Raw genomic sequence first — 55376 nt, forward strand, 5'->3', positions numbered from 1 at the left:
GCTGCCGACCATGGGCGGCCAAACGGCGCTGAACACCGCTCTGTCGCTGAAGCGCATGGGTGTGCTCGACCGCTACAGTGTCGAGATGATCGGCGCCAAGCCGGCCGCAATCGATATGGCCGAAGACCGCGCCCTCTTCCGCGAAGCCATGGCCCGCATCGGGCTGGAAACGCCGCGCTCGATGCTGGCGAACGCCACAGACATCAAGGATACCGACCGCAAGACGCACGAGGCCGAACGCACGAAGCTGCGCGAAAGCCTCTCCCGCGCGGCATTGGACACTGCGCTGGACGAGCTAGAAAACCACTGGAACCTCGGCGAAAGCGACCGCAAGCAGCGCTATCTGAACCACGCCATGGCGATCGCCGCGCAGGCGCTCGACGACATCGGCCTGCCGGCCATCATCCGCCCGTCCTTCACGCTCGGCGGCACCGGCGGCGGCATTGCCTACAACCGTTCAGAATTCTTCGACATCGTCAGCGGCGGTCTCGATGCGTCTCCGACGACCGAGGTCCTGATCGAGGAGTCGGTCCTCGGCTGGAAGGAATATGAAATGGAAGTCGTCCGCGACAAGGCGGACAACTGCATCATCATTTGCTCGATCGAGAACATCGATCCGATGGGCGTCCATACGGGCGACTCGATAACCGTCGCGCCGGCGCTGACGCTGACCGACAAGGAATACCAGATCATGCGCAACGCCTCGATCGCGGTGCTGCGCGAGATCGGCGTCGAAACCGGCGGCTCGAACGTGCAGTTCGCCGTCAATCCGAAAGACGGCCGCCTCGTCGTCATCGAGATGAACCCGCGCGTGTCGCGCTCCTCCGCGCTTGCGTCGAAGGCCACCGGCTTCCCAATCGCCAAGGTCGCCGCCAAGCTCGCGATCGGCTATACGCTCGATGAGCTGGAAAACGACATCACCGGCGGCGCAACGCCTGCGTCGTTCGAACCCTCGATCGACTACGTCGTCACCAAGATCCCGCGCTTTGCCTTCGAGAAGTTCCCGGGCGCCTCGCCGGTCCTGACGACAGCGATGAAGTCCGTTGGCGAAGTCATGGCCATTGGCCGCACCTTCGCAGAATCGCTGCAGAAAGCGCTGCGCGGGCTGGAAACGGGTCTGACCGGCCTCGATGAAATCGAAATCCCCGACGTCGAAGAGGGCGAATCCAGCCAGAACGCCATCCGCGCCGCCATCGGCACGCCGACGCCTGATCGCCTGCGCATGGTCGCCCAGGCGCTTCGCCAGGGAATGAGCGAGGCCGAAGTCCATGAGGGCTCCAAGATCGATCCTTGGTTCATCGCCCAGTTCAAGGCAATCGTCGATATGGAGGCCCGTATCCGCGAGCATGGCTTGCCGGCGGATGCCGCGAACCTGCGCATGCTGAAGGCCATGGGCTTCTCGGACGCGCGCCTCGCGACGCTGACGGGCAAGCGTCCGAAGGAAGTGGCGGAATTTCGCAACAGTCTGAATGTCCGCCCGGTCTTCAAGCGCATCGACACCTGCGCCGCCGAATTCGCCTCGCCGACTGCTTACATGTACTCGACCTACGAGACGCCTTTTGTCGGCGTCGCGCGCTCCGAAGCGCAGGTCTCGGACCGCAAGAAGGTCGTCATCCTCGGCGGCGGCCCGAACCGCATCGGTCAGGGCATCGAGTTTGATTATTGCTGCTGCCACGCCGCCTTCGCGCTGAAGGATGCGGGTTATGAAGCGATCATGATCAACTGCAACCCGGAGACGGTCTCGACCGACTACGACACGTCAGACCGCCTCTATTTTGAGCCGCTGACGGCCGAAGACGTGATCGAAATCCTGCGCGCCGAGCAGGAAAAGGGCGAAGTCGTCGGTGTCATCGTCCAGTTCGGGGGCCAGACGCCGCTAAAGCTTGCCGAAGCGCTGGAGAAGAACGGCATCCCGATCCTCGGCACCGCACCGGATGCGATCGACCTTGCCGAAGACCGCGACCGTTTCCAGAAGCTCCTGATGAAGCTCGACCTCAACCAGCCGAACAACGGCATCGCCTACTCGGTTGAGCAGGCCCGCCTCGTCGCCGCCGAAATCGGCTTTCCGCTGGTCGTGCGCCCGTCCTACGTCCTAGGCGGCCGTGCCATGCAGATCATCCATTCGGAATCGATGCTGCAGGCCTATCTGCTCGACACGGTTCCGGAATTGGTTCCGGAAGACATCAAGCAGCGCTATCCGAACGACAAGACCGGCCAGATCAACACGCTGCTCGGCAAGAACCCGTTGCTCTTCGACAGTTATCTGACGAATGCCATCGAGGTCGACGTCGACTGCCTGTCAGACGGTACGGATGTCTATGTCGCGGGTATCATGGAACACATCGAGGAAGCAGGCATCCACTCCGGCGACTCGGCCTGCTCGCTGCCGCCGCGCTCGCTGTCGGCGGACTTGCTCGACGAGCTCGAGCGCCAGGCGAAGGCCATGGCGAAGGCGCTGAGGGTCGGCGGTCTAATGAACGTGCAGTTCGCCATCAAAGATGGCACCGTCTACGTACTCGAAGTCAACCCGCGCGCCTCACGCACCGTGCCGTTCGTGGCAAAGACCATCGGTGCGCCGATCGCCAAGATCGCTGCCCGCGTCATGGCCGGCGAGAAGCTGGATGCGGCCTTCGCAGCCTACGGCGAAAAGCCCGATCCGCGCGCCCTGAAGCACATTGCCGTCAAGGAAGCCGTCTTCCCCTTCGCCCGCTTCCCGGGCGTCGATACGCTGCTTGGGCCGGAAATGCGGTCGACCGGGGAGGTCATCGGCCTTGACACCGATTTCGCTCTTGCTTTCGCCAAGTCGCAACTCGGCGCCGGTGTCGAACTGCCGCGCGACGGGACGGTCTTCGTCTCAGTTCGTGATCACGACAAGCCGCGCGTCCTGCCTGCGATCCGTGTTCTCGTAGGCGAAGGCTTCAAGGTACTTGCCACCGGCGGCACGCAACGGTTCCTGGCTGAAAACGGCATCGAAGCGACGAAGATCAACAAGGTGCTCGAGGGCCGGCCACACATCGAGGATGCGATTCGCAACCGCCAGGTCCAGCTCGTCATCAACACGACGGACGGCAACAAGGCGATCTCCGACTCGAAGTCGCTCCGCCGTGCGACGCTGATGCAGAAGGTGCCCTATTACACGACGATGGCGGGTGCTGAAGCCGCCGCACAGGCGATCAAGGCGTTGAAGGCGGGCAATCTCGAAGTCCGCCCGCTGCAGAGCTATTTCTGAGTATTAGACGACCGGAAGTTGCCGCAAAATCTCTCTGATGTTACCTTTTCGGCGGTACATCCGGAGCGGTTGATGGCAAAGAACATCGTCATTCTGTTCGATGGCACGTCGAACGAGATTTCGGCCGACCGGACCAATATTGTCAGATTGTTCGGCACCCTGAAACGCTCGGATGAGCAGATCGTCTATTATGATCCAGGCATCGGCACGTTCGGCGCGGCGAATGCCTGGTCGAGGCTGCTTCGCAAATCCTATGAGGTTTTCGGACTTGCCACCGGCTGGGGCCTCGACCAGAACGTCAAGGAAGCCTACCGTTTCCTAGTCGAGACCTACGATCGCGGCCCGCCTGACGCCGATGGGCGGCATTCCGGCCGCGACCGCATCTACATCTTCGGCTTTAGCCGCGGCGCCTATTCGGCGCGTGTCCTGGCAGGCTTTATCCATGCCTTCGGTCTGACAAGCCGATATCATCTCAACCTGCTCGATTATGCCTACAGAACCTACAAGGGAATTCCCGCGCAGGAAGAGAAAGCCGGCGGCGCTGCAGAGGATAGCGGCGACGATACCTCCTCTGCTTTCGCGGCCATGCGTCTCTACGAACGCATGCTCAGAAACGATCGCCCGCCGATCAAGCTGCTTGGTCTTTTCGATACGGTGACCTCAGTGATCGAAGCAGGGAAATGGCTTCCGCAATTCAAGACCCACCCTTTCACCCGCAAGAACCCGAGTGTCGAATGGGTGCGGCACGCGGTCGCCATCGATGAGCGGCGGACCATGTTCCAACCGGAGATCTGGGAGCGAGACCAGGAATATTGGGGCCGCCCGTTCCGGCCAAAGACGCCGGCAAAGCAGAATTTCAAGGAAGTGTGGTTTGCCGGCGTCCACGGCGATATCGGCGGCGGCTATCCGGAAGCGCAAAGCGGAGCCGTCAAGATTCCCCTCGCCTGGATGATAGAGGAAACGCAGCCGGCCGGGCTCCTCTATCGCACCCGCACCGTCAACGACATCGTACTCGGCAAGAACCACAAAAAATATGTGCCGCTGAACTCCAGTGCTCCGCTCCATGATTCGATGACCGCCGGATGGAAAATCCTTGAATACATCCCTCGGCGCGTGCCGGAAAATTCCTGGCGCAAGCGCGGCAACCGGAATGCCATCTATCTCCCTCTGAGCGACCAGCGCTTCATTCCTGACGACGCGTTGATCCATATTTCGGTCAAGGAGCGGAAGGATGCCGGCGCCTACAATCCGCCGAACCTGCCTGCAAATCCCGTCTTTGTCCCTTAATGGTTGAATCATTCTTTGATCCGACTCACCCGTTCCAGGGCAGCCCAATCGGGAACGCTGGCCGAGAGCGGGCGGTTAGCGGGCAGCGCGCCACATTACGAATTTTATGGAAATCGGCGGCAACGATCTGCTATAAGCGAGTGATTAGGATTATTGCACGGTTCCGAAGTCCCCTTCGGGACCTGTTTTCTTTTGTGTCGCTGCCTGACTATAGGACACGAAGATCAAAGGACAGGAAAATGGTTGATAAGGTTCCGATGACACAGGGTGGTTTCGTCAAGCTGCAGGAAGAACTGCGCTGGCGTCAGCAGGAGGAGCGCCCGCGTATCATCGAAGCGATCGCCGAAGCCCGTGCTCATGGCGATCTTTCGGAAAACGCCGAATATCACGCAGCCAAGGAAGCGCAGAGCCACAACGAGGGCCGCATCAGCGAGCTCGAAGACCTCACGGCGCGCGCCGAAGTGATCGACCTTGCGAAGATGTCCGGCGACAAGATCAAATTCGGCGCCAGGGTCAAGCTCGTCGACGAGGACACCGAGGAAGAAAAGACCTACCAGATCGTCGGCGATCAGGAGGCCGACGTAAGGGCCGGCCGCATTTCCATCTCCTCCCCGATCGCCCGCGCACTCATCGGCAAGGTTGTCGGCGATTCCATCGAGGTCATCGCACCGGGCGGCTCCAAAGCCTACGAAGTCCTGTCGATCTCCTGGGGTTGATAGCCTGTGGCGGAAACGGTCAAGCCGGCCGCGATAGATATAGCTGACGTCGAAATCATCGCGCCGAACTTCAAGCAGCGATTATCCGGCGTCACGTCGACGATCGTCCAGCTGGTTCCCTGCCAGATCAAACTCGGCATCAAGATCGCAACGCTCGGCCCCGGCCTGCCGGACGGCCTTCCGAAGTTGTCGTGGAGCCAGCTTCTTTCCGCCTGGCGTCCGCCTGCTGGACGCCAGCAGCGTGTTTGGCACGCACGCCGCAACAATGAAATGGCCGCGGGCGTCGTGCTGCGGCATATGTTCCGCATGCCGCTAAAGCTGCTGTTCACGTCGGCCGCGCAGCGCCGGCATACCGCCTATACGCGCTGGTTGATCCGCCGGATGGACGCCGTCGTTGCGACCAATGCCCGATCAGGGTCCTTTCTTGAGGTGCCGCACACCGTGATCCGCCACGGCATCGACCTGGAACTTTTCCATCCGCCACAAACCGCCGAGGACAGCACCGAGGCCACTAGCCTGCCCGGCAAGTATCTCATCGGCTGCTTCGGTCGCATCAGGCACCAAAAAGGCACCGACCTCTTCGTGCGGTCGATGATCGAACTGTTGCCGGAACATCCGGAGTGGACGGCAGTGATCTCCGGCCGGGTAGCGGCGGAGCATACCGCTTTTGCCGACAAATTGAAGGCTGATATCGCCGCCGCCGGTCTCGCCGACCGGATCGTCTTTCTGGGCGAAGTGCCAGACATCAAGGTCTGGTATCGCCGGCTCACCCTCTATGTCGCTCCTTCCCGCAACGAAGGTTTCGGGCTGACGCCGTTGGAGGCCATGGCATCAAAGACGGCAGTCGTTGCGTCGGATGCCGGGGCCTATGCCGAAATGATCGAGGAAGGAATGAACGGCAACATCGTTCCGGCCGGCGACGGCGAAGCCCTCACCAGGGCAGTCGCCCCCTACCTTGCCGATCCGCAAAAGGCCCTCGCCCATGGCGAGGCGGCGCTCGCGCATGTGCGGGCGCATTTCGCGCTGGAAGGCGAAGCGAAAGCATTGAAGGCTGTCTATGAGGATCTTCTGCGCCGGTAAAGTAGCCGTCAATTCTATCGGCTACGGCTTGCGCTTGAAAAGTTCGAGATAGGCATTGGCAATCGCATCTTCCGAGAACTGGCTCATCAGCGTCGCGTAGCCGCCCGCCGCCACCTTGGCCGCCAAAACCGAATCATTGATCAGCCGCTCGATCGCGCTCGCGAAGCCATCGGCATCGCCGATGTCGACAAGAAGCCCGTTCTCGCCGTCGTGCATAAACCAACTCGGCCCCTCCGACCGGCTCGAAACCACCGGCTTGTGCTGCGCCCAGGCTTCAAGGATGACGTTGCCGAGCGGCTCATGGTTCGACGGCATCACGAAAATATCGGCGGCCGCCACAAACGGCCGCGTATCCTTTTGCCAGCCGAGGAAGCGCATGCGATTGGTTACACCGAGATCGGCCGCAACCTTCTCGACATTCTTCCGCTCCTCGCCGTCCCCGGCAAGCCAGAGATAAACGCCCGGCAGCTTGGCAACGGCAGCCGTCAGCAAAGCGAATTCCTTGCGTGGAACGAACCGCCCCATGGACATCACGACGGGAGCATCTTCCGGTGTCTTAAGCGCCGCCCGATCGACGGGCGCGACGCGCTCCGTATCCGTGAAATTGGAAATCACCTCGACGCCGCGCGTCCAGCCCAGTTCGCGCACATGCTGGCCGATGCCGGGCGTATTGCAGACGATGACGTCGGTATTCTTGAAATGGCGGAGATTGGTCGGGTAGTCCCCCAGACGGGAAATCTTGATACAGCCTCTGTAATCCGGCATTAACTCGCTCGCCCGCTGCGCCCAGGCGACCAAGGCATCCGGCTCTTGGGTCCGCGCCATGCGGGCCGCCTTCATTGGAAGAAGCAGGCGGTCCAATGACAGGTTGCGGAAATTGCTTTCAGTTATGTTCGTGACAGCTTCGATATCCTTGCGCCACAGCCTGTTCGGCCGAATGATGGCCGTCTGTTCGACATCACGCCGCGCCAGTGCATTGACCAAATGCACGAAGAAACGCTCGGCGCCGCCATCCTTGCCGAAATGAAAATGCAGGACCTTCATGGTGCTCTCGAACCGGTCTCGAAGAGGCGAAGATAGGCGTTGGTGATCGCCTCTTCGGAAAAGCGCTCGCGAAGCGTCCGCCATCCGCCGTCCTTGAGATGCTCGCGCAGCGCAGGATCGTCGCGCAGGCGCATGATGGCCTTCGCCAACCCATCGACGTCGCCGCAATCGGTCATAACGGCATCTTCGCCGTCGGTCATCACCCATGAAGGACCTTCGGCGCGCGATGAGATCGTCGGTTTTCCCGCGCCCCACCCTTCGAGGCAGACATTCCCCAAAGGCTCATGCAGCGATGTGATCGCAAAGGCATCGGCAGCCGCGAGATAGGGATAAGCGTTGGTCTGCCAACCGGCAAAACGGACCCGGTCGCGCAAACCCAGCTGATCGGTGAGGGCTTCCAGGTTTTCCCGTTCCGGCCCGTCCCCGAGGAGCCAAAGATGGGTATTCTCGACCTTCGCCATAGCCCGAATGATCACGTCGAAGCCCTTGCGCTTGACGAAGCGGCCCATCGCCATGACAACAAATGCGTTCTCCGGCGTCTGCAGGGCATCCCGGGAAATCGGCGCGCTCGGCGTGGAACGCGTAAAGTTGGCTATAACCTCGACGCCGCCCGTCCAGCCGAATTCCCGCACCTTGGCGGCAATATCCGGCGTGATGCAGACGAGGGTTTGTGAATTCGTGTAGTAGCCTAAATGTTCAGGGTAATCCCCAAGGCGGGAAATACGCCGGGCCTTGTTGTAGTTCGGCATGAAGCGGCTCGCGCGCAGCTGCCAGGTCATGATCACGTCAGGTTGGAATTCTTTCAGGATGCCGCGCATGCGAGCAGACAGGACGAAACGTGACAGCGATATCCTGCGGAAGATTCCTTCGTAGACCGTGCCGCAACTTTCGACATCCTTCTTCCAGCTCCGGTCCGGACGAATGAGCATCCGCTGCTCCACGCCCCGGTCGGAGAGAGCGTTCACGAGATTGACGAAGAAGCGCTCGGCTCCCCCCTCTTTGCCAAAATGGATATGCATGACCTTCATGAGCGGTTCCCGACCCTATCGTTGTTTCGCGTCGTCGATATTCGGACGCCGCTTCAGCGCTTGCCGTTGGTAGATCTTCGCCTGCGTGAGAAACGCATAAACAGCTCCCGTCATCGCCTCTATGAAGCCTGACGCACCGCAGCGCCACAGGCCGTTTTTGAAATAGAGACGGAGAAAATAGAGCGGAGGGCTGAAGACAAGGCCGGAAAACCGCGCTGTCCTGCCGGCTGCGACCTGCTGGTCCGCCTTCAGTGTCGAATACTTGTTTTCCTTGAGAATTTGCTCGTCAATGATCAGCGGGCGGTAGTGAAGCAGACTGCCGCTCTTTGCCTTTTCCACCCGCCCGTCGGGCACGATGCCCTCATGCACGGCCTGGCCTAGGTCGTAGCCGCCCCTGCCCTTGCGGATAAGGCGGAGGTTCTTGCGTTCAAGCACATTTTCCGGCGTGTAGCCATAGCCGATCAGGTAAGGCCGCCGCGCCACACGCCAGCCGACGATCTCTTCCGGCCCTGCGATCAATTCCGGCAGCAGCTTGCGCAACGGTGCATCAAGCCGCTCGTCGGAATCGATGTTGAAGCACCACGGCTGGCTGCATTGCTCCAGCGCGAACTGCTTCTGCCCGGCATAGCCATGCCATGCCTCATGAAACAGCGTGATCGGCCAGCCCTTGTCGATATAGGACTGCACGAGCCCAACTGTCCCGTCCGTTGATCCGGAGTCGACGATGACGATCTCCGAAAATTCGGCCAGTGACTCTATACACCCACCCAGGAACTGCTCTTCGTTCTGGCAGATAATAAAGGCGGAGATCGGCAGCTTCAAAAGAGTAGTCCCCAAAAGAAAGAATGTGCAGTTCGCCCCTATGGCTCCTGTTGTCGTGGCTGCTAGGCGCCGGCGAGCAAGCTATTTTGACAACCAAGCCGAAGCATCATCGACAACGACTTTCTCAATTCCCATTCTGTCTCGCCAAACTCGGCCGGTATCCTCGGCGACACAATACCCGGACTTTCCGACATACAGCCGATTCCGAAATTTGGAGACATATTGCATCAGTTGCGGGTTTCGCAGTGAACGAACCTGCTTCTCCGGATCGAGGGTCTCGTCCAGCAGTTTGCCCCAACCGCGCGCGAAGTCTCCCCGAAGAAAAGCAGGACTCGTCGTGAAGTTCGGATACTTGAGCCTTATCGGAAGGTCGAATCCCAGAAATCGGTAATTCTTTCTGGCGTAATGGAACATCCCCCGGCGCTCAACGCTCCAGTTCTTTTCCTTCGTCATCAGCGAGACCTGAGAGACGCTTTTCTCCCCAAAAAGGTCCAAAATTCCAGCCGGAATCTCCTCCAGAAGCTCCCAATCATCCTCCATGTGAAAAACGAAATCTGCTTCACTGTTCAGCCAGAGGCGTTTCACGGCAGCCGCAAAGCCCGGCACAGGCGGTGCATAGACGATCGCTTGCGGATAGAAGCTTTTCAGCACCTCGATGCAGTTGCGCTCATCTTCTTCATCGCCCCATAGCTTATCGACATTCATCGAAACGCGCGAAAAGCTGAAGTTCTTGAACATTTTCTCGTTGAAGCTTTGAAGCGTTGCGCGAAGCAACTCGGGCCGGCGCGTCGCTACGATGGTCAACTCTATGCTCACAAAAATCTCCTGATTATCGGCACTGCCCGAACCGGGATCATTGTCAAACCTCAACCAGCCCCAGCCTCTTCACTTGCCGGATCGTCAGCATCGTGCGCACCGTGTCGACATGCTCGTTGGCGGTCAGTACTTCGATGACGAAATCCTGGAAGCGAGTCAGGTTTTCTGCGACGCAATGCAGCAGAAAATCGCTGTCGCCGGAGACCATCCAGGCCTGGCGCACCAGCGGCCAGTTTGAAGTGGCGGCGGCAAAGGCCTTGAGGTTGGTTTCGGATTGATGCTTGAGGCCGACCATGCAGAAGGCGACGAGGTCGAAGCCGAGCTTCGGACTGTTCAGCATCGCATGATAGCCCTCAATCACCCCGGCCTCTTCGAGCTTACGGACACGCCGCAGACAGGGCGGAGCCGAAATGCCCACGCGGTCGGCGAGCTCCACGTTCGTCATCCGGCCGTTGGCCTGGAGTTCCCGCAAGATCTTTATGTCGATGACGTCGAGTTCGGCGCGAACCACCGCATTGCCTTTCTTTAATTTTCCGGAGGCAGCTTCTATATAAAGCGGCGGAATACGCAAGAATCTTTCGCCCGCATGACCGAATCTTACACAGGCGGGCGCAATGCCTTGTTGGTAATGCAAGGCTGCCCTTGAATAATAGCATTGGTCGTTCATAAATGGCTGAGGATCGCGATACGGCCGCATTCGCTCTTTAGCCGACGCCTCCCGCCAATCGAAAGGAAATGACATGTCCGCCCGCCATACCAAGGTGCTCATCATCGGCTCCGGTCCCGCCGGCTATACCGCCGCCGTCTATGCGGCGCGTGCGATGCTGAAGCCGGTTCTGATTGCCGGGATGGAGCAAGGCGGGCAGCTAATGATCACGACGGATGTCGAAAACTATCCGGGCTTTGCCGATCCGATCCAGGGCCCGTGGCTGATGGACCAGATGCTGCAGCAGGCCAAGCATGTCGGCGCCGAGATCGTCAGCGACATCGTCACCGAAGTCGAGATGAACCAGCGCCCCTTCGTGGCCCGCACAGACAGCGGCCAGGTCTGGACCGCCGATACGCTGATCATCGCGACGGGCGCCAAGGCGAAGTGGCTCGGCATCGAAAGCGAACAGCATTTCCAAGGCTTCGGCGTTTCTGCCTGCGCCACCTGCGACGGCTTCTTCTATCGCAACAAGGACGTCATCGTCGTTGGCGGCGGCAACAGCGCCGTCGAAGAAGCGCTTTATCTTTCCAACATCGCGAAGTCGGTGACGGTCGTGCATCGCCGCGATGCATTCCGCGCCGAAAAGATCCTGCAGGAGCGCCTGTTCTCGAAGGAGAACGTGAAGGTTCTCTGGAACACCGAAGTCGCCGAAATCACCGGCACGCCGGCCAAGCCGCCGATGCCGCCATCGGTTACCGGCGCGCGGCTGCGCGATACCCGCACCGGCGCCGTCAGCGACGTTGCCATCCACGGGGTCTTCGTGGCGATTGGCCATGCGCCGGCAACTGAACTTTTCAAGGGCAAGCTCAAGCTCAAGGACAACGGCTATCTCTGGACCGCTCCGGATTCCACCGCGACCAGCATAGACGGGGTTTATGCTGCGGGCGACGTGACGGACGATACCTTCCGGCAGGCGGTCACCGCCGCCGGCCTGGGATGCATGGCTGCCCTCGAAGCCGAACGTTATCTGACGGGCCACATGCCCGTCGCCGTGGCCGCGGAGTAAGATCGGCTATGAGGGGTGGGGGAATGCCATTGGATTGGGACAAGCTGCGTATCTTTCACGCAGCTGCCGAGGCCGGATCGTTCACGCATGCGGCCGACAAGCTGCATCTCTCCCAGTCCGCGATCAGCCGCCAGGTCAGCGCGCTGGAGCAGGACGTCGGCACCAAGCTCTTCCACCGCCATGCCCGCGGCCTGATCCTGACGGAACAGGGCGAACTGCTCTATCGCACCGCTCATGACGTGCTGCTGAAGCTCGAGACGGTGAAGATGCAGCTCACCGAGACGACGGAAACGCCATCCGGAAAGCTGCGCGTGACGACCACCGTCGGTCTCGGCCAGGGCTGGCTGACGGACAAGATCCAGGAGTTCATGCAGCTCTATCCGGACGTCCAGATCCAACTCATTCTCGACAACGAGGAATTGGACGTGAACATGCGCCACGCGGATTGCGCCATCCGCCTGCGCCAGCCGCAGCAGTCCGATCTCATTCAGCGCAAACTCTTCACCGTGCATATGCACGTCTATGCGGCCCCTTCCTATATCAACCGCTACGGCGAGCCTCAGTCGGTCGAGGATCTGGACAGTCACCGCATCATCACCTTCGGTGAACCCGCCCCCAGCTATCTTCTCGATGTGAACTGGCTGGAGATCGCCGGGCGCTCGTCTGACAACAAGCGGATTCCGCATCTCCAGATCAACAGCCAGACCTCGATCAAGCGCGCCTGCCTGCTTGGCATCGGCGTCGCCTGCATGCCGGATTACATCGTCGGACGCGACCCCGGCCTCATCCAGCTCGCGATCAACGCCGACGTACCCTCCTTCGACACCTATTTCTGCTATCCTGACGAAATCAAGAATGCCGCAAAGCTGAAGGCATTCCGCGATTTCATCGTCAGCAAGGCGAGAAACTGGAACTTCTGATTTCCCGTTTTTGTTCACTAAAATGCCGACCATGCAACCAACGCATGACTGGCATGCACAAAAGAGGGTTGCCGTTTGCTCAATTAAACACCATATCGCACTCAGCTGATGCACATGGTGGCTTTTCCTCCCAGTTCCACCGCATTGGCTGTTCCCCTCTGGAGGTTTTTGACCTTCACACCTTAAAGGGCCCCGAGCTTTCGGTGGCCCTCTTTTTTTGCCCATAATCGCTGCATTGCAGCATAATTTGTGCAGCGCATGGCAGGCATGCATAAAAATGCATTGAAAGATGCCCAGTAAAGCACCATATCGCCTATAGCTGATGCACTTCGGTGGTTTCTCTCCCAGTGCCACCGCATTAGCTGTTCCCCTCTGGAGGTTTTTGACCTTCACACCTTAAAGGGCCCCGAGCTTTCGGCGGCCCTCTTTTTTTGCCGAAAATTTAGGCGCCAGTCAAAACTGCGCAGCTCACGCCCTCGTGATTTGCATATCGGAAATTGACGATCCATGTATCGATAGAATTCGATTTATAGTTCGGTATTGGACGATGGACAGAGACGAAATCCTGAAGGCGCTTTCGCACCCGAAGCGGGTGGAAATCCTCAACTGGCTGAAAAATCCGAACGAGCATTTTGCTTCCCAGGAGCATCCCTTGGAGATGGGCGTCTGTGCCAGCCAATTCGAACGCTGCGGCCTTTCGCAATCGACCGTCTCCGCTCATCTTGCAACATTGAGCCGCGCCGGCCTGGTCACCACCAGGCGCGTCGGCCAATGGGTTTTCTACCGGCGCAACGAAGAAACGATCGCTGCCTTCCTCAAGCAATTAAGCCAGGATCTGTGATGGCCTGATCGGCCTCGGTGCCACTGCATTTTGCCAATCTCTCCGCCGGATCGAGTTGCCCCGCTCCGGCCGAGTGATCCTCCCGCCGAAACAAGAAAGGACTTCCATGAACAAGCTTTTCGAACCCGCGCAGATTGGCGACATTGCCGTCAGGAACCGCATCGTCATGGCACCGCTGACGCGCAATCGTTCACCGGGCGCGATTCCGAACGATCTGAACGTCGAATACTACCGCCAGCGCGCGACGGCCGGCCTCATCATCACAGAGGCAACTGCGATCACGCATCAGGGCCAAGGATACGCGGACGTTCCCGGCCTCTACAAGAAGGAAGCGCTCAACGGTTGGAAACGCGTGACAGATGCCGTGCACGCAGGCGGTGGCAAGATCGTCGTGCAGATGTGGCATGTTGGCCGCATCTCGCACACCACGCTGCAGCCGGACGGTGGCAAGCCGGTCTCCTCAACCAGCCGCGTTGCCAAGGCCAAGACCTACCTCGTCAATGCGGACGGCACCGGCTCCTTTGCCAATACCTCCGAGCCGCGTGCGCTCGAGACATCGGAGATCCCCGGCATCATCGAGGATTATCGCAAGGCCGCACGCGCGGCGATCGACGCAGGCTTCGATGGCGTCGAAATCCACGGTGCGAATGGCTATCTACTCGACCAGTTCCTGCGCGACGGCGTCAACGACCGAACCGACCAGTATGGCGGCTCGATCGAAAACCGCGCCCGCTTTACGTTCGAAGTGGTCGACGCGGTGACCAAGGAAATCGGCGCAGGCCGCACGGCGATCCGCATCTCGCCGGTCACCCCCGCAGGCGACAGCTATGATTCCGATCCGCAGACGCTCTTTGCCTATGTCGTAGAGGGCCTCGCCAAATATGACCTCGCCTATGTCCACGTTATCGAGGGCCAGACGGGTGGCGAGCGCGATTACACGCAGGGCACAAATCCCCCCTTCGATTACAAGGCTCTGCGCCAGACCTATGAAAAGGCCGGCGGCAAGGCGGGTTGGATGGTCAACAATGGTTACGACCGCGGCATGGCGATCGACGCCGCAGAAAGCGGTCGCGCCGATCTCGTCGCCTTCGGCAAGCCTTTTATCGCCAATCCGGATCTGGTCGAGCGCCTCAAGAAGAACCTGCCGCTCAACACGCCAGACCAGGCCACCTTCTACGGCGGCACCGCAAAGGGTTACATCGACTATCCGCTGCTCGAAAAGGTCGCCTGATCTCCAGCGTACCGGACGAAATCCCGCCTCACGCGGGATTTCTTTTTCGACTGCTGCCGTTAGGATGCGGCCATGTTCGAATCCCATCTCCGCCGCTGGTCGCTGATACCGGACGGCGAACCGATCATCACCCATTCCAGCCACCTCCTGCCGGTCCTCTGGAGCGGCAGGCCGGCAATGCTCAAGAAGTCTCGTGACGAGGCCGAAAGGGCCGGCGGCGCGTTGATGCACTGGTGGGATGGTGACGGTGCCGCCAAGGTCTATGCCCATGATGACGAAGCCGTTCTGCTCGAGCGGGCGACCGGCAACCGCTCCCTATTCAAGATGGCGACGGACGGTGAAGACGACGAGGCTAGCCGCATCATCTGCCGCACGGTCGAAAGGCTGCATGCGCCACGACAAAAGCCCTTGCCCGAACTTGTTCCTCTTCGCCGCTGGTTCAGGGAACTGGAGCCCGCCGCGAAAACCTATGGCGGCGTGCTTGCCGAATGCAGCGCGATCGCCGAGACGCTGCTTGCCGATCCGCGCGATCCGGGCGTGCTGCACGGCGACATTCACCACAGCAACATTCTCGATTTTGAAGAGGACGGGTGGCTTGCGATCGACCCGAAGGGTCTATTCGGCGAACGCGGCTTCGACTATGCCAATACTTTCGCCAACGAAGATCTTCCGGCCGTCAGAATGCCGGGACGGCTGCAGCGTCAGCTTCGGATCGTTTGTGCCGAAACCGGCATGGAACCCAAACGCTTGCTCCAATGGATCGTCGCGTATTCCGGCCTGTCTGCGGCCTGGTTCCTCGGCGACAATATGAATACGTCTGCTGAAAGCCCGCTTGCCGTCGCGCGCATCGCGCTGGCGGAGTTGCAGCAAGCCTAGCGGCTTCCTTCAATAGAGGTCAGAGGAAGTTTCATCATGTGGCAGATCGTGCCGCGCGCGAGGGAGCCTGCGCTTGAATGCCGCGGGTTGATCAACACGATCGTCGAACGGACGCTCGGCTCAGGCACGAGGAAAGGCCTCGGCGGAACCGCCGCTCTTCCATTTGCTGTCGACGACTTCCGTCTCCGGCCGGTCGCCACCTTCGGCATATTCCTCATGCCATTTGCCCTTCTCGTCCTGCCAGCTGATCTCGGCGGAATCGCCGCCGACCTGCTGCTCGGCCGCGACGATGCGGGCTGCTTCCAGCGCCTCGGCATGCGAGGGGAACGCTTCGGAATAGACGTCTCCCAGCCGGTAAGCCCAGCCGCCGTCGTGGGGAACGACCTCGTAAACCACCTTGATCATGCACCTCTCCTCTTTTTTCAGTGGCCCGATTTATCGGCGATCAGCCGAAGGCTTCCGGACTGCATCCGGCTCCATCGCGGGCGGCAAGGCGAGAGTTATGAGGCACGCCGCGATTGCTTCCGGCTGACCAATTTTCGGCAGTATTCCATTAAATGCACAAGACTGCAAATTCACCCCGCACCTGCCCTGCCTGATACGGAAAATCATCGGCTGCCGAAGAGCGGGATCAGAATTTCAGGGCCAGCGGATGGTCAGCCAGTGCCCGGTCGATCGTCACAAGCCGCAGCCCTTCGATCTGGCATTGGGCAAGCAGAAGGCGGTCGAAGGGATCGCGGGTATCCGGCTCGGGATCGGCCGCGGTTATGACGTGGCTGACATCGATCCCAAGGAGCGACAATCCTATTTTCTGAAGAGATTGCGCCATCTCTTCAAGAGGCATACCGGGATCCAGCTTGCCTAGTCTTGCCTTGATCGCAGTTTCCCATAGGCTCGCGACACTCACAAATCCGACTGTTTGCGGCTCGCCTAACAAGGTCGTGACCACAGGAAATCGCTGTGCAACATCCTTTCGCAAGATCGCAAGCACGATATGCGTGTCGAGCAGCAGCCTCATGGTTCAGGCAGGGGCCTAAGGAGAAAATCCTCCGGCAAAGGATCGTCGAAATCGTCGGCTATGAAGGGCACGGGATTGGTAATGCCCTTCGACCGGAGGTAGGCTTGGCCAGCCTCCAAATTCAAACCGCCACGCGGCTTATGCGGGACGAGATCAAAGACCGGGCGGCCGTTTCGCGTCACGACAATCGTCTCCCCTTCCTCGACCTCGCGAGCGAGTTCAGTCAGGCGGTTCTTGGCATCGCGGATCGATACGGTTTTCATACGCCAAATGTAGCCACATGCAGCCACATCGTCAACGATCCTATAAAATAGAAAGGCCCGCCGTCGCTGACGAGCCTCTCTTCAATTTCTGCCAACTGCCTTACTTGCAGGCCGCGCAGAAGCGCTGGATGCGCTTGCAGGCCTCTTCGAGCAGGGCTTCCGAAGTCGCATAGGAAATGCGGAAGTTCGGGCCGAGGCCGAATGCCGAGCCGTGCACGACGGCGACGCCTTCGCTTTCGAGCAGTTCGGACACGAAATCTTCGTCGGTCTCGATGACCTTGCCCGAAGGCGTGGTCTTGCCGATCAGGCCGGCGCAGGACGGGTAGACATAGAAGGCGCCTTCCGGCGACGGGCAGACGATGCCTTTGGCCTGGTTCAGCATCGACACCACCAGATCGCGGCGGCCTTCGAAGATCTTCTTATTCACCGGGATGAAATCCTGCGTGCCGTTCAGCGCTTCGACGGCGGCCCACTGAGCGATCGAGGTGGCGCCCGAGGTCTGCTGGCCCTGGATCATGTCCATCGCTTTGATGAGCGGCAGCGGTCCGGCCGCATAGCCGATACGCCAGCCGGTCATTGCATAGGCCTTGGAGACGCCGTTCATGGTCAGCGTGCGGTCGTAGAGCTCAGGCTCGACTTCGACCGGCGTCACGAACTTGAAGTCGCCATAGGTCAGGTGCTCGTACATGTCGTCCGTCAGCACCCAGACATGCGGATGCTTGAGCAGCACATCGGTCAGCGCCTTGAGTTCCGCATGCGTATAGGCAGCACCCGACGGGTTCGACGGCGAGTTGAAGACGAACCACTTGGTCTTCGGCGTGATCGCCTTGTCGAGATCGGCCGCCTGGAGCTTGAAGTTGTTTTCCTGCGTCGCCGAGACGATGACGGGTGTGCCGCCGCAAAGCGCCACCATCTCCGGATAGGACACCCAGTAAGGCGCCGGGATGACGACTTCATCGCCCGGATTCAGCGTCGCCATGAAGGCATTGAACAGGATCTGCTTGCCGCCGGTGCCGACGATCGTCTGCTCCCAGGAATATTCCAGGCCGTTCTCGCGCTTGAACTTCGCGGCGATCGCCTTGCGTAGCTCCGGGATACCGGAAACCGGCGTGTATTTCGTCTCGCCGCGATTGATAGCGTCGATGGCGGCCTTCTTGATATTGTCCGGCGTATCGAAGTCCGGCTCGCCGGCGCCAAGTCCGATCACATCGCGCCCCTTGGCTTTCAGCTCGCGCGCTTTCTGGGAGACGGCGATGGTGGCTGAAGGCTTCACACGGGAAAGAGCATCGGCAAGAAAGGCCATGATAACGGTCCTCTACGGTTGAAACGGGCAGAAGGCCGGGACCGGAGTTCTGCGGTTAGCTCTATGTCCAATGTGCAGCAGCATTTCAAGCGCAAAGGCGTGATGGTGCCAATGATTCTTATTGATCATTGGCCACGCGCGGCGGCGCAAGCATGAATCACTTTGCGAAGAACTTGAACCAATCTCTGAAGGGATGTGGATTTCGCCCCTGAAATCAAAAACTTCGCGGATTCGGCCTTTGCCATGATTATGCCGCAACAAATGACGCGGCATGCCACAATTCGGTCGCGAGCCCGCCGGGATCGAAGCCTCATCCTTAGCGCTCCTAATTGGTTGTTGAGGGTATGCCAATGTTTCTGGAGGAAGAGCGGGCCGCAGCGCGGCTTCGCGCCCGCCGGGTTTCGCTTTCATTTTTGATTGCAGTAAGCGTCGTCGCCGCTTCGACGATTGCGTTCGGAATCATTTCCACCGCCCGCGCCGAAGAGGCGCCACAGCCGCAGAAGACCGAGCAAATTGCCGGCTCCTTAACCGCACCGGTGGCGACAAACGGCGCGACCGCCCAACCCGCCGTTTCGGCCAAACCGCGGACGGCGACGCATGCCGACGGACAGATCATGCGCGGGCTGACTCTGCTGCTTTTCGCCCTGACCGCAGCGGGCGCACTGGCCGTGTGGCGCCGCCGCATCAAGCGCCTGATGACGGTGAGGAGCAGGTAATGGGCCGCAACGGAAACCGGCTTCAGGACGCGGGCGAGTTCGAACCGCTTCCCTCTTACCTCGAACTGGCCATGGCGACCGCTGCGGCCACGGCCCACGACGCGCCGCGGCAGCGCGAGAAAGGCTTCCTTTTCTCGCGCCTTTCGATGGTCGAGCGGATGATTGCGCTCGGCATCGCCGGGCTTGCCCTGTATGGCGTCGCGCTGATGAGCGACGGCTTCTACATCAAGGGAAAGGCTGCGGTCGCGCAGATCCTGCTGCAGCGCTCCTTTGCCGAAGCCGACGTGGTGGACACGACGCCGACCGCCTCCATTCAACCGCAAAACACAAAGCCGTTATCTGCGCCGCAATAAGGTTGAAGAGCCCTGCCCGCCGCTCCACGTTGAAAGCGGATGACCGCGACGGGGAACGCCACATGACTATCGCCAGAACATTCGCCGCTTCCCTGCTTGCTGGCGTGCCCGTCTTCGCACCCGGCTTCGCCGCGGCAGCAGACAGGGTCGAGACCGAGAAGGTCGCAGTTAGCGTCGAAACCCTGGCGAATGGGCTGGAGCATCCCTGGGCCGTGGAAGTCATGCCCGACGGCGCCTATCTGGTGACTGAGCGGCCAGGCCGGATGCGGATCGTCAGGGAGGGAAAGCTTTCAGATCCGATCGGAGGCGTGCCGGACGTCCGTGCCCGCGGCCAGGGCGGCCTGATGGACGTAGCGCTCGCGCCGGACTTCGCAACGAGCCGCACGATCTATTTCACGGCATCGACCGCCAATCGCAGAGGCTCGGGAACCGAAGCCTTCAGCGCCACGCTTGCCGCCGACGGCAGCAGGCTCGAGAACGTGAAGCCAATCTTCACCATGGACCAGTTCACCGGCGGCAGTATCCAATATGGTGCGCGCATCGCCATCGCCCGCGACGGCAGTCTCTTTATCAGCATAGGTGACCGCGGCGACCGCGACCGCTCTCAAGACTGGAAGGATGATGCCGGCTCCATCGTGCATATCAATGCCGATGGGAGCATCCCTGCGGACAACCCGTTCAAGAACGGCGGCAAGGCACTGCCGGAAATCTGGTCGAAAGGCCATCGCAACCCGCAGGGCATCACCTTCGACACCGCCGACGGCAAACTCTACACCGTCGAACATGGTGCGCGCGGCGGTGACGAAATCAATGTCATCGAGCCCGGCAAGAATTACGGCTGGCCGATCATCAGCTATGGACGGAATTACTCCGGCACAAAGATCGGCGAAGGCACGGCCAAGAAAGGGCTGGAACAGCCGCTGCACTATTGGGACCCCTCCATCGCCCCCGGCGCGCTCGCGATCTATCGCGGCAAGATGTTTCCGGAATGGGACGGCAACTTCCTCGTCGCAGCGCTCAAATTCGAACTGCTCTCCCGCATGCAGCGCGATGATAGCGGTGCTTTCGTTGCAGAGGAGCAGATTTTCGAAGGCGATTACGGCCGCATCCGCGACATTGTCATCGCACCGGACGGAGCGCTCCTGATGGTCACGGACGAAGCCGATGGCGCGCTACTGCGCGTCTCGCGCGCCGACCGTCAGAACGGTTAGGACGAAGCTCCTTGCGGTCACCAGAAAGGCCGCCTGCCCGTCCCTCAGGCCAAGCTTTTCGCAAGCGGAGTTCCGGAGTAGCCGGCGGTGATTCATGCGGCCATGCGAGCAATCTGGCACTCTGAACGCGCCCCTCTTCGCCCTTGCCGAAACGAAATGCAACTGGTAACCGTCGCTGCCACAACCTGCCCCACATCAAGGACTGACATGACGCGCGTCCAGGCGAACCTCCTTCTGTTGCTTGCTGCCGCGATCTGGGGCGGCGGCTTCGTCGCGCAGTCGACGGCCATGAAGGCAATCGGTCCCTTCTGGTTTATCGGACTGCGCTTTGGGGTCGCGACGGTCGCGGTCCTGCCTTTCGTGCTCCTTGAGGCACGCAAGGCCAGGGTTAAGACCACGCGCCGTCATCTCGGGCTTTATATCCTGATCGGCTTTGCCCTTTTCGGCGGCGCCTTGACCCAACAGATCGGCCTTCAGACGACGACTGTGACGAATTCGAGCTTCATCACGGGTCTCTATGTCGTCTTCGTGCCGCTGATCGCCGTCGCCTTCGTGCGCCGCCCGCCGCACTGGATCATCTGGCCGGCTGCCGTCACCGCCGTCGCCGGCATCTACATGCTGTCCGGCGGACAGCTTTCCGCGCTGACCATGGGCGACGGACTGACGGTCATTTGCGCCGCCTTCTGGGCGATCCAGATCACGCTCGCAGGCACGACAGTTTCCGAGACCGAACGGCCGCTTATGCTTTCTGCCGCCCAATTTGGAGTGACAGCAGTCTGTGCCCTCGTCGTGGCCGCCACCATCGAGCCGATCAGCGTGGAAGCGGTCACGGATGCAGCACCCGAAATCCTCTACGTTGGCATCTTTTCCTCCGGCGTCGCCTTCGTGCTGCAGGTGATCGGCCAGCGCTACACGACACCGTCGCAAGCTGCCATCTTCCTCTCCTCCGAAGCGCTCTTCGGCTCGGCGCTCGGCGCGCTGCTGCTCGGAGAGACTATGCCCCGGCTCGGCTATGCAGGCTGTGCGCTGATGTTTACCGCTATGCTTGTGGTCGAACTGGTACCGGAACTCGGAAAAAGGCGCAGCCAGCCCGCTTGAGCTATGGCTTTTTCTGCGTTGGACGGCGAATTCGGAAAAAATTTCTCGCCTCATCGAGGACGCGCTATCGTTGCATTTTTGGGAAAATCTGCTCTCAACTTATATTGCGAACAATACAAAACGTTAATCATGCGTCCGCTGTGAGCGAAAATTTGCGTTTTGACGCAAATAGGATAGCCGCACTAAATGTGCTTTCGCTAACACGTTAAAAAACTTTTGCTTGCCAATTCCCGATAATCGCAGCAATCTCACGGCGTTCGGGCATTTTGCGAGCATGGGAAGTCCTTAAGAATGTGCGCGCCGGAAACGCTAATATTCCGGTCAGCCGGTCTCGCCAAGGTGGGGAATAATCCCGTCATGAGACAGGCCGGGGTAGAGGGGACCTTTTTCTCGAATTTCAAGAATTGCCTGCCAACGCCCCGCAAGGGACATAGTTGATGCTGCCCGTGTGGATGGCGGGCAGAGAGAAAAGGACCTGACGCATGGCCGAGACTGGCACTGTTAAATTCTTCAATAGCGACAAAGGCTTTGGCTTTATCAAGCCGGACAAGGGTGGCGCCGATATCTTCGTTCACATTTCCGCCGTTCAGGCTTCCGGCCTTGCCGGTCTGACCGAAAATCAGAAGGTCAGCTTCGACACGGAGCCAGATCGCCGCGGCAAGGGGCCCAAGGCCGTCAATCTGCAGATTGACGGCTGAAGCCTCAACAAGACCGCCTAATTCGAGTTGAGGCCCGGCAGCTATGCCGGGTTTTATCATTCAGCGTCCGTTCAGATAGCCGCCACTATCTTGTCATCATCACGGCGCAGGAACCGCTCACGGGGTTCCAAGAATAGGATATGACCATGAACAGGCTCGCCAAGACACTTCTTCTGACAGCTACTGCCGCAGCCCTCACCCTTTCTGTAATCGGCGAAGCATCCGCCCGTGACCGCTGGCATCGCCACAGCAATGGCGACGCAGCGCTTGTCGGCGGCGCGGTCGGCCTTGCAACCGGCCTGATCGTCGGCTCGGCCATCGCCAATCAACCGCGCTATTATGAAGAGCCGCGCTATATCGATCCGCCCTATGAGCCGGAATATGAAGCCGTGCCGGTTTACCGCGCACCGCCGCGTTACTACGCCCCTGTCCGCGCTGATATCGAGCCCTGGACGCCGCAGTGGGAGCGCTACTGCTCTTACCGCTACCGCAGTTTCGATCCGAGCAGTGGCACCTTTGTCGGCAACGACGGCCGCGAGCACTTCTGCACCGCAGGCTGATCCGAGACCCCCTCCAAACGCAATGCGCCGCTCATCGAGCGGCGCATTTGTTTTGGCCGTTTGACGAGATCAGATGCCGCTGAGGAATGGGTTGCTGCGTCGCTCGTCGCCGATGCGGCTGCCGGGGCCGTGCCCGCAGATGAAACCGACGTCATCGCCGAGCGGCAGCACCTTGTCGCGGATCGAATCCAGCAGTTGCTGGTGATTGCCGCCTGGCAGATCGGTTCGGCCGATCGAGCCATTGAAGAGCACGTCGCCGAGATGCGCGAAGTTCTGGGCCCGATTGAAATAGATGACATGGCCGGGCGCGTGGCCGGGCGTGTGATAAACTTCGAACTCATGGCTACCGAAGGAAATCCTGTCGCCATCCTTCAGCCAGCGGTCCGGCACGACGTTCTGCAGACCGGTGATGCCATATTTCTGCGCCTGTATCTCGATCCGCTCCAGCAGCGGCCGATCATCCTCGTGCGGACCGACGATATCGACGTCGAGCGCTTCCTTGAGTTCCTTGGCGCCGCCGGCATGATCGAGATGCCCGTGTGTCAGCCAGATCTCCTTGATGACCAGGTCGTTCTCCTCGAGCGCTTTGAGAATGACCGACACATCGCCGCCCGGATCGACGACCACGCCCTCCTTCGTGTCCGGATCGAAGAGAACGGTGCAGTTCTGCTGGAAGGGTGTTACCGGAATGACGCCGGCTTGGAGCATGCCCATGATATGCCTCGCTTGGTCTCTCTGCCTGCTTCGATATAGCCGGAAAGATCGCCAAATCCAGCCGCTTTTTTGGCGATCCTCACACTGACTCACACTATCAAGACGCCTCGTAACAACTGTTCATCGCAGCAGAAAATGGCACGCAGCATTAATCTTTATTGTTAACTTTCAATGTCTTGAGGCGTTCTGGTGAATCCGGTTTTCAACCCGACCTCTCGAAAGGCGGAACCAGATGGTGAACGGAGCGTTTCACTCCAGCAAAAAGCAAGGAGAAAAAGAATGACCTTCACGAGACATCTTTTCCTGGCAGGCGCCGTGCTCGCCGCGAGCGCTGGCTTCGCCCATGCGGAAATGACCGCGACGGCCATCAATGACCTCAATGTGCGTTCCGGGCCTGGCCCGCAGTATCCCTCGGTCGGCGTCGCAACGCGCGGTTCGCCCGCCTTGCTCGACGGCTGCATCCAGGGCAGCCGCTGGTGCCGCGTCGATGTGAACGGCATGCGCGGCTGGGTCTATGCCGAATATCTGCAGGTCCTGCGCGACGGCAATCCTGTCATTGTCGAAGAGAACGAAGCGGTGCTTGGCGTCCCGACCGTGACTTATGAATCGACCGCAAGCATCCCTGCCGATCCCGCACCGGGCGACGAACTGCTTGGTCCCGTCGGCTCCGTGGAGGCGATAACTCCGCCTGAGACGGTCCGCACCTATATCGAAACCACACCGGCGCAGACAGTCCAATTGAGCGGCGACGTCGTCGTGGGTGCCGAGGTTCCGGAGAGCGTGACGTTCCAGGAGATTCCGAACTACGAGTATCGCTACGTCCGCATCAATGAGCGACCCGTCCTCGTCGATCCGGGCACCCGCCGCATTGTCTACGTCTATCAATGAGATATGGCGCGAGGCGGTCCGTAGATCGCCTCGCTAGCCTTTTAAATACCGAATCTCTCGTATGGGTTGTTTTTAGCTCCCCTTTCCCTCCAGGACATGATAAAATTCTAATACGTCGCAGGGAGCGATGTGCAGGCGATTCGCATCGATCGCCATTTGGAGGGAAATCATGGAAGCGTTACTTCCGCTCATCACGCAACTGATTGCCGGCGCCGTCGGCGGCAATGCCGCGAGCGCGGCGCTGAAACAGCAGGCGGTCAGCGTCGTCGCCCGGACGATCGCTGGTGCAATTGGCGGTATCGGCGGCGGCATGCTTCTCAGCATGGTCGGCGGCGAAGCGGCGTTGACCGGACTAATTGCCGATGGCATCGGCGGCCTGATCGGCGGCGGTATCCTGTCGACCATCGTCGGAATGGTGATGGCGCGGGCGCGGTAATATAAAAGCCCGGCCCGCGGAAGGCGCGGCCGGGCTTTCCTTGTCGAGGTTATTCGGCCGCGATAGACGCCGCCGAATACACTTCCGTCATGTAGTCGTTCATCAGCATCTCTGAGATCGTCGCCGGCGCGAACTTATAAGGGCCGATCTCAGAGACCGGCGTCACTTCCGCGGCAGAGCCCGTCAGGAAGCATTCGCTGAAGCCCGAGAGCTCTTCCGGCTGGATCGCGCGCTCGACGACTGGATAGCCGCGGCGCTTGGCAAGCTCGATCACCGTCTGGCGCGTGATGCCGTTCAGGAAGCAATCCGGAAGCGGCGTATGAATGACGCCGTCCTTAACGAAGAAGATGTTGGCACCCGTCGCTTCGGCGACCTGGCCGCGGTAATCAAGCATCATCGCGTCCGCGTAGCCTTTTGCCTCTGCGGCATGCTTGGAAATAGTGCAGATCATGTAGAGACCGGCAGCCTTTGACGAAGCCGGCGCGGTCATCGGGTCGGGACGCCGGTATTCGGCGATGTCGAGGCGGATGCCCTTGAGCTTTTCGGCAGGATTGAAGTAGCTGCCCCACTGCCAGATGGCGATCGCGACATTGATGCGATTCGACTGGGCCGAGATCCCCATCATTTCGCTGCCGCGCCAGGCGATCGGCCGCACATAGGCCTCGGAAAAACCTTGGCGCTTCAAGAGTTCGACCGTTACCGCATCGAGTTCCTCGACCGGGTAAGGCACCTTGAAACCAAGAATTTCCGCGGACTTGTGAAGACGCTGATTGTGTTCCGTCAGCTTGAATACCCGGCCGCCATAGGCACGCTCGCCTTCGAAGACCGCGCTCGCATAATGCAGGCCATGCGTCAGCACGTGGATCTTCGCGTCCTTCCAAGGCAGGAATTCGCCGTTGAACCAGATTTCCCCATCCAGCTGGTCGAAGGGAACTGAAGCCATTCTCGTATCCTCCGGCGCTCGCGCGCCATACCTGTTGATTGTTGCCCATATTACGTTTTATCCACTGCGCAGTGGGGAAAAAAAGCGTTGTATGGGGAGGGAAGACGGGCCGGTTTCGAACAAACGCCCGCCTCCGCAAAGTCCGGGGAAGCTAACAGCGGCGCAAAATTATGTCAACAAAGCTGACATATCTTTGCTATAGTTTCGCAGGGCGCGCAGAACGAGAAAGGAAATGACGTGGCGGCACGACAGACCAGCTCGAAAGCAGCCAAATCCGAACCGTTGGCCGCGCCGATGGAAAACACCGGCATCATCGATTTCGAGATCATCGAGCTCTTCTTTTTTGCCTATCGCGATTTCGTCTCCGATCCGGACGCGATCCTGGAAAAGAGCGGCTTCGGCCGGGCCCATCACCGGGTGGTGCATTTCGTTAACCGTGAACCGGGCATGACCGTTGCCGATCTTCTGGATACGTTGAAGATTACCAAACAGAGCCTCGCTCGGGTGCTCAAACAACTGATCGATTCGGGGTATATTCGTCAGGTGGCGGGGCCTGAAGACCGGCGCCAGCGTAAGCTATATCCGACAAAGACCGGGCGCGAACTGGCCCTCGCTCTGGCGGAGCCGCAATCGCGCCGCATTGAGAGAGCATTCGACGGTGCCGCTCCGGAGGTGCGCGAAAGCGTAAAGGCATTTCTAAGGGGTATGAGGGACAGACAAACAACGAAAGCGGGTTGAATGGCGGGAAAAACAATCATTTCGGATGACGCGGCACATCTATTGGTGGTCGATGACGACACCCGAATCCGCGCTCTTTTGAACCGTTATCTGACGGAGAACGGCTTCCGGGTGACCGTGGCCGCGGATGGCGCCGAGGCGCAACGCAAGCTTGCCGGGCTCGACTTCGATCTCATCATCATGGACGTGATGATGCCGGGCGAATCCGGCATCGACGTAACGCGCGGCCTGCGCGCCATCAAAAACGTGCCGATCATCATGCTGACAGCGCTCGCGGAGTCCGACAATCGCATCGCGGGACTTGAAGCCGGCGCCGACGATTATCTCTCGAAGCCTTTCGATCCGCGTGAACTGGTGCTGCGCGTCAACAATATCCTGCGCCGCAACGCCTCCGACGCGCCGAAAATCGAGCAGATTATGTTCGGCCCGTACACTTTCTCGCTCACTCGCAAGGAACTGAAGAAGGCGACGGAAGTGATCCGCCTCACGGACCGCGAGCAGGAGATCATGCTGCTTTTTGCCAGGCGTGCCGGCGATACTATTCCGCGCCACGAGCTCATCGGCAATGACGTCGACGTCGGCGAGCGCACGATCGACGTGCAGATCAATCGGCTGCGCCGCAAGATCGAGGACGATCCCGCAAATCCTGTCTGGCTGCAGACGGTTCGTGGTATAGGATACAGGCTGAGCATCGATTGATGGCCTCAACGTCAGGATCGCGACTGTGATGGTGACTTTCGACTCCCTACGCCGCGAAGAGCGCTCGCCAGCCTCCGGATGGAAAGGGTTCGGCCGCTGGCTGCGCCGCCGTCTGCCGACCGGCCTCTACGTCCGTTCGCTGCTGATCATCATCATTCCCATGGTGCTGCTGCAGTCCGTCGTTGCCGCGGTCTTCATGGAGCGCCATTGGCAAATGGTGACGCAGCGCCTGTCGATGGCGGTCACCCGCGATATCGCGGCGATCATTCAAATCATCGAAACCTATCCGCAGGATGCGGATTTCAGCGAAGCCACGCGCATCGCCCGCGAGCAGTTGAACCTGCAGATTTCGATCGAGCCCGACGGAGAACTGCCGCCACCGCGCGAAAAGCCGTTCTTCTCCATCCTCGATGGCATCCTGAGCGATGAGATCAGCGACCAGATCAAGCGGCCCTACTGGATCGACACCGTGGGAGATTCGAGCCTCGTTGAAATCCGGATAAAGCTGGACGCCAAGATTCTGCGCGTTTTGACCAAGCGCAACCAGACCTATGCGTCGAACACGCATATCTTCATCGTCTGGATGGTCGGCGCCTCTCTCGTGCTGATCGGCGTATCGATCCTCTTCCTGCGCGGCCAGATTCGGCCGATCCTGACGCTCGCGCAAGCCGCCGAGAGCTTTGGCAAGGGACATAAACACGATGACTTCTATCCGCGCGGCGCCGACGAGGTCAGACGCGCAGGACTTGCCTTCATCCTGATGCGCGAACGCATCGAACGGCAGATCGAACAGCGAACCGCGATGCTGACCGGCGTCAGTCACGACCTGCGCACGGTGCTGACCCGCTTCAAGCTGCAGTTAGCCCTTGCCGGCAACAGTCCCGAACTCCAGGGCCTGAATGACGACGTCAACGACATGCAATCGATGCTTGAGGCCTATATGGCCTTTGCGCGCAGCGAGATCGAAGAGGATGTCGGAGAACTGAAGCTCAGCGAACTGCTCGGAAAGATCGAAACGGACTTCGCCCTACACGAAAAGACGCTCAGCTATTCGATCGAAGGCGAAGATGAAATCCTGGTTCGGCCGAACGCATTCACGCGCCTGGTGGCTAACCTCGCCTCCAATGCCCGCCGCTATGCGAATACGCTGAACATTGAAGCAAAGCACAGTGCGAAATGGCTGACGCTGAACTTCGATGATGATGGCCCCGGCATTCCCGAGAAAAATCGCGAGGACGTCTTCAAGCCCTTCTTCCGTCTCGATGAAGCGCGCAATCTGGACGCTTCCGGCACCGGCCTCGGCCTTGCCATCGCCCGCGATATCGCCCGCAGCCACGGTGGCAACGTCACGCTCGGCGACAGTCCTCTCGGCGGCCTCCGCGCCACCATCCGCATCCCGGCGTGAGGTCCAGATGGCGATCGACCCGAAAGAGATGATCTGGCTCAATTCTCCGCCCCTGGCGGAGGTTCGTGAGGGTGCATTGCACGTCCGATCAGGCAAAAAGACAGACTTCTGGCAAGGCACCTATTACGGCTTCCATCGCGACGACGGTCATTTTCTGCATCACCAGCGCAAGGGCGACTTCACGGCAGAAGTGACATTCTCAGGCCGCTATCAGGAGCTTTACGACCAGGCCGGCCTGATGGTCCGTGCGGATTCAGCACGCTGGATGAAATGCGGGGTCGAATACACCGATGGCGCAAAGCACTTCAGCACCGTCGTCACCAATGGCAATTCCGACTGGTCGGCCTTTCGCATCGAGCATGAATTCGAACGGCTCTCCCTTCGCGTGACCCGCAACAAGGACGCGCTCTTTATTCAGTACCGGACCGACCGGATCAGCGAATGGCGCATGGCGCGCCTCGCCTGGTTCAATCCGTCGATTGAAGAGGTGATGGTCGGCCCGGCATTCTGCTCGCCGCAGCGCGCAGGCTTCGAGGCCGTCTTTCACGATTTTACGCTGACCGATCCGGTCTCGCGCGACATTCACTGATCACATCAGCTTCTTGCCATTCGGCACCGCTTTGTCTGTCGCGGCGAGAACGATCGCGCCCGCTTCGTCCTCGAAGCCGAGGGTCAGGACCTCCGAGCGGAACGGCCCGATCTGGCGTGGCGGGAAATTCACCACTCCTAGAACCTGGCGGCCGACGAGGTTTTCCAGCGTGTAGTGCACGGTGATCTGCGCCGAGGATTTCTTGACGCCGATCTCCGGGCCGAAATCGATCAGCAGCTTGACCGCCGGCTTTCGGGCTTCCGGAAAGGGTTCGGCCTCAATGATCGTGCCGACACGAATGTCCACACGTTCGAAATCGGCATAGGTGATCTCCTCAGCCATCGCGATGCCCTTCAGCCGGCCAGTTCTTCAGCACGCTTGCGGGCAGCTGCAAGAGCCTTGTCGAACAGCGGCTGCATGCCCTCTTCCGCCATCAGCACGGAAAGGGCCGCGGCCGTCGTGCCACCAGGCGACGTGACGTTCTGGCGAAGCTTCGAGGCGTCGTCGGGGGACTGGTGTAGGAGTTCACCAGCCCCCGCGACAGTCTCCCGCGCAAGACGCATGGCGAGGTCCGCCGGCAGGCCAAGTTTACGGCCTGCTTCTGCCATACACTCGACGAGATAGAACACATAAGCCGGGCCGCTACCGGACAATGCCGTCACGGCATCGATATCGGACTCGGCCGAGACCCACTCGACAGGACCAGAGACGCGAAGAAGGGAATGAACGCGATCACGCTGCCGGGCGCTGACGCGCGCATTGGCGAAGGCGCCGGTGACGCCGCGGCCGATCATGGCGGGCGTGTTCGGCATGGCGCGAACCATAGCGGCCTCGCCGAGATGCTTTTCGAGGAAAGCCAGCGTCTTGCCAGCAGCCACTGAAACGACCACCGTCTTGGATCCGACGGCGCTCTTCACCGGCGGCAGGACTGTTTCCATCACCTGCGGTTTCACCGCGAGGAAGATGGCATCCGCCTTCAGACCGGCGGGAACGGTTGAGGCATGCGTCGCGCCCGCATCGCCGATGACCTTCATCATCGTGGGTGACGGACCCGGATCGATCACGACAACGGAGGATCCCGGAACACCGCTCTTCAGCCAGCCGGAGAGCATCGCGCCGCCCATATTGCCGGCGCCGACGAGAACGACTGTATCGGAAGACGATGGTGACATTTTACGCTTCGCCGACCGTTTCGAAGAGAACTGCTTCCATAGCCTTGGCGGCATCCAGGCCGGACCAGATGACGAACTGGAACGCCTGATAGTAAGCTTCGCAGGTATCGAGGGCGCTGGAAAGCAAAACTTCCACCTGACGGTTCGTCGGCTCGGCCCCGCCCGCCAGCAGCAGCGACTGCCGGAAGATGATCACATCTTCCTGCCGCCACAAATCGAAATGGCCCATCAGAACCTGGCCATTGATCGCAGCCAAGAGCTTGGTGACCTCGTTGACGCGGGCCTCCGGAACCTTGATGTCGAAAGCGCAGCCGAGATGCAGCGCCTCGAATTCCTCCATCCAGGAGAAGGAAACGTGGTAATCGGCCCACTTCCCCTCGACCGTCATTGCGATCTCGTCCTCGCCCGACCGCTCAAACGCCCAGTCGTTGTTGGCGGCGACGTACTCGATCATATCGACCGGGTTCGACTGACGCTCGAATTCCAATTCCATAAGGCTCATGCAGCACCTTCTTGACCGGAATGAATGCGACTGAACTTGGGTTTACGAACACAAGAAAAGACACACGCAAATACCGGAACCACCACTCGGATGTTCGTTGAACCGCTGCCAGACCTAACGCAGTGAACCTGCCCGGAGCTTACCAATGTCCGCTTCGAATCATCATTTAAAATCAGTGTATAACGCCCCCGGTGACAAGCCAGCCCCTCTCCGGTCATTTCCGGAAAGGTACTGTGGACAGCCGTTCGGAATTTGATTTCAGAAGGAGGTTGTAAACGACTCTGCGTATTGGCTTTTTTGGCAGTGTCCACAGGTGGAAAACGGCACCTGTTTTTTTTCGAAGAGGCGACGTGCCGCTTATGCGCCACACCGCACTTGTGCCAGAATGAGACTTATTTCGTTCTTGCGGCAAGCTTTGCTTCAAGCGCGGCGACGCGGGCAAGCAACGCTTCGTTTTCGTCGCGAGCCTTGATCGCCATTTCGCGGACGGCCTCGAATTCCTCGCGCTTGACCACATCCATGGTGTTTAGCCAGCGCTCGGCCTGAGCGTTGAAGGCGGTCTCGATTTCCTTGCGTACACCCTGGGCGGCGCCCGCTGCATCCGTCATCAGCTTGGCGAATTCGTCCATGATGCGGTTTGTTCCACTCGTCATGGCGGTTTTTCTCCTTCCCACCACATGATTTTGATAGGCCTGAAGCCTTAGAAAGGAGGTAGGGCTTTGCCGTTAAGGATGCAAGCGCTTTGCTCTGGATAAGCACGCACCGGGCATGCTCCGCCTCACAATCGACTTGACCGCTTCGTATCGCAACGCCATGTTCCGCGCACATCAACGGGTGGAAAAGCCTTGCCGACTGCAGCCAATCTTCTTTCGATCATGCCCTTTCCGGATATCGATCCGATCGCCTTTTCGATCGGCCCGCTGGCTATTCACTGGTACGGCCTCGCCTATGTCGCGGGCATCATGCTCGGATGGCTTTATGCCCGGCAGATCGCCGGCAACGATGAGCTCTGGCCGGGCAATGCCTCGCCGATCACCAAGGTGCAGATCGACGACTTCATCGTCTGGGCAGCCCTCGGCATCGTTCTCGGCGGCCGCATCGGCTATATCCTTTTCTACGATCTGCCGTCCGTGGTCGAGAACCCGCTCCGCGCCATCGAGATCTGGAACGGCGGCATGTCCTTCCACGGTGGAATCACCGGCACGACGATCGCCATGATCGTCTTTGCGCGCCGCAACGGCATTCCGGTCTGGAGCCTTTTCGACATCGTTGCCGCCGTGGTGCCGATCGGCCTGTTCTGCGGCCGCATCGCAAACTTCGTCAACGGCGAGCTTTGGGGACGGCTGACGGATGTGCCGTGGGCAGTCGTTTTCCCGACCGGAGGGCCGTTTGCACGCCATCCAAGCCAACTCTACGAAGCGGGCCTCGAAGGCATCGTGCTGCTGCTTTCGCTTGCCCTTCTCGTCTATGGATTCCGGGCGCTGAAAGCACCTGGACTCGTTACCGGGGTCTTCGTTTGCGGCTATGGGCTGTCGCGCATCTTGGTCGAGTTCTTCCGTGAGCCGGATGCGCAGCTCGGCTACCTACTCGGCACGAATTGGCTGACCATGGGCATGGTCCTTTCTTTCCCGATGGTGCTGCTCGGAATCTGGGCGATGGCGCGGGCCCTCAGCCAGGCCGCTTTGCAGCATTGAGCCTGTCAGGACGGTACGATCATGATGACCGCACTCGGTGAAAAGATAAAGGCGATCATTCAGGCGAACGGGCCGATCAGCGTCACGGACTATTTTTCGCTCTGCCTCGCTGATCCAGAATACGGCTACTATCGCACCCGCGAGCCCTTCGGCCGGTCCGGAGATTTCGTTACCGCGCCCGAAGTCAGCCAGCTCTTCGGCGAAATGATCGGGGTCTTCGTTGTGCACGCCTGGCAGCGGCACGGCACCCCGTCAGGCCTGCGCCTCGTTGAAATCGGGGCGGGCCGCGGGACGATGATGGCTGATATGCTGCGCGTCATCGAGCGTCTCGCCCCGCCGCTTTTCGAGAACATGACCGTTCATCTCGTCGAAACGAGCGAACGCCTTCGCGACATCCAGCAACAGACGCTTGTCGCACATGGGGGCAAGATCAGCTGGCATTTCGATTTTGAGGAGGTGCCGCCGGGCTTCACGCTGATTGCGGCAAACGAGCTGTTCGACGCTATTCCGATCCGCCAATTCGTCAAGACGTCGACCGGCTTTCGCGAGCGCATGGTTGGCCTCGACGCGGATGGCGAACTGGCATTCGCTGCCGGGATCGCCAGCATCGATCCGGCACTGCTACCCGAATCGCCGCAGGCCGTGCCGGCCGGCACGCTCTTTGAGATTTCACCGGCCAGGCAGGCCGTGATGATCACCATCTGCGATCGCTTGAGGGCCTTCGGCGGCACGGCGCTGGCGATCGACTACGGACACCTGGTCACCGGCTTCGGTGACACGCTGCAGGCCGTGCGCATGCACGAGTTCGATCCGCCGCTTGCCCATCCCGGTGAAGCGGATCTGACGAGCCATGTGGATTTCGAAGATCTTGCAAAAACCGCTGTCGCCGCAGGGCTGCATCTCAATGGTGCGCTGCATCAGGGCGATTTCCTGATCGGCCTCGGCATTCTCGAGCGCGCCGCCGCTCTCGGCCGCGATCGCGAACCGCGCACGCAGCAGATAATCCAGAGCGCGGTCGACCGTTTGGCCGGCTCCGGCGAAGGCCGGATGGGTGAGCTTTTCAAGGTGATGGCCGTCTCCTATCCGGTCGTCGATCTCATGCCGTTCCGCCCCGTGGATTGACAGGACGCTCGGCCCTGGGCCAACATCCAGCGCAATCAACAATGCTTCGCCGGGCGGACCGGCGAACAATGGCACCGTTCGAAACACCCCGGAATCACTGATGCAAGACGCGGCCTCTCCCGCACCGATTGAAAGCGCGCTGTTGAACGAAGCGGCCGGCGAAGCGATCCGCCACGGCTATTTCACGCGCGCAGGCGGCGTTTCGGACGGGGTCTATCGCGGCCTGAATGTCGGAATTGGCTCGAATGACGACCGCACAAAGGTGATGGAGAACCGCCGCCGCGTTGCCGCCTGGTTCGGACAGCCCTTGGAAAGGCTCGCGACAGTCCATCAGGTTCATTCGCCGGATGCGGTCACCGTCGACGGCAGCTATGACGGCACGCGCCCCGAAGCCGATGCACTGGTTACGGCAACGCCCGGCATCGTGCTCGGCGTTCTTGCCGCCGATTGCGGCCCGATCCTCTTCGTCGACCCGGAAAACCGGGTAATCGGCGCGGCGCATGCCGGATGGAAAGGCGCACTGACCGGCGTCCTGGAAAACACCATTGCAGCAATGGAGAGGCTCGGAGCGAAGCGCCAGGCTATCGTCGCATGCCTCGGCCCTTCGATCAGTCAGGCAAGCTACGAAGTCGGCCCCGAATTCATTGAGCGTTTCGTCACTCAAGATTCGTCCTACAAGCGCTATTTCATTCCGTCGGGAAAGCCCGCCCATGCGATGTTCGATCTTCCGGCGTTGACCGTCGACCGGCTGCGGAAGGCCGGCGTGCGCGCCGAAAGCCTTGGTATTTGCACCTATCCGGACAACGAGCGTTTTTTCTCGTACCGGCGCACTACACATAATAAAGAGCCGGATTACGGCCGCCAGATTTCAGCAATCAGCATCAGGGAGATTTGACCGAATGGCACTGCATTTCGAAAGAGCCGAATTCGCAAGCCGGCTCACCCGCCTCACCGACCAGATGCGCGCGGAAAAGCTCGACGCCGTCCTGCTCTTCGCGCAGGAAAGCATGTACTGGCTGACGGGCTACGACACCTTCGGCTACTGTTTCTTCCAGGCGCTGATCGTCAAAGCCGACGGCACGATGTCGCTGATCACCCGCTCGGCGGACCTTCGCCAGGCCAAGCACACGTCGATCCTCGACGACATCCACGTCTGGGTCGATCGCGTCAATGCCGACCCGACGCTCGACCTCAGGAACCTGCTGGTCGACATGGATCTGCTCGGCGCGCGCATCGGCGTCGAATACGACACCCATGGCATGACCGGGCGCATCGCCCACTTGCTCGATGCCCAGCTTTCCACCTTCGGCCAGATCACCGACGCCTCATACCTCGTCAGCAGGCTGCGCCTCGTGAAAAGCCCGGCGGAGGTGGCCTATGTCGAGCGTGCCGCAGCCCTGGCCGACGACGCACTGGATGAAGCGATAAAGTTGACGAAGCCCGGCGCAGACGAGGCCGACATCCTTGCCGCCATGCAGGGAGCAGTCTTTTCCGGCGGCGGCGATTATCCAGCCAACGAGTACATCATCGGTTCCGGCGCGGACGCCCTGCTCTGCCGCTACAAGGCCGGCCGCCGCAAGCTCGATGCGAGCGACCAGCTTACGCTCGAATGGGCCGGCACCTATGCCCACTATCACGCCGCCATGATGCGCACGATCGTGATTGGCGAACCGACACACCGCCATCGCGAACTCTATAACGCCTGCCTGGAAAACCTGCAGGCGATCGAAACCGTGCTGAAACCCGGCCACACCTTCGGCGACGTCTTCGACATGCATGCGAAGATCATGGACGAGCGCGGGCTTGCCCGGCATCGGCTGAATGCCTGCGGCTATTCCCTCGGCGCCCGCTTCGCGCCGTCCTGGATGGAACATCAGATGTTTCATGTCGGCAACCCGCAACCGATCGAGCCGAACATGTCGCTCTTCGTGCACATGATTATCGCCGATTCCGATACCGGAACGGCCATGACGCTTGGCCAGACCTACCTGACGACGGAGCATGCGCCGCGCACGCTTTCCCGCCACTCGCTCGACTTCATCGGCGCATGACGGGCAATCACCGGCAAGAATCCGGAATTGACAGCGGACAGCCCCCGCCCCCATAAATCAGCAGGGCTGATGCGAACGAGGGAAGGACGACGACAGCGATGACGCGAGTTCAGACTGCGCCGATGCTCCTTGCCTGCCTGGCCGCGCTTTCCGCTTGCAACACCACCGATGCGCTGACGCCGCAAGTCGATATCGGCGACTCGTCGAAGGGTCGTTCCTCACCTGTCACCCAGCGCGAAGTCGAACGAATGGCAGGCGCCGAGCCACAGCGGGCCTTTGCTGGCGAATCCCGCCAGGCCGGCTATCACCCGGCCTACAACAATCAGACCTCCAGATCCGGCCCCGGCGTACCCCCGACGACGATGCAGGAGCAGGCCGATGCCCTTGCCCGGCGCGGCGCGTCCCCCGCCGCTCCGCAGCCTGCCGAAGGCCAGACGCTTACCGAACCGGTTTCCAATGCGCAGGCGGAAGAAGAAGACATGGGCAATCGGGCCCCTGCCCGCCAGCCGCAACAGGTTGCCGCCATCGATCCTGCCGCCTCGTCCGCAATCCGCGGCAGCACCGTCCGCTTCCTGCCGATTATCGGCGCTCCCGTTCAGGCAGTAACGCCGCTTTCCCGCCAGCTTGGCGCCGAGGCGCGCTCGCACGGTCTCTCGATCAAGAGTTCGAATGACACCAGCAGCGACTATATCCTGAAGGGCTACCTCTCCGCCTTTACCGATGAGGGCGACGTGACCGTCGTTTATGTGTGGGATATCCTCGACGGCAGTGGCGCCCGCCTGCACCGCATCCAGGGACAGGAAAAAGTGCCTTCCGCGGCACAGGATCCCTGGGCCGGCGTTCCCGCCTCCGTCATGCAGCAGATCGCCACGAAAACGATCACCGAATTCAATTCGTGGCGCCAGACGCGCGACGGTTAGAAACAGGCTTTTTACAAATATCAAAGCCTGTGGCGCCTTTGCGCTTGCATTCGGAAGCAAGCTGGCTAAAAAGCGCGGCTATCAGCGGACAACAGGCGGGCCAAAATGAAGGTTTTCGCAGGCAATTCGAACCGGCATCTCGCCGAAGCGATCTGCACCTATCTCAATGTGCCCTTGGGCAAGGCCAGCGTCAGAAGATTTGCCGATCAGGAAATCTTCGTCGAAATCCAGGAAAACGTCCGCGGCGAAGACGTCTTCGTCGTCCAGTCAACCTCCTTCCCGACGAACGATCATCTGATGGAACTGCTCATCATGATCGACGCGATGCGCCGTTCGTCCGCGCGCCGCATCACGGCCGTTCTTCCCTATTTCGGTTATGCCCGCCAGGATCGCCGCGCCTCGGGGCGCACGCCGATCTCCGCCAAGCTGGTCGCCAACCTCATCACCGAGGCTGGCGCCGACCGCGTGCTGACGCTCGACCTGCATGCCGGCCAGATCCAGGGCTTCTTCGATATCCCGACGGATAACCTCTACGCCGTTCCGGTGCTGACGCGCGACATCAAGGCCAATTACGACATCAGCAACGTCATGGTCGTTTCGCCGGACGTCGGCGGCGTCGTCCGCGCCCGTTCGCTCGCCAAACGCCTCGACTGTCTTCTGGCGATCGTGGACAAGCGCCGCGACCGCCCGGGTGAATCCGAAGTCATGAACATTATCGGCGAAGTCGAAGGCAAGGATTGCCTGCTGATCGACGACATAGTCGATTCCGGCGGCACGCTCTGCAACGCCGCCGATGCGCTTCTCGCCCAGGGTGCTGCAAGCGTCACCGCCTACATCACCCACGGCGTTCTTTCCGGTGGCGCGGTCACCCGCATCACGTCGTCGAAGCTGCGCGAACTGGTGATCACCGACTCCATTCAGCCGACCACCGCCGTCCAGTCGGCGCATAATATCCGCGTCATCACGACCGCGACCCTCATCGGCGAAGCGATCAACCGCACCAGTCAGGAAGAATCCGTTTCCAGCCTCTTCGACTGAGAGTTTCGCTCGCCGGTAAAAAATAGGCAGGGTTGTATTTTTGCCTTCATCCGCTAGTCTGCCTTCAGTTTTGTACGGGGAGCGACATGACGGAAATCATTAGGATAGCTAGACATTCAGCAAGCTCGAAGCGCTTAGCGCTCCTCGCGCTGATTCCTCTGCTTTCCGCCTGCACGGTCGATGTCGATCCTGGTTATTCGCGTCCGCCGCCCCGGCCGTGGCCAGCCCAGCAGCAGATGTGCACCATGGAATATGCGCCGGTCTGCGGTGAACGCGGCGGCCGGCTTCAAACCTTCGGAAATGCGTGCCAGGCCCGCAACAGCGGTTTCATGATCGTCGGCCGCGGCGAATGCCGCCGCGAACCGCCGCCCTTCCCGCGCCCCGAACCGGATCGTCCCGGCCGCCCCGACTGGCCGGATCGCCCGGACAGGCCTGACGGTCCAGGCCGCCCAGGCGGCATCTGCACGCGGGAATACAGGCCTGTCTGCGGCCAGCGCGGCCGCCAGACCCAGACCTTCCCGAACCCCTGCGAGGCAGGCAATGCAGGCTTCCGGATCATCAGCGGCGGCGAGTGCCGCTTCTGATCATCGGCGCTCATGCAACTTCGCCGCTTACCAAAGCGATTTGAAAACGTCGGAAGCAGTGACTATGGAGTCAACCTGACCTCGCTCAATACTTCGACCGGCGGAAACCGCACGATATCCACCGCATCGAATGTAACGGAAAATTCGGCCCGTTTTTGCTCTGCCCAATTGATGGCAGGCTCGAACATGGACCTGGGGATCTTCATAGCAATCGTGCAATGAGGCTCCCAGCAACTGCGGCGATAGTACTCACGACAGAGTGTCGGGTCTATTTCGCTATGGATGGCCGCGTGAAGCTGCAGCAGCCGGTCATTCGATACCGGACGCGCCCATAATACTAGGAACTCGTTTTGGAAATAACGAATACCTGAAAAGGTCACTGTTACTGCAGGCTGAGTAACAAAAATTCTGGAGAGCACGCCGATGCTCTCATCAGGCACGAAATCCTCGTAAATCGCCAAAGTTATATGAGGCGGATAATTTAGCGCCTTCATCGACGGAGCAGGTTCGAACGTCGCCGCCTCGTGCCAAAGCTCGACTATCGGCAATGCAGTTTCGTTCGAGCATTTCAGGCTTATCCCGTGAGGCACGGCCGAGTGTCTCCAACATCAGCGCCTTGGTAAGCAATTGCCGCCCGATGTTCGGCAATATTATTCCGGCTTATCCGGCCCCTTGATCTGCTGGCCGTTGACCGTCACCGAACCGTCGGGGGTGACCGTCACGTCCCAGCGCTGACGGCCGTCCGGGTCGGTCTTGGCGAAACCCTTGACCATTAACATTCCGAAAGACGCCTGATTGAGCTCGGGATTGGCCTTGGCGAGTTCCTGGACCGCGGCGATGGTCTTGTCGTAGTCGCGCGCCAGAATGGAGGCCTGTAGCGCATACTCATCCTTGCCGGCATCGAGGCGGCTCTCGACCTTTGCGGACATATCGATATCGTACACGCCTGATTTGGCACTGATCTTCGGAAAGTCCATCACAAACTTCCCGTCGCGGAAAAGCCGCTCCACGGCCTTCTTGCCCGCGTCCTCTCCTTCTTCCCGCGACTTGGTCAAATCGAGCTTCATGAATTCATCGCCGAAAGCCGCAAAATCCATATCCGGAATGCCGAACTGCACATCGACTGCCTGCGGCAGGAAGGCGGAATAGGCGGCAGGAACCATCGGGCTGTCAAATGTCACGTCGGCAGCATTCATTGCAACGCCAAGCCGTGTCGCGTCGCTCGGCCCGTCGATTGTCAGGCGATAACCGAAGCTCTTCGCGCCGCCGCCACCGGCAGCACCTGTGACAGCCAAATTGTGGAGATCGATGGTTTCCTCGAGCGAAGAGATCAGGGGAAAAGCGTCGCGCAGCATAGCCTTCAGCTTTTCCTCGTTCTCCTTGCTGATCTGCTTTTCCTCGGCATGGTCGAGCGCAAAGACGACAATGTCCCTCAACTCCTTCGCCGGCAGGCTATAGACCCTGGCGTCGAAATCGATGGCATCGGCAGTGATGTGGACCGGCGGCATTTCCTTCCCGCTCACCTGCTCGGCAAAGGCCGTCAAAGTGCCGTTCACCGCAAAGTCCATCCTGCCGGCAGCGCTATCGGCGGAGGTGAGCTTGTATTTCACGTCGCCAACGCTGACGTTGACCTGTTCGGTATCGGTCGCTGACGTGGCTTTGATATCCTTGGCACTGAAGTCGCCGGAGCGGAAATAGCTGATCGCCGGATCGAAGATGGAGGTGTAGGCCAGAGAGGCGATGGAATAGGTGAACTCGGTGCGCTTCTGGTCCGGTCCCTTGAAATGTCCGGAAACGTTCAAGCTATTGTCGCCTTCGACATTCCAGAGCCCGTTGTCCTGCGGCGTGGCGAACATCGAAATTGGCTTAAGGCCCCCGATCGTGAAATCCGCCGGATTGACCTTGGAAAGCAGCTTGGCCAGATCGTAGATGATCTCGTAACGCGTGCCAGCCGGATTGACGGCCACGACACCGCTCTTTGCAATGTCCTCGGGCAGCAGGTTGTTGAGATTGTCGCGGATGGCATTTGCGCCATCCTGGGTGATCTCGGCGCCATGAACTGCCGTCATCAATCCGAGAACAACGGCGCTTGCCGTCGTGATCAGCCTGTACCGCATGGATGTGCTCCTCCGCCGCATCGATCGGCGGCCATGTGAGAATGCGCGCGTCCGGATGTCAAGCCAGCCGGCTTGGCGCGCGATGAATGTTTTGCTCAGGCCGCGGCTGCGGCTCCCGGGCGCGCTTCCTCAGCCGTCCCCTCGACGACCGAGGTCTCAGCCTCTGCCTTAGGTGCGGCGTTAACGATCTCCTCGATCCCCGAACGCGGCACCGGCTTGCCGAAAAGGAATCCTTGCACTTGCAGGCAGCCCTCGCGGCGAAGGAAATCGATATGCTGTTCGTTCTCGACGCCTTCGGCCAGCACTGGGATGTCGAGGCTTGCAGCGAGGATCAGCGTCGAGCGAACGATCGCGGCCGACTGCTTGTTGGTTACGATGCCATCCACGAAGGAGCGGTCGATCTTGATCTTGTCGAAGGGAAAGCTCTGCAACGTCGAAAGCGACGAATAACCCGTCCCGTAGTCGTCCATCGCGACCTTCACGCCGAGCGCCTTCAGGCGCCGGATAGCATGCAGCGCGTGCTGGTGGTCGGCAAGGATGCCGGATTCTGTGATCTCGATTTCCAGGCGTGACGCGGCAAGCCCGGTATCGAGGAGGATTTCGTGGATGATCTGCGGCAACCGGTTGTCGCTGAGCTGCTGCGGCGCGACGTTGACGGCGATGCGCAGAGGATTCTTCCAGCCTGCCGCCTCCTGGCACGCCCGGCGGAGAACCCATTCGCCCAGTTCCAGAATGAAGCCCGTCCGCTCCGCTATCGGAATGAACTCTACCGGCGAGATGCTGCCGCGTACCGGATGGTTCCAGCGCAATAGCGCCTCGAAGCCCAGAACCGCGCGTGTGACGGTATCGTTCTGCCGCTGGTAGAAAAGCTCGAACTCATTTCTCCTGAGGCCTTCGCGCATCTCGATCGCAAGCGCATTGCGGTCACGGGCAGCCTGGTCCATCGAAGGATCATAGAAGCAGATGGTGTTGGTTGCGGTCGATTTCGCCCGGTACATCGCGATATCGGCCTGTGAGAGAAGGTCGTCGATCGTCTCGGCCTGCCCCGGATAGGTCGAGATGCCGACACTGGAGCCGACCGAAAGCGAAATGCCATCCCATGCGATCGGCCTCTCGATTTCATCGAGGACACGCTGCGCCAGCGCCCTAGCATCGGACCGGACGAAGTAATCGTCCATGACGGCGACGAATTCGTCCCCGCCGACACGCGCCACGAACTGCGACATCTGCATGATGCCGCGCAGGCGCGCGCCGACGATGCGGAGAACCGCGTCGCCGGCCGCATGGCCGTGAACGTCATTGATTTCCTTGAAGCGATCGAGATCGAAGGAGAGAACGGCAATATGGGCCGTCATGTCCTTCGGCCTGTTGATCAGGCTGGCCAAATGCTCGTTGAATGCGGCGCGATTGGGCAGGTTGGTCAGTGGGTCGTGCAGCGACAGATGCCGATAACGCGCGACGGCGGCCTGTGTCGTTTGCATATCGATGATGTAAGTCGAAGCGCCGAGCACGAGGATGATCACCATTATCGCACCAACCAGACCGGTCATGATACCGACGGATATCAATTCGGCCGGCACCGCTGCGGACGGATCCGGCATGATCGATAGGCCGGCCATGCCGGTGAAATGCGTCAGCACGATCGCAAGAAAAAGCGCCAAGGCCGAGCCGTGTCTACAAAAGCGTGTCAAAGGGCGGGCAACGCGGTTGGTTGCGGCGGCCCCGAAGATACCGGCAAAGACAAGCGAGGCGGCGACATAGGACGTCTGCCACACCAGATCGCCTCCGACTTCAAATCCCGCAATACCTACGTAGTGCACCAGCGCGACGCCGAGCCCGACGATGGCGCCGCCGGCTTCGATCAGCGCACTCTTCTGCGACATGGAAGCGATCGTGAAGCCCAGCATCGTCGCGACCATGCCGATAAACAGCGAGAGAAGCGTCAGGCCGGGATCGTAGCCGCTCATGACCGGCGAGCGGTAGCCGAGCATCGCGATGAAATGCGTCGTCCAGATGGTCGAGCCGCCGACGAAGCCGGAGAGGAATAGCCAGTTGATCCTCTGAAGCCCCTGCGTGCGACGAGCCCTGGTAAACAGCCGCATCGTGAGCAGCGAGCCAAGCAAGCAGATGATCGTCGCAAATATAAGATCGTCAAAGCTGTGCTCGACCGTGATGCAGGAAATAACGCGCAACATTTAGAAAAACCGAACATTGATATCGGCTCCATCATTATTGTCTCGCTGCGTAGGATTCCTTAATTCCGAGGAGTGACGTACTTTGATGGTTAAACAATCCATAGAAAATGCAACCGCCACCCGATGGACGGCAACTCAAGATGTAGACGTTGCGTCAGCTTGCGTTTCCGCTTCACTTATACTATAGCGCACGCGTCCGCGCAGACACCCTTGGAGGCAATGCGGATGAGGTAGGCCTAAACGCCCCTCCAGTCACCGGAAGGCTGATGCCTGGCGGAGACTCTCCAAATAACCTCGAAAGGAATAGCCATGAGCCAGGAAACTTACGAGCTCAAGGCCGAGGCGCGCGAACGGGTTGGTAAGGGGTCCGCCCGTGAACTTCGCCGCAACGGTTTGATTCCCGCTGTCATCTACGGTGATAAGCAGGCCCCCATTTCTATCGCTCTCAACACCAACGAGGTGACGAAGCGCATTCATGCCGGTGGTTTCATGACCACTGTCGCGACGATCGACGTCGGCGGCCAGAAGTACAAGGTTCTGCCGAAGGACTATCAGCGCGATCCGGTTCGCGACTTCATGATGCACGTGGACTTCCTCCGCGTCTCCGGCAACACGCAGGTCACCGTCGAAATCCCGGTTCACTTCATCAACGAAGAGAAGTCGCAGGTGAAGATCGGCGGCGTTTTGAACATCGTTCGCCACACCATCGAAGTTCAGTGCCCGGCTGATGCGATCCCGGAATTCTTCAATATCGACCTCACCGGTAAGAAGATCGGCGATAGCATCCATATCTCCGAAGTCACCCTGCCGAAGGGGGTGACCACGGTTATCGACCGCGACTTCACGGTCGCCACGATCGTTGCTCCGGCCGCTGGCGTCGAAGAAGAAGCTCCGGCTGAAGGCGAAGGCGAAGCGGAAGCATAATCCGCATACACCAATTCGTAATCATAAGGCCCGCTTTCCTCTTGAAGGCGGGCCTTTTCAATTTAGGCGCGAGCTTACTTCAGCAACATTTAACACATTCGTGAAAGCATTCTCCGAGCATTTGTATACTTGCATCTTTGCCACTACGGCCCCGAAGTTCAGGCCTGGGGAGAAAACGGAAACTATGAATAATTCCGTTGAGAACAGATTTTTTGCGATTGTTTGCGGAGCGCTGTTCATATTTGTTGCTCCGCTTTTTGTATTGTTTCTTTTCCTTTCCTCCGAGCGCGCCGACAAGGAAATACGCGACCACATCTCCATTCTTCTGGTCGCAAATTCCCAGGCGCTCGCAAAGCCGCTCTGGGATCTGGACGAGGACAGCGTGACCCAGATCAGCGCCACGATGGTTTCGCAGGGCGCCATTGTGAAGGTCGAGGTCCGTGATCAGTCCAGCCAGCTCAATGTTACGCAGTCGACCATCCCGAAGTCCTTCAACGGCGAGCTCGTTCAGGTTTCCCGCGCCATCATCTACAACACAGTCAACGGCCCGAAGAATCTTGGCAGCATCGCGGTCTATTATCCAAAGCTCGGCCTATTTTCCGGCCTGAAGCATGAAGAAGTCGTCTTCATATCCATCTTCATCTTCGCTGTGCTCACCGTCTTCGGCACGGCGCTGATCGGTAACCGCCTCTTCGTCATCCAGCCCCTCATGCGGCTCATCGCTGCCATCGAGGCTACCCGCCAGCTCGGATCGCGCCATCATGTCGATTGGCAATCGAGCGATGAGATGGGCCGCCTCGCCCGCAGCTTCAACGAGATGCAGACCAAACTGGAGAGCGAGGAGAAGGAGCTGAAGCTCGCCCACCGCCTCGCAACCGACATCTATAACCTGACGCCCGCCATGCTCTTCTCGCTGGACAACGAGGATCGCATCACCGCGGTCAGCGATTATTGGCTGGTCGCAACGGGTTACGGCAGGGCCGACGTCACCGGACGCAGATTTTCCGAACTCGTGACGCCCGACACCCGCGACGCCTTCCAAAATCGCAAGGCAGGGATGGAAACCGGCGCGGCGCTCGACGTGACCGTCAAGTTCCTCTGCGCCGGCGGCCATGTGATGGATGTGCTTATCCTGGAATCCAAGACAGCCACCGGGCCAAACCAGCTCTCGCTCTCCGTTATGACCGATGTAACGGAACTGAAGGCCTCCGAGGACCGCAATCACCGCCAGGCGATCACCGATCATCTCACCGGCCTTTTGAACCGCCAAGGCTTCGAGGCCGCGCTCGACGTCAAGATTGCCGAAGCCGATGCCGCGGGACAGGAAGTTGCCTGCCTCTTCGTCGACCTCGACCGCTTCAAGTGGATCAACGACAATCTCGGCCATGCCGAGGGCGACCGTGCGCTGCGCGAGCTCGTGGAGCGGCTTAACACGCATCTTGCCCCCTCCGACCAGGCAGCGCGCCTTGGCGGCGATGAGTTCGCCATCCTGCTTCCGGCCAAGGATGGCGAGAAGCGCGCCAAGGCGATGTGCGAACAGATCGCCTCCCTCTTCGAGGAGCCTTTCGGACCGGACCTGCATCTGAGCGCCAGCGTCGGCATCGCCATCTATCCGCGCCATGCATCGAATGCCGCCGAACTGCTGCAGAAATCGGATATGGCGATGTATGCAAAGAAGCGCGACGGCAAGAACGGATCGCAGCTCTTCGACAACGGCATGCTGGATAGTGCCCGCGCCCGAGCCGAGATCGAAAGCCACATCGAGAACGGCCTCACCGAGGATTGGTTCGATGCCTATCTGCAGCCAATCGTGGGCCTCGATGACCGCCGCATTACCGGCTTCGAAGCGCTCTTGCGTCTCAATCACCCGCAGAAAGGGCTTATGTCCCCGGCTGGCATCATCCACGTCGCCGAGGAGACCGCCAAGATTGTCCGCGTCGGAAACGTCATCATGGAAAAGGCAATCGGGCATCTAGCGCAGATTTCGCGGATTCCGGGGATGCACGATGCCTACCTTGCGATCAATTTCTCGCCGCTGCAGTTCGAAACCGCACTGCCCTCCCGACTCGCCGGACTCCTCGGGCGACACGGCATCCGTCCGGATCGAATCGTCGTCGAGATCACGGAAGCCGTACTGATGCACGACAACCCGCAGATCCGCATGGTAGTGACCGAACTACGCCGCTTCGGCTGCCGCATCGCGCTAGATGATTTCGGCACGGGGTATTCGTCGCTGAGTTATCTCAACCGTTTCCCCGTCGATATCATCAAGGTCGACCAGTCCTTCACGCGGTCGATCAACGACGCGAACGATGACGTCCGCCACAAGAGCCGGATGCTTATCGAAGGCATCACCACGTTGTCGCACAAGATGGGCTGCGCCGTCATCGCAGAAGGCATTGAAACAGAGGAAGAATGCCGCACCCTCCACCAGATGGGGCTTGACTACGGCCAGGGCTACCTCTTCCATCGCCCGCAGAATGCCGAAAAATTGATCGAAGAACTCACACACGCGCCGAATGCGGTGGCGCGCGCCTCGTGATCTGCACGTCGAAGGAGGGAATGCGATGAAAAAGCTCCTGCTCCTTGCTCTTCTGGCGCTGCATTGCGCAGCGCCGGCACGGTCGCAGACGGTAAATTTCACAACCGAGGAGTACCCGCCCTTCAACTATCGTGATGGAAAGGCGATCAAAGGCGCGACCGTCGAACAAGTCGAAAAGATCATGGCTGATATCGGCATCGACTATGCGATGGAGGTGCTGCCCTGGGCCCGGGCCTATAGCCTTGCGCAATCGCAACCCATGACCTGCGTCTTTGCCACGGCGCACAATGCGCTGCGCGATCCGCTCTTCAAATGGATCGAACCGCTGCTCGTCGACCGCAACATCCTGATCACGCGGAAGGGATCGGGCGTCGTTGCAAAAGATCTTGAGGAGGCCAAGAAATATATCATCGGCACGCAGCGCGAGGATTATACCGAGATGGTACTAAGAGAGAAGGGCTTCACCAAGCTTGACGTCGCGACGGATTTCAATGCCACGCTTCGCAAGCTTCTCGGCAGCCGTATCGACATGATGCCCATTTCGGAAATCTATTTCGAGAAGCTGAAGACGGATCAACCCGTGGAGATGGTGACCATGCTCTCCTCGCAGCCGATGGGCATAGCCTGCCACAAGGATTTTCCATCCGATCTGCAAGCCAGGATGCAGGCCGCACTCGACAAGCTGATCGCCGACGGTACCCAGAAAGAGATTTTCCTGAAGTACGGACTGAACCTCGGCAACTGACGCCGCGCCTTGCCTTTGCGCTTGACTTCCCGCCCGTTTCGCGGTGGTGAAACGGGCGAAGTATTGAAGGAGCGGACTGCCAATGCTGATCATCGCGGGTCTCGGCAATCCCGGAAGCAAATATGCCCGAAACCGTCACAATATCGGCTTCATGGCAGCCGACGCCATTCACCGGCGTCACAACTTCTCGCCCTGGTCCAAGAAGTTCAAGGCGGAAATTTCGGAAGGCGAGCTTGGTGGCGAAAAGGTGCTGTTGATCAAGCCGCAGACCTACATGAACCTTTCGGGCGAGGCCGTCGGCGAAGCGATGCGCTTCTACAAGCTGCAGCCCGCTGATCTCGTTGCCATTTATGACGAACTGGACCTCCCTCCCGGCAAAGCCCGACTGAAGACCGGCGGCGGCAATGGCGGCCATAACGGCATCCGGTCGCTCGACGCGCATTGCGGCAAGGAGTACCGGCGCTTGCGCCTCGGCATCGGTCACCCTGGCGTCAAGGAGCTGGTGCAGCACCACGTCCTCAGCGATTTCGCCAAGGCCGACCAGACCTGGCTGGAGGTACTTCTGGAAACGCTTGCCGACAATGCCGATATGCTTGTGCGCAAAGAGGATTCGCAGCTGATGAACAAGCTCGCCCTTGCCGTCGGCGGCAAGGCGCAGGAGGAGGAGAAGCCGAAGCCGCAGAAAAAGCCGGCAGCGCAATCGCACATCCATCAGGCACGCAATCAGGCTCAGCCGAAGCTGCCCGCGACCGGCCCCATGGCCGAGATGCTGAAGAAGATATTCGGCAACAAAGGCGAGTAGGCAAAACAAAGGCGAGTAGGCAAGATGCCGAAGCGAGATGTCTTGATCAGGTCCGCAGGCCCCGACGACCTACTGGCGCTTCTTGATCCCTACCGCCACCTTAATCCCGATGATCCCGTGATCGATCCGGCACGGGCAAACGAGCGCTTTGCGGCCATCCCCACTCAACCGGGGGCACGCCTGCGCAACGGCCTGGGAGGAGAATCGCTATAAAGTGATGCTCCTCGCCGGTTCAAAGAACCCTGAGACCCTGCGTTTCTATGAAAACTGTGGTTTCATGCGGGATAAGACCGGCTGTCAGATCAGGCGCCCTGGCTGATCAAAGGGATTTATGCATTCGGTGGGCCGCGTGGGCGATTTTTCGCCAGAAGCAGCCACCCCGAATACCCTGGATTGAACGACAAGCTTCAGGCTGCACTGAGGTCAATCGTCATCATCGTAATGGCGCCTGCCTAGCGCCGGTTGCCCTCATGGCCACTCCGCCAGTCGTCGCGATAGACCCGACGCAAAACGTAGCGCTCGCAATAGGAGTCTTCAGCCGTCTTCAGCCGTCTTCGGCCGTCTTCGCAATAGGTATCGACAACCCGCTCGCGCACGACACCGTTATTGGAAGAGCTGTTCGAGCTCGTATTCGACGATTGGCTCCCGGCCTCCGCCAGGCTGGTCGTCATCGCCATGGCAGCAAATAGGACGAGTTGGGTGCGCATCTGCTTCTCCTTCCATCACTATAGGTTCAGCCACGAAGCCTGAACTGGCAATGAACCGCGAGGTCTTTGTCATCGATCGCAAATCCAGCGCGATTTGACGGATGGCGGTTTCAGAAGACTGGAAACGGTAGCTACTCTTCCGGCTCGGCCGTAAACATCAGCGGGAAGCTCGCCTCCTTGGCATAATCCATCGCCTCCTTGACCTTCGTCTCGGCGATATCCTTGGCGCAGACGACGACCACGCTGGAGCCCATTTTATGCGCCGTCATCATCACACGGTAACCCGTCTCCTCGCTCATCCGGAAGACGGCCTTGAGGATCATGACCACAAATTCGCGCGGCGTATAATCGTCGTTGAAAAGAAGAACCTTGTAGAGCTTCGGCTTATCCAGCTTCAGCTTGACCTTCGTTTTCGGCTTTATGGCAACGTCGTTGTCACTCATCGGAAAATCCACCCGTTGATGACATGAGAGGGAGTTTTCTAAATTAGACAATTATTGTCGGCTAGGAAATTTCGACGCTCACCTGTCGATTGCAAGCACGGACTACAGCTTTTCGATCAGGTAAGAGCTCAAGTTCAAGCTCGTCGCCGGGTTTGACACCAAGATGGTCGAGGATCTCCTTCGTGAGGGTCACTGACCTTTCGGTGAAATCCGCAATATCACGTCTCGAAATCTCCGCGTGCAGAAAGAATAGGCCAGCATCGCCCCATCGGCAAGTGAGCAGCGGTAAAAGTGCCCGAAGACTTGACCGCATGGCTCCTTTATCCCATAGGCAAGGCAACGATTTCAGCGAATACGGACATCCAGCCATGGGCTTCAAATGCGGTATCGTCGGTCTGCCGAACGTCGGCAAGTCGACACTCTTCAACGCGCTCACCAAGACGGCAGCGGCGCAGGCAGCGAACTATCCCTTCTGCACGATCGAGCCGAACACCGGTGAAGTTGCCGTTCCCGATCCGCGGATGCAGAAACTTGCCTCGGTCGCCGGCTCGAAAGAAATTATTCCCACCCGCATTTCCTTCGTCGATATCGCCGGTCTCGTGCGCGGCGCGTCCAAGGGTGAAGGACTCGGCAACAAGTTCCTCGCCAATATCCGCGAGGTCGATGCCGTCGTGCATGTGCTGCGCTGCTTTGAGGATGACGATGTCACCCATGTCGAAGGCCGCATCAATCCGGTCAGCGACGCCGAAACCGTCGAAACCGAGCTGATGCTCGCCGACCTTGAAAGTCTGGAGCGCCGTGTCGAGCAAACCCGTAAACGCGCCGCCTCCAAGGACAAGGAATCGCTGGCCCAGCTTCCCGTCATGGAAGCGGTGATCAAGCTCCTCAACGAAGGGAAACCGGCACGCCTCTTGCTGAAGACACTCGGCGCCGACGAGATCGAAATCCTGAAGGGCCTGAACCTTCTGACGTCCCATCCGGTGCTCTACGTTTGTAACGTCGCGGAAGCCGATGCCGCGGCCGGCAACGAACATACCGAGGCTGTTGCCGAGATGGCGAAAGCCCAAGGCGCCGAATGCGTGATCATTTCGGCCGCGATCGAATCCGAAGTGGCTCAACTGCCGGAAGAAGAAAGCAAAGAATTCCTCTCCGCACTTGGTCTCGAAGAGGCCGGCCTCGATCGCCTGATCCGTGCAGGCTATCACTTGCTCGACCTGATCACCTATTTCACCGTCGGCCCCAAAGAGACCCGCGCCTGGACGATCGTGCGCGGCACCAAGGCGCCGGCCGCTGCCGGCGTCATCCACACGGATTTCGAACGCGGCTTCATCCGCGCCTTCACTATCGCCTATGATGACTACATCGCGCTCGGCGGCGAAACCGGCGCGAAGGAAGCCGGCAAAGCCCGGGACGAAGGCAAGGAATATGTCGTTCAGGATGGCGACGTGATCCACTTCCGCTTCAATACCTGATTGGCACCACGGCCGAGGAGGACGAGGCCAGATGAAGCTAACTTTTGAAGACTTCGAACCGGGCCGCACTTTTGCGTTAGGCCCGGTCGCCGTGACGGCGCAGGAAATTATCGAGTTCGCAACCGAATTCGATCCGCAGCCGATGCATATGGACGAGACCGCCGGGCGCGCGAGCATCCTCGGCGGGCTCGCAGCTTCAGGCTGGCATACCTCAGCCCTCTTCATGCGCATGATGGCTTACGGCTATCTGTTGAATTCCCATTCCGAGGGCGCGCCGGGCATCGATCTCATGGAATGGAAGAAGCCTGTGCTGGCCGGCGACACGCTATCCGGCCGCTCGACTGTACTCGAAGCGCGCGCCATGCGCTCGCGGCCCGGCATCGGCATCGCCCGGTTCAAGCATGAGGTCCAGAATCAGCGCGGCGATCTGGTCTGCTACTGCGAAAACTGGATCATGTTCGGCATGCGCGATGCAGCGGAGGCAAACCCATGAGGATGGCAAAGCTTTACACGATCGGCGAAAAGACGGTGATCGGCAGCTATACGTTTACCGAGAAACGGATCGTCCATTTCGCCACGCGTTTCGACCCGCAGCGCTTCCATGTCGACAAGGAGGCAGCCAGGAAGACGCTCTTCGGCAATCTCTGCGCCTCCGGCTGGCACACCTGCGCTGCGTGGATGCGGACGTTCCTGGACTACTGGGAAAAGGAAACCGCACGGCTTGCCAGGGAAGGCATCGCCCCGCCGAAACTCGGCCCCTCGCCAGGCTTCCAGAAGCTGCAATGGCTGCGCCCGGTCTTCGTCGACGAGACGGTCAGCTACTCGGTGACCTTGCTTGCCAGCCGGCCTCTCACATCGCGGCCGGGCTGGTTCCTCAATTCAATTCTCAACGAAGGCGTCAATCAGGACGGCACGCCCGTCATCCGCTTCGAAAGCAGCGTGCTGGAATTCGAGTAATGCCGAAGCTCAATGCCCGGCAAATTCGACCAGCGTGTGGACCTTGACGCCAAGCTCCTCGAGCTTCCTGCGTCCGCCGAGATCCGGCAGATCGATGACGAAGCACGCGCCGACGACGTCCGCGCCCATCTGGCGAAGCAGCTTCGTCGCGCCGACGGCCGTCCCGCCGGTCGCAATGAGGTCGTCCACGAGAATGACCTTTTCGCCCGGCTGAACCGCATCCCGGTGCATCTCCATCTCATCGACGCCATATTCCAGGCTGTAGGCGATGCGCACCGTGTCATGCGGCAGCTTGCCCTTCTTGCGGATCGGCACGAAGCCCGCAGAGAGCTGATGCGCCACAGCACCGCCGAGGATGAAACCCCGCGCTTCCATGCCGGCGATCTTGTCGATCTTCAGGCCCGCATAGGGCTGCACCAGTTCGTCCACGGCGCGGCGGAACGCCCGCGGATTGCCAAGCAGCGTCGTGATGTCGCGAAAGATGATGCCGGGCTTCGGATAGTCCGGGATGGAGCGGATGCTGGCCGCAAGCTCCGAGGCAATATTGTTCATGGAAAGTCCGTCTGTCTGCGAAGGCATTTAGTCGGCTGTACCCTATCAACTGACTGACATGGAACCAACAAAAAAGGCGGCCCGAAAGCCGCCTTTTGCTTGTTGAGTTAGACCACTCAGTGTTCCTTGTTGGCGTAGACCGAGCGCTTCGTCAGGAAGATGAGCCCCGAGAAGATCAGCAGGAACACGATGACCATGAAGCCGGTGCGCTTGCGCTCTTCGAGGTGCGGCTCTGCCGCCCACATCAGGAATGCCGAGACATCCTTGGAGTACTGGTCGACGGTCTGCGGCGTGCCGTCATCATAGGTCACCTGATCGTCCGAAAGCGGCTTCGGCATCGCAAAGGCCGCCGCCGCGTTGAAGTACGGGTTGTAATGCGCACCCTCCGGAACCTGGAAACCCGCCGGCGGCTCTTCATAGCCGGTCAACAGCGAATAGATGTAGTCCGGCCCGCCTTCCTGATACTGGGTGAAGATATCGAAGACGAACTGCGGGAAGCCGCGGGTGATACCGCGGGCCTTCGCAATCAGCGAAAAGTCCGGCGGGGCCGCGCCATTGTTCGAGGCTGCAGCAGCCTGGGCGTTGGCGTAAGGCGACGGAAAATAATCAGAGGCGATAGCCTTGCGTGTGAACATCTCACCCGCAGAATCCGGGCCATCCTGAACTTCGTAATTCGCGGCAAAAGCCTTGACCTGTGCCTCGGAGTAACCGAGTTCGCCGAGCATGCGGAACGGAACGAGGCTCATCGAGTGGCAGGCGGAACAGACTTCCGTATAGACCTTCAGGCCGCGCTGCAGCTGGCCCTTGTCATAATGGCCGAACGGGCCAGCGAAGCTCCAGTCCTGTTCGCGCGGGTGCTTCAGCGGGTAGTGCGGGGTGGCACCCTCCTCATGCTCGGCCGGAGCAGCGCCCTCGCCGGGCGTCGCTTCCTGGGCGAATGCAGCGCTTCCGAGGAAGGCTGCGACTGCGAGCGGCAGAATGCTTGCAACAAGCTTTTTCATCGTTCTATTCCTTCTGCTCGCTTATGCCTTGACCGTAGCAGTTTGTTGATTGCGCTTTTCCAGCACGGCTTCGGTGATCGAGTTTGGAATGCGGCGCGGCGTCTCGACGAGACCAAGCACCGGCATGGCGACCAGGAAGAAAGCAAAGTAAAGTAGCGTGCAGATCTGCGAGATCAGGACGAAAGAACCTTCCGCAGGTTGGGAACCGAGCCAGCCGAGGATGATCGCATCGATCACGAAGAGCCAGTAGAACATCTTGTACCACGGGCGGTAGACCGCAGAGCGGACCTTCGACGTGTCGAGCCACGGCAGGAAGAACAGCACGATGATTGCGCCGAACATCACGAGGACGCCGCCGAGCTTGGAGTCGATGGGGCCGATGTTGAAGGTGATCGAGCGTAGCATCGCGTAGAACGGCAGGAAGTACCATTCCGGAACGATGTGGGCCGGCGTCTTCAGCGGGTCTGCCGGGATATAGTTGTCCGGATGGCCGAGGAAGTTCGGCATGTAGAAGACAAAGTAGGCGTAGACCAGCAGGAAGATCGAAACGCCGAGTGCGTCCTTCAGGGTAGCATAAGGCGTGAAGCGGACGGTGTCCGTCTTGGTCTTGACCTCGACGCCGGTCGGGTTCGTCTGACCGACGACGTGCAGCGCCCAGATATGCAGCACGACAACGCCTGCGATAATGAAGGGCAGCAGGTAGTGCAGCGAGAAGAAGCGGTTCAGCGTGGGGTTTTCGACTGCGAAGCCACCGAGCAGGAACTGCTGCACCCATTCGCCGACCAGCGGGAAGGCCGAGAAGAAGCCGGTGATGACGGTCGCGCCCCAGAAGGACATCTGCCCCCAGGGCAGGACGTAGCCCATGAAGCCGGTCGCCATCATCAGCAGGTAGATGAGAACACCGAGGATCCAGAGGATTTCGCGCGGCGCCTTGTAGGAGCCGTAGTAGAGGCCGCGGGCAATGTGCAGGTAGACAGCAACGAAGAAGAAGGATGCGCCGTTGGCATGCATGTAGCGCAGCAGCCAGCCGTGGTTGACGTCGCGCATGATCTTTTCGACGGCGTTGAAAGCGACCGAGGCCTCAGGGGCATAATGCATGGCGAGCACCACGCCGGTCAGGATCTGAGCGATCAGCATGACCGCAAGCATGGCGCCGAAGGTGTAGGCATAGTTCAGGTTACGCGGAACCGGATATGCAACGAAGCTGTCGTAGACCATGCGCGGTAGCGGCAGGCGCGCGTCGATCCACTTCTCTAGGCCGGTTGATGGCTCGTAGCTGGAATGGCCACTCATAAATCAGTCTCCCCTCAACCGATCTTGATCATTGTATCGGAAACGAACGAATAGGTCGGAATCGGCAGATTCGTCGGCGCCGGACCTTTACGGATGCGGCCGGCCGTGTCGTAGACCGAGCCATGGCAGGGACAGAACCAACCATTGTATTCGCCGGCCTGCCCGAGCGGCACGCAGCCGAGATGGGTGCACGAGCCGATCATGACGATCCAGTTTTCCTTGTCCTTGCCGGCAGAGCGGTCGATACCGGTTGCCTGCGCTTCGGCCGGAAGGTTCTCGTTGCGTGCAATCGGATCCTTGAGATCCGAAAGCGGAACCTCGTCGGCAGCCTTTACTTCCTCGGGCGTACGGTTGCGGATGAAGACCGGCTTGCCGCGCCACTTCGCGGTCAGCGACATGCCGGGCTGGAGGCTCGATACGTCGACTTCGATGGACGCGAGAGCGAGCGTGGACGCATCCGGACGCATCTGATCGATGAAAGGCCAGGCGACGGCCGCAGCGCCGACCGCGCCCGCCATACCAGTGGTGAGATAAAGGAAATCACGGCGCGTGGGCTCCGCTGAAGCCTCGCTTGTCGTTTCGTGTTCGCTCACGGCTAAACCATCCTCTGCGCAATTTTCGCGGAATTCCGCCCTGCCCCTCTACGCGGCGAATCCATATAGACACAGTTCGGCCATAGATTCCCCGCCAATCCGGCGCGTTCTATGCTTGATCGCAAATTATGTCCAGCCTTGACAAGGGGATGGGGGCACAATGTCGCGGGAAAATACGGATGAAATTTTTTTGGCAATCCGCAGGCTTCAACGGATCGAAGCCTAGCCGGCAGACGCTTTTCTAAACCACCTTCGCCTCGCGCCCGGGCATCTCTTCGTCTGCACCAAGGAAGCCGCCGGACTGGCGCGCCCATAGCTCTGCATAAAGCCCGCCCCTTCCGACCAGTGATTCATGCGTGCCTTCTTCGATGATCCGACCGCGATCGACGACGATCAGCCGATCGAGTGCGGCGATGGTGGAAAGGCGGTGCGCGATGGCGAGCACGGTCTTCCCCTCCATGATCCGGCTGAGATTGGACTGGATCACCTCTTCCACCTCGGAATCAAGCGCCGAGGTCGCCTCGTCGAGCACGAGGATCGGCGCGTCCTTCAGCATGACGCGCGCGATCGCTATGCGCTGCCGCTGCCCGCCTGAAAGCTTCACGCCACGCTCGCCGACATGCGCGTCGAAACCCTTGCGTCCCTGCTGATCTTGCAGTTGATCGATGAAGCCGAGCGCCTCGGCCCGTCGCGCGGCGTCAAGCAGCCGCTCC

59 protein-coding genes and 2 pseudogenes (2 of these 61 running past the window's edge) are annotated in these 55376 nt (G+C 59.9%); 36 read left to right on the forward strand and 25 right to left on the reverse strand.

All coding sequences use genetic code 11. The annotated features are described in order from the left end of the window. The 4 genes from carB to BN1800_RS02580 all read left to right on the forward strand — a co-directional run. Positions 1–3229, forward strand: partial view of a carbamoyl-phosphate synthase large subunit gene (gene carB / locus BN1800_RS02565; RefSeq protein WP_086994492.1) — the 3' portion only. 257 nt of this gene lie to the left of the window's left edge; only the last 3229 of its 3486 coding nucleotides appear in the window; the start codon falls outside the window, past its left edge; its stop codon occupies positions 3227–3229. Between the two features lie 72 nt (positions 3230–3301). Beyond that, on the forward strand, positions 3302–4516 hold the full coding sequence (locus tag BN1800_RS02570) for a T6SS phospholipase effector Tle1-like catalytic domain-containing protein (RefSeq protein WP_086994161.1): 1215 nt from the start codon (positions 3302–3304) through the stop codon (positions 4514–4516). A gap of 239 nt (positions 4517–4755) precedes the next feature. Beyond that, a complete protein-coding gene (gene greA, locus BN1800_RS02575) occupies positions 4756–5232 on the forward strand; it encodes a transcription elongation factor GreA (protein ID WP_027508456.1) in 477 nt (158 codons plus the stop codon). 39 nt (positions 5233–5271) lie between these two features. Then, positions 5272–6312, forward strand: a complete 1041-nt coding sequence (locus tag BN1800_RS02580; protein ID WP_086994495.1) for a glycosyltransferase family 4 protein — start codon at positions 5272–5274, stop codon at positions 6310–6312. Positions 6313–6333: 21 nt separating this feature from the next. Here BN1800_RS02580 and BN1800_RS02585 read toward each other — a convergent pair whose 3' ends face one another. The 5 genes from BN1800_RS02585 to BN1800_RS02605 form a co-directional block, all read right to left on the reverse strand. Further along, positions 6334–7356: a glycosyltransferase gene (locus tag BN1800_RS02585; RefSeq protein ID WP_086994164.1), complete on the reverse strand. Its 1023-nt coding sequence runs from the start codon at positions 7354–7356 to the stop codon at positions 6334–6336. Beyond that, positions 7353–8384 carry a glycosyltransferase gene (locus BN1800_RS02590; protein WP_086994166.1) on the reverse strand — a complete coding sequence of 344 codons (1032 nt, stop codon included), beginning with the start codon at positions 8382–8384 and terminating at the stop codon, positions 7353–7355. Before BN1800_RS02590 ends, BN1800_RS02585 begins: the two co-directional genes overlap by 4 nt. A gap of 15 nt (positions 8385–8399) precedes the next feature. Further along, a complete protein-coding gene (locus BN1800_RS02595) occupies positions 8400–9206 on the reverse strand; it encodes a glycosyltransferase family 2 protein (RefSeq protein ID WP_244564422.1) in 807 nt (268 codons plus the stop codon). An 81-nt stretch (positions 9207–9287) separates the two neighbouring features. Continuing rightward, positions 9288–10076, reverse strand: coding sequence for a hypothetical protein (locus BN1800_RS02600; RefSeq protein WP_086994168.1), 789 nt, complete (start codon positions 10074–10076; stop codon positions 9288–9290). Further along, the gene (locus tag BN1800_RS02605; protein ID WP_027508450.1) at positions 10066–10533 is read right to left on the reverse strand and encodes an Lrp/AsnC family transcriptional regulator; all 468 of its coding nucleotides are present in this window, start codon (positions 10531–10533) and stop codon (positions 10066–10068) included. The genes BN1800_RS02600 and BN1800_RS02605 overlap by 11 nt, the downstream gene beginning before the upstream one ends. Positions 10534–10762: 229 nt before the next feature. Here BN1800_RS02605 and trxB point away from each other — a divergent pair, with 229 nt between their 5' ends. The 5 genes from trxB to BN1800_RS02630 all read left to right on the forward strand — a co-directional run bounded on the left by trxB (position 10763) and on the right by BN1800_RS02630 (position 15605). Then, positions 10763–11737 (forward strand): thioredoxin-disulfide reductase, encoded by a 975-nt coding sequence (trxB, locus tag BN1800_RS02610; protein ID WP_027508449.1) that lies wholly within the window; start codon positions 10763–10765, stop codon positions 11735–11737. A 23-nt stretch (positions 11738–11760) separates the two neighbouring features. Continuing rightward, positions 11761–12657, forward strand: coding sequence for a LysR family transcriptional regulator VtlR (locus BN1800_RS02615; RefSeq protein ID WP_027508448.1), 897 nt, complete (start codon positions 11761–11763; stop codon positions 12655–12657). A 547-nt stretch (positions 12658–13204) separates the two neighbouring features. After that, positions 13205–13498 carry an ArsR/SmtB family transcription factor gene (locus BN1800_RS02620; protein WP_086994171.1) on the forward strand — a complete coding sequence of 98 codons (294 nt, stop codon included), beginning with the start codon at positions 13205–13207 and terminating at the stop codon, positions 13496–13498. Between the two features lie 106 nt (positions 13499–13604). Then, positions 13605–14729: an alkene reductase gene (locus BN1800_RS02625; protein WP_086994174.1), complete on the forward strand. Its 1125-nt coding sequence runs from the start codon at positions 13605–13607 to the stop codon at positions 14727–14729. Between the two features lie 72 nt (positions 14730–14801). Then, a complete protein-coding gene (locus tag BN1800_RS02630) occupies positions 14802–15605 on the forward strand; it encodes an aminoglycoside phosphotransferase family protein (protein WP_086994177.1) in 804 nt (267 codons plus the stop codon). Between the two features lie 120 nt (positions 15606–15725). Here BN1800_RS02630 and BN1800_RS02635 read toward each other — a convergent pair whose 3' ends face one another. The 4 genes from BN1800_RS02635 to BN1800_RS02650 form a co-directional block, all read right to left on the reverse strand. Beyond that, complete coding sequence (locus BN1800_RS02635) at positions 15726–16010, reverse strand: DUF2188 domain-containing protein (RefSeq protein ID WP_027508444.1); 285 nt, start codon at positions 16008–16010, stop codon at positions 15726–15728. Between the two features lie 226 nt (positions 16011–16236). After that, a complete protein-coding gene (locus BN1800_RS02640) occupies positions 16237–16623 on the reverse strand; it encodes a type II toxin-antitoxin system VapC family toxin (protein WP_027508443.1) in 387 nt (128 codons plus the stop codon). Then, positions 16620–16886, reverse strand: a complete 267-nt coding sequence (locus tag BN1800_RS02645; protein ID WP_027508442.1) for a type II toxin-antitoxin system Phd/YefM family antitoxin — start codon at positions 16884–16886, stop codon at positions 16620–16622. The genes BN1800_RS02640 and BN1800_RS02645 overlap by 4 nt, the downstream gene beginning before the upstream one ends. Before the next feature lie 100 nt (positions 16887–16986). Beyond that, positions 16987–18189, reverse strand: a complete 1203-nt coding sequence (locus BN1800_RS02650) for a pyridoxal phosphate-dependent aminotransferase (protein WP_086994181.1) — start codon at positions 18187–18189, stop codon at positions 16987–16989. Positions 18190–18539: 350 nt separating this feature from the next. On the opposite strand from BN1800_RS02650, the gene BN1800_RS02655 reads away from it, so the two are divergent. From BN1800_RS02655 to BN1800_RS02680, 6 genes and pseudogenes are all read left to right on the forward strand, one after another. Further along, the gene (locus BN1800_RS02655; protein ID WP_086994185.1) at positions 18540–18905 is read left to right on the forward strand and encodes a hypothetical protein; all 366 of its coding nucleotides are present in this window, start codon (positions 18540–18542) and stop codon (positions 18903–18905) included. Continuing rightward, positions 18905–19240, forward strand: a pseudogene (locus tag BN1800_RS02660) (class GN sortase); the annotation flags it as partial. The gene BN1800_RS02655 and the pseudogene BN1800_RS02660, both read left to right, overlap by 1 nt. Positions 19241–19320: 80 nt before the next feature. After that, positions 19321–20469: a PQQ-dependent sugar dehydrogenase gene (locus BN1800_RS02665; protein WP_051336461.1), complete on the forward strand. Its 1149-nt coding sequence runs from the start codon at positions 19321–19323 to the stop codon at positions 20467–20469. A gap of 207 nt (positions 20470–20676) precedes the next feature. Beyond that, on the forward strand, positions 20677–21567 hold the full coding sequence (locus BN1800_RS02670) for a DMT family transporter (RefSeq protein ID WP_086994188.1): 891 nt from the start codon (positions 20677–20679) through the stop codon (positions 21565–21567). A 482-nt stretch (positions 21568–22049) separates the two neighbouring features. Further along, positions 22050–22265, forward strand: a complete 216-nt coding sequence (locus BN1800_RS02675; RefSeq protein ID WP_027508436.1) for a cold-shock protein — start codon at positions 22050–22052, stop codon at positions 22263–22265. A 146-nt stretch (positions 22266–22411) separates the two neighbouring features. Further along, positions 22412–22825, forward strand: coding sequence for a BA14K family protein (locus BN1800_RS02680; RefSeq protein WP_027508435.1), 414 nt, complete (start codon positions 22412–22414; stop codon positions 22823–22825). Positions 22826–22894: 69 nt separating this feature from the next. Here BN1800_RS02680 and BN1800_RS02685 read toward each other — a convergent pair whose 3' ends face one another. Then, a complete protein-coding gene (locus BN1800_RS02685; protein ID WP_027508434.1) occupies positions 22895–23539 on the reverse strand; it encodes an MBL fold metallo-hydrolase in 645 nt (214 codons plus the stop codon). A 279-nt stretch (positions 23540–23818) separates the two neighbouring features. Between BN1800_RS02685 and BN1800_RS02690 the strand changes: the two genes are divergently transcribed. Next, positions 23819–24427 carry a DUF1236 domain-containing protein gene (locus BN1800_RS02690; RefSeq protein WP_027508433.1) on the forward strand — a complete coding sequence of 203 codons (609 nt, stop codon included), beginning with the start codon at positions 23819–23821 and terminating at the stop codon, positions 24425–24427. 169 nt (positions 24428–24596) lie between these two features. Then, the gene (locus BN1800_RS02695; protein WP_027508432.1) at positions 24597–24863 is read left to right on the forward strand and encodes a hypothetical protein; all 267 of its coding nucleotides are present in this window, start codon (positions 24597–24599) and stop codon (positions 24861–24863) included. Between the two features lie 49 nt (positions 24864–24912). Here the strand turns inward: BN1800_RS02695 and BN1800_RS02700 are convergent, their stop codons facing one another. Continuing rightward, on the reverse strand, positions 24913–25806 hold the full coding sequence (locus BN1800_RS02700; RefSeq protein WP_086994191.1) for a branched-chain amino acid aminotransferase: 894 nt from the start codon (positions 25804–25806) through the stop codon (positions 24913–24915). A gap of 294 nt (positions 25807–26100) precedes the next feature. On the opposite strand from BN1800_RS02700, the gene BN1800_RS02705 reads away from it, so the two are divergent. Genes BN1800_RS02705 through BN1800_RS02720 form a run of 4 tightly spaced genes read left to right on the forward strand, consistent with a single transcriptional unit; the run spans position 26101 to position 29237 of the window. Further along, entirely contained in the window at positions 26101–26544 is a 444-nt protein-coding gene (locus BN1800_RS02705; RefSeq protein ID WP_051336468.1) for a MarR family winged helix-turn-helix transcriptional regulator, read from the forward strand. Beyond that, complete coding sequence (locus tag BN1800_RS02710) at positions 26545–27243, forward strand: response regulator (RefSeq protein WP_027508429.1); 699 nt, start codon at positions 26545–26547, stop codon at positions 27241–27243. A gap of 28 nt (positions 27244–27271) precedes the next feature. After that, positions 27272–28648 carry an ATP-binding protein gene (locus BN1800_RS02715; RefSeq protein ID WP_086994194.1) on the forward strand — a complete coding sequence of 459 codons (1377 nt, stop codon included), beginning with the start codon at positions 27272–27274 and terminating at the stop codon, positions 28646–28648. Positions 28649–28655: 7 nt separating this feature from the next. Further along, entirely contained in the window at positions 28656–29237 is a 582-nt protein-coding gene (locus BN1800_RS02720; protein ID WP_086994197.1) for a DUF1349 domain-containing protein, read from the forward strand. Here the strand turns inward: BN1800_RS02720 and BN1800_RS02725 are convergent, their stop codons facing one another. The 4 genes from BN1800_RS02725 to BN1800_RS02740 all read right to left on the reverse strand — a co-directional run bounded on the left by BN1800_RS02725 (position 29238) and on the right by BN1800_RS02740 (position 31564). Next, positions 29238–29579 (reverse strand): tRNA-binding protein, encoded by a 342-nt coding sequence (locus BN1800_RS02725; RefSeq protein WP_086994200.1) that lies wholly within the window; start codon positions 29577–29579, stop codon positions 29238–29240. Between the two features lie 11 nt (positions 29580–29590). After that, positions 29591–30409 (reverse strand): pyrroline-5-carboxylate reductase, encoded by an 819-nt coding sequence (gene proC / locus BN1800_RS02730; protein WP_086994203.1) that lies wholly within the window; start codon positions 30407–30409, stop codon positions 29591–29593. Between the two features lies 1 nt (position 30410). Further along, a complete protein-coding gene (locus BN1800_RS02735) occupies positions 30411–30911 on the reverse strand; it encodes a type III secretion system chaperone family protein (protein WP_027508424.1) in 501 nt (166 codons plus the stop codon). Positions 30912–31303: 392 nt separating this feature from the next. After that, entirely contained in the window at positions 31304–31564 is a 261-nt protein-coding gene (locus tag BN1800_RS02740) for an accessory factor UbiK family protein (protein ID WP_027508423.1), read from the reverse strand. A 192-nt stretch (positions 31565–31756) separates the two neighbouring features. On the opposite strand from BN1800_RS02740, the gene lgt reads away from it, so the two are divergent. From lgt to BN1800_RS02775, 7 genes are all read left to right on the forward strand, one after another. Further along, positions 31757–32605: a prolipoprotein diacylglyceryl transferase gene (lgt, locus tag BN1800_RS02745; protein WP_027508422.1), complete on the forward strand. Its 849-nt coding sequence runs from the start codon at positions 31757–31759 to the stop codon at positions 32603–32605. 21 nt (positions 32606–32626) lie between these two features. Next, complete coding sequence (locus tag BN1800_RS02750) at positions 32627–33727, forward strand: class I SAM-dependent methyltransferase (RefSeq protein WP_086994206.1); 1101 nt, start codon at positions 32627–32629, stop codon at positions 33725–33727. Between the two features lie 100 nt (positions 33728–33827). Beyond that, the gene (gene pgeF / locus BN1800_RS02755) at positions 33828–34622 is read left to right on the forward strand and encodes a peptidoglycan editing factor PgeF (protein ID WP_086994209.1); all 795 of its coding nucleotides are present in this window, start codon (positions 33828–33830) and stop codon (positions 34620–34622) included. A gap of 4 nt (positions 34623–34626) precedes the next feature. Then, entirely contained in the window at positions 34627–35778 is a 1152-nt protein-coding gene (locus tag BN1800_RS02760) for a M24 family metallopeptidase (protein WP_086994212.1), read from the forward strand. Positions 35779–35876: 98 nt separating this feature from the next. Then, positions 35877–36698 (forward strand): hypothetical protein, encoded by an 822-nt coding sequence (locus tag BN1800_RS02765; protein ID WP_027508418.1) that lies wholly within the window; start codon positions 35877–35879, stop codon positions 36696–36698. A gap of 105 nt (positions 36699–36803) precedes the next feature. After that, complete coding sequence (locus BN1800_RS02770) at positions 36804–37736, forward strand: ribose-phosphate pyrophosphokinase (protein ID WP_027508417.1); 933 nt, start codon at positions 36804–36806, stop codon at positions 37734–37736. Between the two features lie 86 nt (positions 37737–37822). Next, entirely contained in the window at positions 37823–38320 is a 498-nt protein-coding gene (locus BN1800_RS02775) for a Kazal-type serine protease inhibitor family protein (RefSeq protein WP_063829582.1), read from the forward strand. Positions 38321–38382: 62 nt separating this feature from the next. Here the strand turns inward: BN1800_RS02775 and BN1800_RS02780 are convergent, their stop codons facing one another. The 3 genes from BN1800_RS02780 to BN1800_RS02790 form a co-directional block, all read right to left on the reverse strand. After that, positions 38383–38868, reverse strand: a complete 486-nt coding sequence (locus BN1800_RS02780; protein ID WP_342210295.1) for a 2'-5' RNA ligase family protein — start codon at positions 38866–38868, stop codon at positions 38383–38385. A gap of 102 nt (positions 38869–38970) precedes the next feature. Then, positions 38971–40437, reverse strand: coding sequence for a hypothetical protein (locus tag BN1800_RS02785; protein WP_086994219.1), 1467 nt, complete (start codon positions 40435–40437; stop codon positions 38971–38973). 95 nt (positions 40438–40532) lie between these two features. Next, positions 40533–42632: a putative bifunctional diguanylate cyclase/phosphodiesterase gene (locus tag BN1800_RS02790; protein ID WP_086994222.1), complete on the reverse strand. Its 2100-nt coding sequence runs from the start codon at positions 42630–42632 to the stop codon at positions 40533–40535. Between the two features lie 309 nt (positions 42633–42941). Here BN1800_RS02790 and BN1800_RS02795 point away from each other — a divergent pair, with 309 nt between their 5' ends. From BN1800_RS02795 to BN1800_RS02815, 5 genes and pseudogenes are all read left to right on the forward strand, one after another. Then, positions 42942–43556 carry a 50S ribosomal protein L25/general stress protein Ctc gene (locus tag BN1800_RS02795; RefSeq protein ID WP_027508370.1) on the forward strand — a complete coding sequence of 205 codons (615 nt, stop codon included), beginning with the start codon at positions 42942–42944 and terminating at the stop codon, positions 43554–43556. Positions 43557–43740: 184 nt separating this feature from the next. Further along, the gene (locus tag BN1800_RS02800) at positions 43741–46098 is read left to right on the forward strand and encodes an EAL domain-containing protein (protein WP_086994225.1); all 2358 of its coding nucleotides are present in this window, start codon (positions 43741–43743) and stop codon (positions 46096–46098) included. A 25-nt stretch (positions 46099–46123) separates the two neighbouring features. After that, positions 46124–46843, forward strand: a complete 720-nt coding sequence (locus BN1800_RS02805; RefSeq protein WP_027508368.1) for a substrate-binding periplasmic protein — start codon at positions 46124–46126, stop codon at positions 46841–46843. A gap of 82 nt (positions 46844–46925) precedes the next feature. Continuing rightward, positions 46926–47645, forward strand: a complete 720-nt coding sequence (gene pth, locus BN1800_RS02810; protein WP_086994227.1) for an aminoacyl-tRNA hydrolase — start codon at positions 46926–46928, stop codon at positions 47643–47645. Between the two features lie 24 nt (positions 47646–47669). Further along, a pseudogene (locus BN1800_RS02815) lies at positions 47670–47964 on the forward strand (N-acetyltransferase). Between the two features lie 133 nt (positions 47965–48097). On the opposite strand, the gene BN1800_RS02820 reads toward BN1800_RS02815, so the two are convergent. Together BN1800_RS02820 and clpS are read right to left on the reverse strand one after the other, a co-directional pair. Continuing rightward, the gene (locus BN1800_RS02820; RefSeq protein WP_244564423.1) at positions 48098–48352 is read right to left on the reverse strand and encodes a hypothetical protein; all 255 of its coding nucleotides are present in this window, start codon (positions 48350–48352) and stop codon (positions 48098–48100) included. 131 nt (positions 48353–48483) lie between these two features. Next, on the reverse strand, positions 48484–48795 hold the full coding sequence (clpS, locus tag BN1800_RS02825) for an ATP-dependent Clp protease adapter ClpS (protein WP_027508365.1): 312 nt from the start codon (positions 48793–48795) through the stop codon (positions 48484–48486). A 368-nt stretch (positions 48796–49163) separates the two neighbouring features. Between clpS and ychF the strand changes: the two genes are divergently transcribed. From ychF to BN1800_RS02845, 3 genes are read left to right on the forward strand one after another with little or no spacing between them, the layout of a single operon-like run. Beyond that, positions 49164–50267: a redox-regulated ATPase YchF gene (gene ychF, locus BN1800_RS02835; RefSeq protein WP_027508364.1), complete on the forward strand. Its 1104-nt coding sequence runs from the start codon at positions 49164–49166 to the stop codon at positions 50265–50267. A 31-nt stretch (positions 50268–50298) separates the two neighbouring features. Further along, a complete protein-coding gene (locus BN1800_RS02840; RefSeq protein WP_086994230.1) occupies positions 50299–50760 on the forward strand; it encodes a MaoC family dehydratase in 462 nt (153 codons plus the stop codon). Continuing rightward, a complete protein-coding gene (locus BN1800_RS02845; RefSeq protein ID WP_027508362.1) occupies positions 50757–51224 on the forward strand; it encodes a MaoC family dehydratase in 468 nt (155 codons plus the stop codon). The genes BN1800_RS02840 and BN1800_RS02845 overlap by 4 nt, the downstream gene beginning before the upstream one ends. A gap of 9 nt (positions 51225–51233) precedes the next feature. Here the strand turns inward: BN1800_RS02845 and BN1800_RS02850 are convergent, their stop codons facing one another. The 5 genes from BN1800_RS02850 to BN1800_RS02870 all read right to left on the reverse strand — a co-directional run. After that, positions 51234–51776, reverse strand: a complete 543-nt coding sequence (locus tag BN1800_RS02850; protein WP_027508361.1) for an adenine phosphoribosyltransferase — start codon at positions 51774–51776, stop codon at positions 51234–51236. A 116-nt stretch (positions 51777–51892) separates the two neighbouring features. Next, positions 51893–52777: a cytochrome c1 gene (locus tag BN1800_RS02855; protein ID WP_027508360.1), complete on the reverse strand. Its 885-nt coding sequence runs from the start codon at positions 52775–52777 to the stop codon at positions 51893–51895. 21 nt (positions 52778–52798) lie between these two features. Next, positions 52799–54070: a cytochrome b gene (locus tag BN1800_RS02860; RefSeq protein ID WP_027508359.1), complete on the reverse strand. Its 1272-nt coding sequence runs from the start codon at positions 54068–54070 to the stop codon at positions 52799–52801. A 14-nt stretch (positions 54071–54084) separates the two neighbouring features. Next, a complete protein-coding gene (gene petA / locus BN1800_RS02865; protein WP_027508358.1) occupies positions 54085–54663 on the reverse strand; it encodes a ubiquinol-cytochrome c reductase iron-sulfur subunit in 579 nt (192 codons plus the stop codon). Positions 54664–54904: 241 nt separating this feature from the next. Beyond that, positions 54905–55376 carry the final stretch of an ABC transporter ATP-binding protein gene (locus BN1800_RS02870; RefSeq protein ID WP_027508357.1) on the reverse strand. 1418 nt of this gene lie beyond the right edge of the window, so the window shows 472 of its 1890 coding nt (coding positions 1419–1890); its start codon lies off the right edge, out of view; the stop codon is at positions 54905–54907.

The organism is Rhizobium sullae (assembly GCF_900169785.1).
Lineage (GTDB): Bacteria > Pseudomonadota > Alphaproteobacteria > Rhizobiales > Rhizobiaceae > Rhizobium > Rhizobium sullae.

Excerpts from the sequence above, each read along its gene's own strand:
- BN1800_RS02570 (WP_086994161.1), top strand. The coding sequence starts at position 3,302 with ATGGCAAAGAACATCGTCATTCTGTTCGATGGCACGTCGAACGAGATT.
- greA (WP_027508456.1), top strand. The coding sequence starts at position 4,756 with ATGGTTGATAAGGTTCCGATGACACAGGGTGGTTTCGTCAAGCTGCAG.
- BN1800_RS02585 (WP_086994164.1), bottom strand. The coding sequence starts at position 7,356 with ATGAAGGTCCTGCATTTTCATTTCGGCAAGGATGGCGGCGCCGAGCGT.
- BN1800_RS02590 (WP_086994166.1), bottom strand. The coding sequence starts at position 8,384 with ATGAAGGTCATGCATATCCATTTTGGCAAAGAGGGGGGAGCCGAGCGC.
- trxB (WP_027508449.1), top strand. The coding sequence starts at position 10,763 with ATGTCCGCCCGCCATACCAAGGTGCTCATCATCGGCTCCGGTCCCGCC.
- BN1800_RS02615 (WP_027508448.1), top strand. The coding sequence starts at position 11,761 with ATGCCATTGGATTGGGACAAGCTGCGTATCTTTCACGCAGCTGCCGAG.
- BN1800_RS02620 (WP_086994171.1), top strand. The coding sequence starts at position 13,205 with ATGGACAGAGACGAAATCCTGAAGGCGCTTTCGCACCCGAAGCGGGTG.
- BN1800_RS02625 (WP_086994174.1), top strand. The coding sequence starts at position 13,605 with ATGAACAAGCTTTTCGAACCCGCGCAGATTGGCGACATTGCCGTCAGG.
- BN1800_RS02630 (WP_086994177.1), top strand. The coding sequence starts at position 14,802 with ATGTTCGAATCCCATCTCCGCCGCTGGTCGCTGATACCGGACGGCGAA.
- BN1800_RS02635 (WP_027508444.1), bottom strand. The coding sequence starts at position 16,010 with ATGATCAAGGTGGTTTACGAGGTCGTTCCCCACGACGGCGGCTGGGCT.
- BN1800_RS02640 (WP_027508443.1), bottom strand. The coding sequence starts at position 16,623 with ATGAGGCTGCTGCTCGACACGCATATCGTGCTTGCGATCTTGCGAAAG.
- BN1800_RS02645 (WP_027508442.1), bottom strand. The coding sequence starts at position 16,886 with ATGAAAACCGTATCGATCCGCGATGCCAAGAACCGCCTGACTGAACTC.
- BN1800_RS02650 (WP_086994181.1), bottom strand. The coding sequence starts at position 18,189 with ATGGCCTTTCTTGCCGATGCTCTTTCCCGTGTGAAGCCTTCAGCCACC.
- BN1800_RS02655 (WP_086994185.1), top strand. The coding sequence starts at position 18,540 with ATGTTTCTGGAGGAAGAGCGGGCCGCAGCGCGGCTTCGCGCCCGCCGG.
- BN1800_RS02665 (WP_051336461.1), top strand. The coding sequence starts at position 19,321 with ATGACTATCGCCAGAACATTCGCCGCTTCCCTGCTTGCTGGCGTGCCC.
- BN1800_RS02670 (WP_086994188.1), top strand. The coding sequence starts at position 20,677 with ATGACGCGCGTCCAGGCGAACCTCCTTCTGTTGCTTGCTGCCGCGATC.
- BN1800_RS02675 (WP_027508436.1), top strand. The coding sequence starts at position 22,050 with ATGGCCGAGACTGGCACTGTTAAATTCTTCAATAGCGACAAAGGCTTT.
- BN1800_RS02680 (WP_027508435.1), top strand. The coding sequence starts at position 22,412 with ATGAACAGGCTCGCCAAGACACTTCTTCTGACAGCTACTGCCGCAGCC.
- BN1800_RS02685 (WP_027508434.1), bottom strand. The coding sequence starts at position 23,539 with ATGGGCATGCTCCAAGCCGGCGTCATTCCGGTAACACCCTTCCAGCAG.
- BN1800_RS02690 (WP_027508433.1), top strand. The coding sequence starts at position 23,819 with ATGACCTTCACGAGACATCTTTTCCTGGCAGGCGCCGTGCTCGCCGCG.
- BN1800_RS02695 (WP_027508432.1), top strand. The coding sequence starts at position 24,597 with ATGGAAGCGTTACTTCCGCTCATCACGCAACTGATTGCCGGCGCCGTC.
- BN1800_RS02700 (WP_086994191.1), bottom strand. The coding sequence starts at position 25,806 with ATGGCTTCAGTTCCCTTCGACCAGCTGGATGGGGAAATCTGGTTCAAC.
- BN1800_RS02705 (WP_051336468.1), top strand. The coding sequence starts at position 26,101 with ATGGAAAACACCGGCATCATCGATTTCGAGATCATCGAGCTCTTCTTT.
- BN1800_RS02710 (WP_027508429.1), top strand. The coding sequence starts at position 26,545 with ATGGCGGGAAAAACAATCATTTCGGATGACGCGGCACATCTATTGGTG.
- BN1800_RS02715 (WP_086994194.1), top strand. The coding sequence starts at position 27,272 with ATGGTGACTTTCGACTCCCTACGCCGCGAAGAGCGCTCGCCAGCCTCC.
- BN1800_RS02720 (WP_086994197.1), top strand. The coding sequence starts at position 28,656 with ATGGCGATCGACCCGAAAGAGATGATCTGGCTCAATTCTCCGCCCCTG.
- BN1800_RS02725 (WP_086994200.1), bottom strand. The coding sequence starts at position 29,579 with ATGGCTGAGGAGATCACCTATGCCGATTTCGAACGTGTGGACATTCGT.
- proC (WP_086994203.1), bottom strand. The coding sequence starts at position 30,409 with ATGTCACCATCGTCTTCCGATACAGTCGTTCTCGTCGGCGCCGGCAAT.
- BN1800_RS02735 (WP_027508424.1), bottom strand. The coding sequence starts at position 30,911 with ATGAGCCTTATGGAATTGGAATTCGAGCGTCAGTCGAACCCGGTCGAT.
- BN1800_RS02740 (WP_027508423.1), bottom strand. The coding sequence starts at position 31,564 with ATGACGAGTGGAACAAACCGCATCATGGACGAATTCGCCAAGCTGATG.
- BN1800_RS02750 (WP_086994206.1), top strand. The coding sequence starts at position 32,627 with ATGATGACCGCACTCGGTGAAAAGATAAAGGCGATCATTCAGGCGAAC.
- pgeF (WP_086994209.1), top strand. The coding sequence starts at position 33,828 with ATGCAAGACGCGGCCTCTCCCGCACCGATTGAAAGCGCGCTGTTGAAC.
- BN1800_RS02760 (WP_086994212.1), top strand. The coding sequence starts at position 34,627 with ATGGCACTGCATTTCGAAAGAGCCGAATTCGCAAGCCGGCTCACCCGC.
- BN1800_RS02765 (WP_027508418.1), top strand. The coding sequence starts at position 35,877 with ATGACGCGAGTTCAGACTGCGCCGATGCTCCTTGCCTGCCTGGCCGCG.
- BN1800_RS02770 (WP_027508417.1), top strand. The coding sequence starts at position 36,804 with ATGAAGGTTTTCGCAGGCAATTCGAACCGGCATCTCGCCGAAGCGATC.
- BN1800_RS02775 (WP_063829582.1), top strand. The coding sequence starts at position 37,823 with ATGACGGAAATCATTAGGATAGCTAGACATTCAGCAAGCTCGAAGCGC.
- BN1800_RS02785 (WP_086994219.1), bottom strand. The coding sequence starts at position 40,437 with ATGCGGTACAGGCTGATCACGACGGCAAGCGCCGTTGTTCTCGGATTG.
- BN1800_RS02790 (WP_086994222.1), bottom strand. The coding sequence starts at position 42,632 with ATGTTGCGCGTTATTTCCTGCATCACGGTCGAGCACAGCTTTGACGAT.
- BN1800_RS02795 (WP_027508370.1), top strand. The coding sequence starts at position 42,942 with ATGAGCCAGGAAACTTACGAGCTCAAGGCCGAGGCGCGCGAACGGGTT.
- BN1800_RS02800 (WP_086994225.1), top strand. The coding sequence starts at position 43,741 with ATGAATAATTCCGTTGAGAACAGATTTTTTGCGATTGTTTGCGGAGCG.
- BN1800_RS02805 (WP_027508368.1), top strand. The coding sequence starts at position 46,124 with ATGAAAAAGCTCCTGCTCCTTGCTCTTCTGGCGCTGCATTGCGCAGCG.
- pth (WP_086994227.1), top strand. The coding sequence starts at position 46,926 with ATGCTGATCATCGCGGGTCTCGGCAATCCCGGAAGCAAATATGCCCGA.
- BN1800_RS02820 (WP_244564423.1), bottom strand. The coding sequence starts at position 48,352 with ATGCGCACCCAACTCGTCCTATTTGCTGCCATGGCGATGACGACCAGC.
- clpS (WP_027508365.1), bottom strand. The coding sequence starts at position 48,795 with ATGAGTGACAACGACGTTGCCATAAAGCCGAAAACGAAGGTCAAGCTG.
- ychF (WP_027508364.1), top strand. The coding sequence starts at position 49,164 with ATGGGCTTCAAATGCGGTATCGTCGGTCTGCCGAACGTCGGCAAGTCG.
- BN1800_RS02840 (WP_086994230.1), top strand. The coding sequence starts at position 50,299 with ATGAAGCTAACTTTTGAAGACTTCGAACCGGGCCGCACTTTTGCGTTA.
- BN1800_RS02845 (WP_027508362.1), top strand. The coding sequence starts at position 50,757 with ATGAGGATGGCAAAGCTTTACACGATCGGCGAAAAGACGGTGATCGGC.
- BN1800_RS02850 (WP_027508361.1), bottom strand. The coding sequence starts at position 51,776 with ATGAACAATATTGCCTCGGAGCTTGCGGCCAGCATCCGCTCCATCCCG.
- BN1800_RS02855 (WP_027508360.1), bottom strand. The coding sequence starts at position 52,777 with ATGAAAAAGCTTGTTGCAAGCATTCTGCCGCTCGCAGTCGCAGCCTTC.
- BN1800_RS02860 (WP_027508359.1), bottom strand. The coding sequence starts at position 54,070 with ATGAGTGGCCATTCCAGCTACGAGCCATCAACCGGCCTAGAGAAGTGG.